The sequence below is a fragment of the Bradyrhizobium sp. WYCCWR 12699 genome, from assembly GCF_032144035.1.
Classification (GTDB): Bacteria; Pseudomonadota; Alphaproteobacteria; order Rhizobiales; family Xanthobacteraceae; genus Bradyrhizobium.
The window spans coordinates 113,726-171,396 of the sequence record NZ_JAVTJN010000036.1 but is presented as its reverse complement, the minus strand read 5'-3'; the positions used below and the strand labels follow the sequence as shown (position 1 = coordinate 171,396).

44 protein-coding genes and 1 tRNA gene (2 of these 45 running past the window's edge) are annotated in these 57,671 nt (G+C 65.1%); 29 read left to right on the top strand and 16 right to left on the bottom strand.

Annotated elements, in window-relative coordinates:
- On the bottom strand, nucleotides 1–215 hold the beginning of the coding sequence (locus RPS27_RS25490; RefSeq protein ID WP_194402172.1) for an AraC family transcriptional regulator. Its footprint begins 814 nt before the window's first position; only the first 215 of its 1,029 coding nucleotides appear in the window; its start codon is at nucleotides 213–215; its stop codon lies off the left edge, out of view.
- 100 nt (nucleotides 216–315) lie between these two features.
- Here RPS27_RS25490 and RPS27_RS25485 point away from each other — a divergent pair, with 100 nt between their 5' ends.
- The 4 genes from RPS27_RS25485 to RPS27_RS25470 are packed head-to-tail and all read left to right on the top strand — an operon-like array spanning nucleotide 316 to nucleotide 6,038.
- Entirely contained in the window at nucleotides 316–1,488 is a 1,173-nt protein-coding gene (locus RPS27_RS25485; protein ID WP_409517570.1) for an isovaleryl-CoA dehydrogenase, read from the top strand.
- A 24-nt stretch (nucleotides 1,489–1,512) separates the two neighbouring features.
- Nucleotides 1,513–3,117: a carboxyl transferase domain-containing protein gene (locus RPS27_RS25480; RefSeq protein ID WP_211417127.1), complete on the top strand. Its 1,605-nt coding sequence runs from the start codon at nucleotides 1,513–1,515 to the stop codon at nucleotides 3,115–3,117.
- 4 nt (nucleotides 3,118–3,121) lie between these two features.
- Nucleotides 3,122–5,125, top strand: a complete 2,004-nt coding sequence (locus RPS27_RS25475) for an acetyl/propionyl/methylcrotonyl-CoA carboxylase subunit alpha (protein ID WP_212066467.1) — start codon at nucleotides 3,122–3,124, stop codon at nucleotides 5,123–5,125.
- Nucleotide 5,126: 1 nt separating this feature from the next.
- Nucleotides 5,127–6,038 (top strand): hydroxymethylglutaryl-CoA lyase, encoded by a 912-nt coding sequence (locus tag RPS27_RS25470; RefSeq protein WP_212066469.1) that lies wholly within the window; start codon nucleotides 5,127–5,129, stop codon nucleotides 6,036–6,038.
- A 160-nt stretch (nucleotides 6,039–6,198) separates the two neighbouring features.
- Here RPS27_RS25470 and RPS27_RS25465 read toward each other — a convergent pair whose 3' ends face one another.
- From RPS27_RS25465 to RPS27_RS25450, 4 genes are all read right to left on the bottom strand, one after another.
- Complete coding sequence (locus RPS27_RS25465; RefSeq protein ID WP_212066472.1) at nucleotides 6,199–7,125, bottom strand: dihydrodipicolinate synthase family protein; 927 nt, start codon at nucleotides 7,123–7,125, stop codon at nucleotides 6,199–6,201.
- Nucleotides 7,126–7,198: 73 nt separating this feature from the next.
- Nucleotides 7,199–8,182, bottom strand: a complete 984-nt coding sequence (locus RPS27_RS25460; RefSeq protein ID WP_212066476.1) for a TRAP transporter substrate-binding protein — start codon at nucleotides 8,180–8,182, stop codon at nucleotides 7,199–7,201.
- 24 nt (nucleotides 8,183–8,206) lie between these two features.
- The gene (locus RPS27_RS25455) at nucleotides 8,207–9,472 is read right to left on the bottom strand and encodes a TRAP transporter large permease (RefSeq protein ID WP_194402165.1); all 1,266 of its coding nucleotides are present in this window, start codon (nucleotides 9,470–9,472) and stop codon (nucleotides 8,207–8,209) included.
- Nucleotides 9,472–10,080 (bottom strand): TRAP transporter small permease, encoded by a 609-nt coding sequence (locus tag RPS27_RS25450; protein ID WP_212066652.1) that lies wholly within the window; start codon nucleotides 10,078–10,080, stop codon nucleotides 9,472–9,474. Before RPS27_RS25450 ends, RPS27_RS25455 begins: the two co-directional genes overlap by 1 nt.
- Before the next feature lie 233 nt (nucleotides 10,081–10,313).
- Between RPS27_RS25450 and RPS27_RS25445 the strand changes: the two genes are divergently transcribed.
- Complete coding sequence (locus RPS27_RS25445; RefSeq protein ID WP_212066478.1) at nucleotides 10,314–10,997, top strand: GntR family transcriptional regulator; 684 nt, start codon at nucleotides 10,314–10,316, stop codon at nucleotides 10,995–10,997.
- A gap of 131 nt (nucleotides 10,998–11,128) precedes the next feature.
- On the opposite strand, the gene RPS27_RS25440 is transcribed toward RPS27_RS25445, so the two are convergent.
- From RPS27_RS25440 to dctP, 3 genes are read right to left on the bottom strand one after another with little or no spacing between them, the layout of a single operon-like run.
- Nucleotides 11,129–12,487 (bottom strand): TRAP transporter large permease, encoded by a 1,359-nt coding sequence (locus tag RPS27_RS25440; RefSeq protein ID WP_194402163.1) that lies wholly within the window; start codon nucleotides 12,485–12,487, stop codon nucleotides 11,129–11,131.
- Nucleotides 12,484–13,038 (bottom strand): TRAP transporter small permease, encoded by a 555-nt coding sequence (locus RPS27_RS25435; RefSeq protein ID WP_194402162.1) that lies wholly within the window; start codon nucleotides 13,036–13,038, stop codon nucleotides 12,484–12,486. Before RPS27_RS25435 ends, RPS27_RS25440 begins: the two co-directional genes overlap by 4 nt.
- Entirely contained in the window at nucleotides 13,035–14,057 is a 1,023-nt protein-coding gene (gene dctP, locus RPS27_RS25430) for a TRAP transporter substrate-binding protein DctP (RefSeq protein WP_211417120.1), read from the bottom strand. Before dctP ends, RPS27_RS25435 begins: the two co-directional genes overlap by 4 nt.
- Before the next feature lie 332 nt (nucleotides 14,058–14,389).
- On the opposite strand from dctP, the gene RPS27_RS25425 reads away from it, so the two are divergent.
- A complete protein-coding gene (locus RPS27_RS25425; RefSeq protein ID WP_097662615.1) occupies nucleotides 14,390–14,635 on the top strand; it encodes a pentapeptide MXKDX repeat protein in 246 nt (81 codons plus the stop codon).
- Between the two features lie 135 nt (nucleotides 14,636–14,770).
- On the opposite strand, the gene RPS27_RS25420 is transcribed toward RPS27_RS25425, so the two are convergent.
- Nucleotides 14,771–15,118: a DUF6481 family protein gene (locus tag RPS27_RS25420; RefSeq protein ID WP_194402157.1), complete on the bottom strand. Its 348-nt coding sequence runs from the start codon at nucleotides 15,116–15,118 to the stop codon at nucleotides 14,771–14,773.
- 259 nt (nucleotides 15,119–15,377) lie between these two features.
- Between RPS27_RS25420 and RPS27_RS25415 the strand changes: the two genes are divergently transcribed.
- From RPS27_RS25415 to RPS27_RS25405, 3 genes are all read left to right on the top strand, one after another.
- Entirely contained in the window at nucleotides 15,378–15,614 is a 237-nt protein-coding gene (locus RPS27_RS25415; protein WP_194402156.1) for a hypothetical protein, read from the top strand.
- A gap of 87 nt (nucleotides 15,615–15,701) precedes the next feature.
- A complete protein-coding gene (locus RPS27_RS25410) occupies nucleotides 15,702–15,920 on the top strand; it encodes a DUF2273 domain-containing protein (RefSeq protein ID WP_212066480.1) in 219 nt (72 codons plus the stop codon).
- 197 nt (nucleotides 15,921–16,117) lie between these two features.
- Nucleotides 16,118–16,888 (top strand): hypothetical protein, encoded by a 771-nt coding sequence (locus tag RPS27_RS25405; protein WP_212066482.1) that lies wholly within the window; start codon nucleotides 16,118–16,120, stop codon nucleotides 16,886–16,888.
- A 387-nt stretch (nucleotides 16,889–17,275) separates the two neighbouring features.
- Here RPS27_RS25405 and RPS27_RS25400 read toward each other — a convergent pair whose 3' ends face one another.
- Complete coding sequence (locus tag RPS27_RS25400; protein ID WP_211417116.1) at nucleotides 17,276–17,437, bottom strand: hypothetical protein; 162 nt, start codon at nucleotides 17,435–17,437, stop codon at nucleotides 17,276–17,278.
- 258 nt (nucleotides 17,438–17,695) lie between these two features.
- Between RPS27_RS25400 and RPS27_RS25395 the strand changes: the two genes are divergently transcribed.
- The gene (locus tag RPS27_RS25395) at nucleotides 17,696–17,845 is read left to right on the top strand and encodes a hypothetical protein (protein WP_211417115.1); all 150 of its coding nucleotides are present in this window, start codon (nucleotides 17,696–17,698) and stop codon (nucleotides 17,843–17,845) included.
- 276 nt (nucleotides 17,846–18,121) lie between these two features.
- The gene (locus tag RPS27_RS25390; protein ID WP_212066484.1) at nucleotides 18,122–18,343 is read left to right on the top strand and encodes a hypothetical protein; all 222 of its coding nucleotides are present in this window, start codon (nucleotides 18,122–18,124) and stop codon (nucleotides 18,341–18,343) included.
- Between the two features lie 117 nt (nucleotides 18,344–18,460).
- Here RPS27_RS25390 and RPS27_RS25385 read toward each other — a convergent pair whose 3' ends face one another.
- A complete protein-coding gene (locus RPS27_RS25385) occupies nucleotides 18,461–18,688 on the bottom strand; it encodes a DUF2171 domain-containing protein (RefSeq protein ID WP_028136547.1) in 228 nt (75 codons plus the stop codon).
- A gap of 115 nt (nucleotides 18,689–18,803) precedes the next feature.
- Between RPS27_RS25385 and RPS27_RS25380 the strand changes: the two genes are divergently transcribed.
- On the top strand, nucleotides 18,804–20,087 hold the full coding sequence (locus RPS27_RS25380; protein WP_212066486.1) for a hypothetical protein: 1,284 nt from the start codon (nucleotides 18,804–18,806) through the stop codon (nucleotides 20,085–20,087).
- A gap of 34 nt (nucleotides 20,088–20,121) precedes the next feature.
- Here the strand turns inward: RPS27_RS25380 and RPS27_RS25375 are convergent, their stop codons facing one another.
- Both RPS27_RS25375 and RPS27_RS25370 read right to left on the bottom strand, forming a co-directional pair.
- Nucleotides 20,122–20,358, bottom strand: a complete 237-nt coding sequence (locus RPS27_RS25375) for a hypothetical protein (protein ID WP_246776259.1) — start codon at nucleotides 20,356–20,358, stop codon at nucleotides 20,122–20,124.
- Nucleotides 20,359–20,498: 140 nt separating this feature from the next.
- Nucleotides 20,499–20,575: transfer RNA gene (locus tag RPS27_RS25370), tRNA-Arg, on the bottom strand.
- A 399-nt stretch (nucleotides 20,576–20,974) separates the two neighbouring features.
- On the opposite strand from RPS27_RS25370, the gene RPS27_RS25365 reads away from it, so the two are divergent.
- The 6 genes from RPS27_RS25365 to RPS27_RS25340 all read left to right on the top strand — a co-directional run bounded on the left by RPS27_RS25365 (nucleotide 20,975) and on the right by RPS27_RS25340 (nucleotide 32,192).
- Nucleotides 20,975–26,179: an alpha-2-macroglobulin gene (locus RPS27_RS25365; RefSeq protein WP_212066488.1), complete on the top strand. Its 5,205-nt coding sequence runs from the start codon at nucleotides 20,975–20,977 to the stop codon at nucleotides 26,177–26,179.
- Between the two features lie 80 nt (nucleotides 26,180–26,259).
- Nucleotides 26,260–28,413: a penicillin-binding protein 1C gene (gene pbpC, locus RPS27_RS25360; RefSeq protein ID WP_249131685.1), complete on the top strand. Its 2,154-nt coding sequence runs from the start codon at nucleotides 26,260–26,262 to the stop codon at nucleotides 28,411–28,413.
- A gap of 50 nt (nucleotides 28,414–28,463) precedes the next feature.
- Nucleotides 28,464–30,206, top strand: a complete 1,743-nt coding sequence (locus RPS27_RS25355; RefSeq protein ID WP_212066490.1) for a glycosyltransferase family 39 protein — start codon at nucleotides 28,464–28,466, stop codon at nucleotides 30,204–30,206.
- A gap of 1 nt (nucleotide 30,207) precedes the next feature.
- A complete protein-coding gene (locus tag RPS27_RS25350; RefSeq protein ID WP_212066492.1) occupies nucleotides 30,208–31,053 on the top strand; it encodes a phosphatase PAP2 family protein in 846 nt (281 codons plus the stop codon).
- A 66-nt stretch (nucleotides 31,054–31,119) separates the two neighbouring features.
- Nucleotides 31,120–31,857 carry a glycosyltransferase family 2 protein gene (locus RPS27_RS25345; RefSeq protein ID WP_211417108.1) on the top strand — a complete coding sequence of 246 codons (738 nt, stop codon included), beginning with the start codon at nucleotides 31,120–31,122 and terminating at the stop codon, nucleotides 31,855–31,857.
- Nucleotides 31,854–32,192 carry a lipid-A-disaccharide synthase N-terminal domain-containing protein gene (locus RPS27_RS25340; RefSeq protein ID WP_038957186.1) on the top strand — a complete coding sequence of 113 codons (339 nt, stop codon included), beginning with the start codon at nucleotides 31,854–31,856 and terminating at the stop codon, nucleotides 32,190–32,192. Before RPS27_RS25345 ends, RPS27_RS25340 begins: the two co-directional genes overlap by 4 nt.
- 9 nt (nucleotides 32,193–32,201) lie before the next feature.
- Here RPS27_RS25340 and RPS27_RS25335 read toward each other — a convergent pair whose 3' ends face one another.
- Nucleotides 32,202–33,893 carry a Na/Pi cotransporter family protein gene (locus RPS27_RS25335; protein WP_194402145.1) on the bottom strand — a complete coding sequence of 564 codons (1,692 nt, stop codon included), beginning with the start codon at nucleotides 33,891–33,893 and terminating at the stop codon, nucleotides 32,202–32,204.
- Between the two features lie 202 nt (nucleotides 33,894–34,095).
- Entirely contained in the window at nucleotides 34,096–35,280 is a 1,185-nt protein-coding gene (gene metC / locus RPS27_RS25330) for a cystathionine beta-lyase (protein WP_212066494.1), read from the bottom strand.
- A 392-nt stretch (nucleotides 35,281–35,672) separates the two neighbouring features.
- Here metC and RPS27_RS25325 point away from each other — a divergent pair, with 392 nt between their 5' ends.
- The 7 genes from RPS27_RS25325 (at nucleotide 35,673) to RPS27_RS25295 (ending at nucleotide 47,260) form a co-directional block, all read left to right on the top strand.
- Complete coding sequence (locus RPS27_RS25325) at nucleotides 35,673–36,689, top strand: amino acid ABC transporter substrate-binding protein (RefSeq protein ID WP_211417106.1); 1,017 nt, start codon at nucleotides 35,673–35,675, stop codon at nucleotides 36,687–36,689.
- 24 nt (nucleotides 36,690–36,713) lie between these two features.
- The gene (locus tag RPS27_RS25320) at nucleotides 36,714–37,919 is read left to right on the top strand and encodes an amino acid ABC transporter permease (protein ID WP_194402142.1); all 1,206 of its coding nucleotides are present in this window, start codon (nucleotides 36,714–36,716) and stop codon (nucleotides 37,917–37,919) included.
- The gene (locus tag RPS27_RS25315; RefSeq protein ID WP_212066496.1) at nucleotides 37,916–39,436 is read left to right on the top strand and encodes an amino acid ABC transporter permease; all 1,521 of its coding nucleotides are present in this window, start codon (nucleotides 37,916–37,918) and stop codon (nucleotides 39,434–39,436) included. Before RPS27_RS25320 ends, RPS27_RS25315 begins: the two co-directional genes overlap by 4 nt.
- 11 nt (nucleotides 39,437–39,447) lie before the next feature.
- The gene (locus RPS27_RS25310) at nucleotides 39,448–40,185 is read left to right on the top strand and encodes an amino acid ABC transporter ATP-binding protein (RefSeq protein ID WP_194402140.1); all 738 of its coding nucleotides are present in this window, start codon (nucleotides 39,448–39,450) and stop codon (nucleotides 40,183–40,185) included.
- A gap of 100 nt (nucleotides 40,186–40,285) precedes the next feature.
- Entirely contained in the window at nucleotides 40,286–42,526 is a 2,241-nt protein-coding gene (locus RPS27_RS25305; RefSeq protein WP_212066497.1) for a tetratricopeptide repeat protein, read from the top strand.
- A 116-nt stretch (nucleotides 42,527–42,642) separates the two neighbouring features.
- The gene (locus RPS27_RS25300) at nucleotides 42,643–44,886 is read left to right on the top strand and encodes a glycosyltransferase family 41 protein (RefSeq protein ID WP_212066499.1); all 2,244 of its coding nucleotides are present in this window, start codon (nucleotides 42,643–42,645) and stop codon (nucleotides 44,884–44,886) included.
- A 136-nt stretch (nucleotides 44,887–45,022) separates the two neighbouring features.
- Nucleotides 45,023–47,260 carry a tetratricopeptide repeat protein gene (locus RPS27_RS25295; RefSeq protein ID WP_313754901.1) on the top strand — a complete coding sequence of 746 codons (2,238 nt, stop codon included), beginning with the start codon at nucleotides 45,023–45,025 and terminating at the stop codon, nucleotides 47,258–47,260.
- Between the two features lie 61 nt (nucleotides 47,261–47,321).
- Here RPS27_RS25295 and RPS27_RS25290 read toward each other — a convergent pair whose 3' ends face one another.
- Complete coding sequence (locus tag RPS27_RS25290) at nucleotides 47,322–48,356, bottom strand: cysteine synthase A (protein WP_211417101.1); 1,035 nt, start codon at nucleotides 48,354–48,356, stop codon at nucleotides 47,322–47,324.
- 721 nt (nucleotides 48,357–49,077) lie between these two features.
- On the opposite strand from RPS27_RS25290, the gene RPS27_RS25285 reads away from it, so the two are divergent.
- The 4 genes in view from RPS27_RS25285 to RPS27_RS25270 are tightly spaced (at most 37 nt apart) and all read left to right on the top strand, a layout consistent with a single transcriptional unit that may run on beyond the window.
- On the top strand, nucleotides 49,078–50,562 hold the full coding sequence (locus RPS27_RS25285; RefSeq protein WP_212066501.1) for an efflux transporter outer membrane subunit: 1,485 nt from the start codon (nucleotides 49,078–49,080) through the stop codon (nucleotides 50,560–50,562).
- Nucleotides 50,552–51,973, top strand: a complete 1,422-nt coding sequence (locus RPS27_RS25280; RefSeq protein ID WP_212066503.1) for an efflux RND transporter periplasmic adaptor subunit — start codon at nucleotides 50,552–50,554, stop codon at nucleotides 51,971–51,973. Before RPS27_RS25285 ends, RPS27_RS25280 begins: the two co-directional genes overlap by 11 nt.
- A gap of 37 nt (nucleotides 51,974–52,010) precedes the next feature.
- The gene (locus tag RPS27_RS25275) at nucleotides 52,011–55,160 is read left to right on the top strand and encodes an efflux RND transporter permease subunit (RefSeq protein WP_212066505.1); all 3,150 of its coding nucleotides are present in this window, start codon (nucleotides 52,011–52,013) and stop codon (nucleotides 55,158–55,160) included.
- On the top strand, nucleotides 55,160–57,671 hold the 5' portion of the coding sequence (locus RPS27_RS25270; RefSeq protein ID WP_313754698.1) for an efflux RND transporter permease subunit. It continues 593 nt past the right edge of the window; 2,512 of the gene's 3,105 nt are visible here — the first part of the coding sequence; it begins with the start codon at nucleotides 55,160–55,162; its stop codon lies off the right edge, out of view. Before RPS27_RS25275 ends, RPS27_RS25270 begins: the two co-directional genes overlap by 1 nt.

The following is a 57,671-nucleotide window of genomic DNA, read 5'->3' as shown; positions in this document are numbered from 1 at the left end:
TCGAGCTCGCGCATGGCATGGCCCGCCAGGGCCTCGAACTGGGCTGCCGTGATCCGCCCGTCCGGAGAATTGACAAGGTCTGGCGCTACCTGACCCCGGCTGAGCGCCTCGGCCGGATCGCGGCCGTACCGTTCGTAGGCGGCAACCACGCCGCGGACGAAGGCGGCAGGGGTGACGGCGCGGCGCGGGATCGCGGTTGCGGCTTGAAAGGGCATTGGAAAATCCTCGCCAAGTTTGGCGGAAAATGCAACCTTTTCGACCGCAGAAGGGCCCTGACCCCGCTAGGTTCGGTCCCCAAAATACGGAGGAATCGTCTTGAACATCCCGAGCATCGATTTCGATCTGGGCGAAGACATCGGCATGCTGCGCGACACGCTGCGCGCGTTCGTGGAGGCGGAGATCACCCCGCGCGCCGCCGAGATCGAGAAGGCCAATCTGTTCCCGGCCGACCTGTGGAAGCGTTTCGGCGACCTCGGCCTGCTCGGAATGACCGCGCCGGAGCAATATGGCGGCTCCAGCATGGGCTATCTCGCCCATATCGTCGCGATGGAAGAGATTTCGCGCGGCTCGGCCGCGGTCGGGCTGTCCTACGGCGCCCATTCCAACCTCTGCGTCAACCAGATCCGCCGCAACGGCAACGACGCGCAGCGCCAGCGCTATCTGCCGAAGCTGATCTCCGGCGAATATGTCGGCGCGCTCGCGATGTCGGAGCCCGGCGCCGGCTCCGACGTGGTCTCGATGAAGCTGCGCGCCGACAAGCGCGGCGACCGCTACGTGCTCAACGGCTCAAAGATGTGGATCACCAATGGCGGCGACGCCGACGTGCTGGTGGTCTACGCCAAGACCGATCCGGAGGCCGGCCCGCGCGGCATGACGGCTTTCCTCGTCGAGAAGGGCTTCAAGGGCTTCACTCACGGCCAGCATCTCGACAAGCTCGGCATGCGCGGCTCCAACACCTATCCCTTGTTCTTCGACGAGTGCGAGGTGCCGGAGGAGAACGTGATCGGCAAGGTGGGCGAGGGCGTCAAGGTGCTGATGTCCGGCCTCGACTATGAGCGTGCGGTGCTGTCCGGCGGCCCCCTCGGAATCATGGCGGCCTGCATGGATGCGGTGGTGCCCTACATGCACGAACGCAAGCAGTTCGGCCAGCCGATCGGCGATTTCCAACTGATGCAGGGCAAGCTCGCGGACATGTATGCAACCTGGCAGGCCACGCGCGCCTATGTCTATGCGGTCGGGCGCGCCTGCGACCGCGCCGACCACGCGCGAACCCTGCGCAAGGACGCGGCTGCCGCGATCCTCTATTCCGCCGAGAAGGCGACCTGGATGGCGGGCGAGGCGATCCAGGCGCTCGGCGGCGTCGGCTACACCAGCGAATTCCCCGTGGGACGTCTGTGGCGTGACGCAAAACTCTACGAGATCGGCGCCGGGACTTCGGAAGTGCGCCGGATGCTGATCGGCCGCGAACTGATGGCCGAGACGGCTTAAGACCTCCACACAATTGGGATCATCATGCCGCTTCATTCCAGCATCGATACCTCTTCATCTGACTTTGCGCGCAATGCCGAGGCCATGCGCGGCCTCGTCGCAGACTTGCGCGAAAAGCTCGCCCAAGTCGCTGGCGGCGGCGGCGAGGCTTCGCGCAACCGTCACACATCGCGTGGCAAGATGCTGGCGCGTCAGCGCGTCGACCTGCTGGTCGATCCCGGCACTGCGTTCATGGAGCTGTCGCCGCTCGCGGCCTACGGCCTCTACGGCGGCGACGTGCATTCGGCGAGCGTCGTGACGGGGGTGGGGCGCATCGCGGGGCGCGAATGCGTCATCGTCGCCAATGATGCCACCATCAAGGGCGGCACCTATTACCCCATGACGGTGAAGAAGCATCTGCGCGCCCAGGACATCGCGCGGCAGAACAACCTTCCCTGCGTCTATATGGTGGATTCCGGCGGCGCCTTCCTGCCGCTGCAGGACGAGATATTTCCGGACGAGCGGCATTTCGGCCGCATCTTCTACAATCAGGCGCAAATGTCCTCAGCTGGCATTCCCCAGGTCGCGATCGTGATGGGCTCCTGCACCGCCGGCGGCGCCTATGTTCCCGCGATGTCGGACGAGAGCATCATCGTACGCAACCAGGGCACCATCTTCCTCGGCGGCCCGCCGCTGGTGAAGGCCGCGACCGGCGAGGTCGTCAGCGCCGAGGAGCTCGGAGGCGCCGATGTGCATTCGCGGCAATCGGGCGTCACCGACCATTACGCCCAGAACGATGCCCACGCGATCGGTATCGCCCGGCGTATCGTAGGGACGCTGAAGCCATCCACGCGGCCGAACCTCAACATGCACAAGCCGCGCGATCCGCTGTTTGCCGCGGAGGAGATCTATGGCGTGGTGCCGGTCGACGGCCGCAAGCCGTTCGACGTGCGCGACATCATCGCGCGTGTCGTCGACGGTTCCGAGTTCGACGAGTTCAAGAAGCTCTATGGCACGACGCTGGTGTGCGGTTTCGCCCATATCTGGGGCTATCCGGTCGGCATCATCGCCAACAACGGTATCCTGTTCAGCGAGAGCTCGCTGAAGGGCGCGCATTTCATCGAGCTGTGCTGCCAGCGCGGCATTCCCCTGGTGTTCCTGCAGAACATCACGGGCTTCATGGTCGGCAAGAAATACGAGGCCGGCGGCATCGCCCGCGACGGTGCCAAGCTGGTGACGGCGGTTGCGACCGCCTCGGTGCCGAAATTCACCGTCGTGATCGGCGGCTCCTACGGCGCCGGCAATTACGGCATGTGCGGCCGCGCCTACTCGCCGCGCTTCCTGTGGATGTGGCCGAACGCGCGCATTTCGGTGATGGGCGGCGAGCAGGCCTCGATGGTGCTGAGCCAGGTCCGCCGCGACAATATCGAGGCCAAGGGCGATAGCTGGTCGAAGGACGAGGAAGAGACATTCCGCAAGCCCATCCGAGACCAGTATGAGAGCCAGGGGCATCCGTATTACGCCACTGCGCGGCTGTGGGACGACGGCGTGATCGACCCCGCCGACACGCGCCTCGTGCTCGGCCTTGGCCTCTCGGCGGCGTCGAATGCGCCGATCGAGCCGACGAAATTCGGCCTGTTCAGGATGTGATGCGATGGACCGCTCAAAGCTCTACCGGCGTTTTCGCACGCTCCTGATCGCCAACCGCGGCGAGATCGCCTGCCGCGTCATCCGCACCGCCCGCGCCATGGGCCTGCGCACGGTTGCGGTCTATTCCGAGGCCGACCGCGATGCGATGCATGTCGCGCTCGCGGACGAGGCCGTGCTGCTCGGGCCCGCGCGCGCCCGCGACAGCTATCTCAATATCCAGCGGCTGATCGAGGCGGCGCGCAAGACCGGCGCCGAAGCCGTGCATCCCGGCTATGGTTTCCTGTCGGAGAATGCCGAGTTCGCACAGGCCTGTTACGAATCCGGCCTCGTCTTCGTCGGCCCGACCGCCGAGATGATGAATGCGATGGGCTCGAAATCGGGCTCCAAGGCGCTGATGGAGAAGGCCGGCGTGCCGCTGGTGCCCGGCTATCACGGCGAAGCCCAGGACGATGCGACGCTGGCGAAGGCGGCCGAGAAAGTCGGATTCCCTATCCTGGTGAAGGCGTCCGCCGGCGGCGGTGGCCGCGGCATGCGCATCGTGCGCTCGGCAGACGAACTCGGGCCCGCAATCGTCAGCGCCAAGCGCGAGGCAAAGGCCGCGTTTGGCGACGACCGCATGCTGATCGAAAAATATGTCGACAATCCCCGGCATATCGAAGTGCAGGTGATCGGCGACAGCCACGGCAACCTCTTGTCGCTGTTCGAGCGCGAATGCACGTTGCAGCGCCGGCACCAGAAGGTGATCGAGGAGGCGCCGTCGCCGACGCTCAACGCCGCCCAGCGCGAGACCGTCTGCGCCGCCGCGCGAAAGGCGGCAGGCGCGGTGAACTATGTCGGCGCGGGCACGATCGAGTTCGTCTCCGACGGCAAGGACGTCTTCTTCATCGAGATGAACACGCGCCTGCAGGTCGAGCATCCCGTGACCGAGCTGATCACGGGCATCGACCTCGTCGAATGGCAATTGCGCGTCGCCTTCGGCGAGGCACTGCCGCTCAAGCAGGACGAGATCAAGCTCAACGGCCATGCCGTCGAGGCACGCGTCTACGCGGAAAATCCGACCAAGAATTTCATGCCGTCGGTCGGCCGGATTTCGACCTGGCGGCTGCCGGAGGAAACCGGCGGCCTGCGCATCGATGCCGGCTATCGCGAGGGCGACAGCGTCTCTCCGTATTACGACGCGATGCTCGCCAAGATGATCGCATGGGCGCCGACGCGCGATGTCGCGATCGAGCGGCTGAACAGGGGTCTGGAAGAGTCCGACGTTCGCGGCATCGTCACCAACATCCCGTTCCTGTCGGCGCTGATGACGCACCCGAAGGTGCGGGCCAATGCGATCGACACCGGCTTCATCGAGCGCGAGCTCGCCGTTCTGACGTCTGCGTCGCCGGCGCCCGGAGAACTCGAGCTGTGCGCCGCGGTGGCCGCTGTGATCAACGACGAGCGACAGGCGGCGCAGGCGGAGGCGCATTCGCCCTGGCAAACATTCGGCTGGCAGCCGGTCGGCCGTCGCCAGCGCAGTTTTGCCTTTCGTGTCGGCCATGGCCAGGAGCAGAAGATCATCCTGAACTACGGCAGCGGGCCGTCGACGCTGGTGATCGGGGAGCGCGAGCTGGCGTTCACGATTGCCGCGAAGGATGGCGGCTTCGATCTGACACTCGATGGCGTGCAATCGTCCGTAGCGGCCGTGATCGACGGCCATGAGCTGTATCTGCGCACGCGCAACGGCCGCTTCGACCTGCATTGGGTCGATCCGTTCGGGGGCGAGAGCGAGGAGCACACCGGCGAGGACAAGATTGCGGCGCCGCTGCCGGGGACCGTTGTCGCCGTGCTGGCCGAGGAGGGGGCGACGCTCGAAAAGGGGGCACCGATCCTCACCCTCGAGGTGATGAAGATGGAGCAGACGCTGCGCGCGCCCTATGCCGGCGTGCTGAAGTCCGTCAAGTGCAAGGTCGGCGACATCGTGCAGGAGGGCATCGAGCTTGCCGTGGTCGAGCCTGCGGGAGAGTGACATGAGCGACCAGGTCCGCATCGTCGAAATGGGGCCGCGCGACGGGCTTCAGAACGAAAAGGTTCCGGTCAACGTCGAAGCCCGCATCGTCTTCATCGAGGCCCTGGTCGCGGCTGGCCTCGATACGGTCGAGGTCGGCGCCTTCGTCTCGCCCAAGGCGATCCCGCAAATGGCAAGCTCGGATGCCGTGCTGCGCGGTATCGCCCACGTGACGGGCGCTGAATTCCACGTGCTGGTGCCGAACGAGAAGGGCTACGATGCCGCGCGCGCCGCGGGCGCGAAGGTGGTCTCGGTGTTCGCAGCGGCCTCCGAAGGCTTTTCGCGGGCCAACATCAATTGCACCGTCGCCGAGTCTATCGAGCGCTTCAAGCCGGTGCTGGCGCGCGCCAGGGCCGACGGCATACCGGTGCGCGGCTATATCTCCTGCGTGCTGGGCTGCCCGTTCGATGGGGAGATCAAGCCGAAGGCCGTCGCTGATCTCGCGCGCACGCTGTTCGACCTCGGCTGCTACGAGATCTCGCTCGGCGACACCATCGGCGTCGGCACGCCAGCCAAGGCGAAGGAGATGCTGCGCGCGGTTGCCGCCAACGTTCCCCCCGCAAAGCTGGCAATGCATTTCCACGACACTTACGGCCAGGCCCTCGCCAATCTCTATGCCGGGATGGAGGAGGGCGTCCGCGTCATCGATGCCGCGGCCGGCGGTCTCGGCGGCTGTCCCTACGCGCCGGGCGCGACCGGCAACGTCGCGACCGAGGACGTCGTCTACATGCTCGAAGGCATGGGCATCAGGACCGGCGTCGACATGGACAAGCTGCTGGCGGCGACGAACGCGATGGCCGGTGTGCTGGGCAAGCCGCCGGTGAGCCGCGTGGCGTCGGCGCTGAATGCGAAGAGGAAGCGGGCGGCTTCCTAGGTCGCCGTCATTGCGAGCGTAGGTGCCGTGGGGTGGGCAAAGGCGCATAGCGCCGTGCCCACCATCTCTTCATGATAGAGCCAGGTGGTGGGCACGCTCCCGCCTTCGCTCTTTGAGCTACGGCGGACAAGTCGCTTTGCCCACCCTAGGAGGCCTGCCCTCACGCCGCCTTCAGGCCGACATCCGGCAGGCGCGGCCGGTTCTTCAGCGCCTTGGCCATCATGGCCTCGACCTCGGCCTTCTCGTGCGGCAGCAGCGCGAGGCGGGGCGGGCGGGTCAGCGCGGTGCCGCGGCCCATGATGTGCTCGCACAGCTTGATGCACTGGACGAGGTCGGGGCGCGCGTCGAGATGCAAGAGCGGCATGAACCATTCGTAGAGCGGCATGGCTTCGGCGAAGCGGCCGGCCTTGGCGAGGCGGAACAGCGTCTCGCCCTCACGCGGAAACGCATTCGACATGCCGGAGACCCAGCCCACCGCGCCCATGGCGACGCTCTCGACGATGACGTCGTCGAGGCCGGCGAACAGCACGAAGCGGTCGCCGACCATGTTGCGGGTGTCGATGAAGCGCCGCGTGTCGCCGGAGGAGTCCTTGAAGCAGACGACCGTTTCGACGTCCGCCAGCGAGGCCAGGATGTCGGGGGTGACATCGTTCTTGTAGATCGGCGGATTGTTGTAGAGCATCACCGGCAGGTCGGTTGCGCTCGCGACGGCGCGGAAATGAGCGGCGGTCTCGTGCGGCTTGGACGAATAGACCAGCGCGGGCATCACCATGACGCCGTCGATACCGACGCGCGCGGCTTCCTTGGCGGTCTCGACCGCGAAGGCCGTGGTGAATTCGGCAATGCCGCACAGCACGGGCACGCGGCCGGCCGCGACCGATTTGGCGGTCTCCATGATCGCGACCTTCTCCTTGCGCTCGAGCGAGGTGTTCTCGCCGACCGAGCCGCAGACGATCAGGCCGGAGACACCATCGCGGATCAACCCGTCCATCACCTTCGCAGTTGCATCGATATTGAGCGACAGGTCGTCATTGAATTGGGTGGTGACGGCCGGGAAGACGCCTTCCCAGGTAACGCGGCGGCTCATGAGTTCACTCCAAGTGTATTGCCGGCGGGGGGCTGGGGCCGCCGGTCGTGGCGAAATAGGGATGACGGATGGTTCAGAGCGTCGCGCCGACCTTGCGCAGTTCGGCGAGGACGGGCGCCTTGGGCAGCCAGATCTTGTCGAACTCGGCAATGACGGCCTCGGTGTCGCCGGCCGGGACCTGGCGGATCGGGATCGGGGCGTTCTTGAAGTTCTCGATCAGCGTTGGCTCGTTGCCGGCCAGCTCGTCGATCTGCGCGTCCAGCGTCGACTTCACCAGCTTGGTGATCAGCTCGCGATCGGCTGGCGGCAGCGACTGCCAGACCCGGCCGGAGACGACGGCCGCCATCGGCATGAAGACGGCGTTCATCTGCAGAATGACCTTGGAGACTTTGTCGAAGCGCTGGTTCCAGGAGAATTCGAGATCGGCCTCGAGGCCGTCGACCTGGCCGTTGGCCATGGCGTCGAACACCTGCGGCGTCGGGATCGGGGTGGGCGCCGCCCCCAGCGAGGAATAGAAATCGCGATAGACCGGCGTCGGGTTGATGCGCAGCTTCATGCCCTTGATGTCGGCGAGCGAATTCAGGTCCCTGGACGAGAACACCGCGCGCATGCCGGTGATGCCCCAGCCGAGTCCGATCGTGCCGGTCTCCTGCGGCAGCACCTCAAACAGTTTGACCGCCGCCGGATGCCGCACGAATTTCGCTACCGCCGGCGTCGAGCGCACGATGTAGGGCGCGTTGATCGCAGCGATATGCGGCACGCGTGAGCCGAGCTCGGCGGCCTGGATGAAGCCCATGTCGAGGGCGCCGGACTGCAATTGCTGCATCATCGCGGTCTCGTTGCCGAGCTGGCCGGAGTGAAACACGGTCAAGGTCAGGCGACCATTGGAGGCGGCCTTGAGCTCGTCGCCGAACTTGAGCGCGGCCTTGTTCCAGGAGTGACCGTTCGGCGTGATCAGGCCCAGGCGGAATTCCTTGGCCTGGGCCAGCGCCAGCGACGGTGCGAACACCGATGCGGCAGCACTGGCGGCGAGAAAGCGGCGGCGTGACAACGGCATGGTCGGGCTTCCTTTTGAACGAGCCTATTTGACGAGGATCAGCGAGAGCGAGGGGTAGAGCGAGAGCAGCACCAGGAGGACGCAGGAGATGACGAAGAACGGCAGCGTCACCATGAACATCTTGCCGGGCTTGGCGCCGGTGACGGCGGCCGCGACGAAGAAGCAGAGCCCGACCGGCGGCGACAGCAGGCCGAGCACCAGGTTGATCACGACCACCACGCCAAAATGCCTGGGATCGATGTGATAGACCTCGGTCGCAACGGGCAGCAGGATCGGCACCGTCATGATCAGGCCGGGGATGCCGTCGATCACCGTGCCGATCACCAGCAGGATGACGTTGCAGATCAGCATGAAGCTGACTGGGTCTTTCGCTGCCGTCTGGATCCAGGCGGCGGTCTCCTGCGGCACCTTGCCGAAGATCAGGACCCAGGAGAACACGGCCGCGGCCGCGACCAGGAACAGCACGATCGCCGAATAGATCGCGCTGCGCAGCATCATCTGCGGCAGCTGGGAGAACTCGAATTCCTTGGTCCAGAACTTTCCGACCAGCGCGGCGGCGACCGCGCCGACGGCGGCGGATTCGGTCGCGTTGGCGAGGCCGCCAAGAATGGTGCCGACGATGACGATCGGGATCAGCAGCGTCGGTGACGTCCGCAGGATCGTCATGACGCGCTGGCGCGGCGTCTGATAATCCGCGCGCGGATAGTTGTAGATGTAGCCCATCAGCGCGATGACGAGGCAGAACATCACGGTGAGGATGACGCCCGGCACGATACCGGCGATCAGCATGTCGCTGACCGAGACCTGCGCCAGCACGCTATAGACCACGAACATCACCGATGGCGGGATGATCGGACCGAGCATGCCGCCATAGGCGGTGAGGCCGGCCGCGAAGGTCTTGTCATAGCCCTTCTTCTCCATCTCCGGCACCATGATCTGCGCCATGATCGCGACCTGCGCGGTCGCCGATCCCAGGATGGAGGAGATGAACATGTTGGCGAGGATGTTGACGTAGGCGAGGCCGCCCTTGAGCGAGCCGACGAACGCCATCGCCATGTCGACGATGCGACGGGTGATGCCGCCGCCGTTCATGATCTCGCCGATCAGGATGAAGAGCGGAATGGCGATCAGGCCATAGCTGTCGACGCCGCCGAACAGCTGCAGCGGGTAGGACTGGAACAGCACCGGATTGCCTGACGCCGCGATGTAGACAAGGCCGGCGAGGCAGAGGCAAAGGCCGATCGGCACGCCGACCAGCATGAATGCCATGAAGGCCGCTGACGTAACCATCAATTGACCCCGTCGAGCTCGGAGAGCTGAAAACCGCTCAGCTTCGTGCGCGGCACCAATCCAAGGTCTTCCAGGAGATTGGCGAGGCCGTGGATGGTCATGGACACCGCGAAGATCGGGAGCGTCAGGTACATCACCCAGGTCGGCCAGTTCAGCGTCTGGGTCCGCTCGGTGTAGAGGAAGTTGAAGGTCTCGCCTGCCAGCTTGCGCCCGTCGAAGCCGACCCGGGCAAGGCCGACCGGGTCCATCCAGAGCACGCAGGTGACGATCAAAGCGAGGCCGAACACGACGACGAGGCCGGTCGAGATCACCTTGGCGATCTTCTGGTGCTGCGGCGAAAGCCGCTCCGTCAACATGGTCACGGCGAAATCGAGCCGCAGCCGGGTCATCGCGGATGCCCCGATGAAGGTCAGCCAGACCACGCAATAGACAGCGGATTCGTCGATCCAGTAGATCGGGAAATGCGAGTAGCGGGTGACGACGTTCACCAGGATCAGGCCGGTGAGCAGATACATCAGGCCCATCAGCGCCAGCCGCTCGAAGGCAAGGAGGGCGCTCGACATCCGGACGATCGTACGTCGGACGCTGAGCGCGCGCGTGGCCGGCATCGTCTGCTCGATCATGAAGGCCCCAACCCCCGAAAGATTTATCGTGCGATTATCAAATGTATAATTTATACATTTTGGGAGTCAAACGGAGATTGCGGTCATTTCGGCGTCACCCCGCGCTTTTGCTGGGCACCTCGTTTTTGTGGCCTGGTTGGCTTTTGCCGGGCACCCCGCCATGCAAGACAGGGACCGCGTCGACTGAGCGAGTCGGAAAAAGGACAACAGAAGGTCAGATGAAGCAGCCTCTGAAGCATCGCACCCTGTCGGCCGCGATCGTCGACCAGCTCAGGCAGGCGATCCTCGACGGCACCTATCCGGCGGGATCGCAGCTGCGCCAGGACGCGCTCGGCGAGGCCTATGGCGTCAGCCGCATTCCGGTCCGCGAAGCGCTGTTCCAGCTCGAGGCCGAAGGCCTGGTGCGGATCGTGCCGCAGAAGGGCGCCATCGTCTCGGAGCTGTCGCTGGACGAGATCAACGACGTGTTCGATCTCCGCTGCATTCTGGAGCCGCGCCTGCTGGCGCAGTCGGCGCCGCATTTCTCCGCCGACGATTTCGACGCGCTCGACGACATCCACAGGCAGTTTGAGAAGGCGATCAAGGCCAAGAATGTCAGCGATTGGGGCCAGCTCAACGCCGACTTCCATTTGGCGCTCTATATGCACGCCCCGCAGCCGCGGACCCGCGCGATCGTGTTGTCATTGCTGCAGACCAGCGACCGCTACACGCGCCTGCAGCTCTCCAACACCAAGGCGATGGGGACGGCCGAGAAAGAGCACGCTCACCTGATCGCGCTATGCCGCGCCCAGAAGGTCGAGGAGGCCTGCCGATTCCTGGAGCGGCACATCGAGGCCGTGCGCAAGGATCTGCTGCAGGTTGTCGCAATCGCGCCGAAGGGGCGGCGGAAGGAGAAATCGTAGGGTGGGTTGAATTTGCCAAGCGTAACCCACCACTGTTCATCTCTCAGGAGAGAGAAGAGGTGGATTACGCCCAGCGACTGCGCTTCGCGCAGCCGCCGGTCTAACCCACCCTACGGCAGTTGTGGTCGCCGCTACCTGCTCCCGTCCGGCCCCATCACGAGATCCGGCAGCCCGGTTGAGATCCCCGGGAAGATGCACAGCAGCAACACCGCGAGCATCATCAAGAGCACGAAGGGCAGGGTGCCCCAGATCACCTCGCGCAGGGGAATGTCCGGCGCGACGTTGCGGATGACGAAGATGTTGAGGCCGACGGGGGGATGGATCAGGCCCATCTCCATCACGATGGTCATGACCACGCCGAACCAGATGATGTCGAAATTGGCGGCGCGTAAGGGGGGCAGGATGATCGGCGCGGTCATCAGGATGATCGAGACCGGCGGCAGGAAGAAGCCGAGTACGACCACCATGACGAGGATCGCGAACAGCAGCTCCCAGCGCGGCAGGTGCATCGCGACGATGGATTCGGCGACCGATTGCGAGATGTGCAGATAGCTCATCACGTAGGAATAGAGCAGCGACATGCCGATGATCATCATCAGCATGGTCGATTCCCGGATCGTCGATTTCATGATGGGCGCAAGGTCGCTCGGCCGCCACACGCTGTAGATCGCCGCGATCAGCGCGAGCGCGAGGAGGCCGCCGAGGCCGGCGGTTTCCGACGGCGTGGCGTAGCCGCCATAGAGCGCGATCATGACGCCGGTGAGCAGCAGCACGAAGGGGATCACGCGCGGCAGCACGCTGAAACGTTCGGCCAGCGTGTATTCGTCGCGGGCGAGGATCGGAGCCTCCGGGCCGCCGTTCTTGTAGATCGCTTCGGCCGCCGCATATTCGCGGCGGAAGCGGTACACCGCATAGAAGCCGAACAGCGAGACCAGCAGCAGGCCGGGGCCGATGCCGGCGAGGAACAGCCGCCCGAGCGACTTTTCGGCGGCGACCGCGAACAGGATCATGGTGATCGAGGGCGGCAGCAGGATGCCGAGCGTACCGCCGGCGGCGATGATGCCGGCCGCAAAGCCGCCGGAATAGCCGCGCTTGCGCATCTCGGGGATGCCGGCCGAGCCGATCGCCGAACAGGTGGCGGGCGAGGAGCCCGCCATCGCCGCGAACAGCGCGCAGGCGAACACGTTGGCAACGCCGAGACCGCCGGGCACACGGTGCAGCCAGGCATGCAGTGCCGAATAGAGATCCTGGCCGGCCCGCGACTTGCCGATCGCGGCGCCCTTCAGGATGAAGAGCGGGATCGACAACAGCGTGATCGAAGCCATTTCCTCGTAGACGTTCTGCGTCACCGTATCGAGGGAGGCCGAGGGCATGTAGATGCCCATGAACACGACCGCGACGGCGCCGAGCGCGAACGCGATCGGCATCCCTGAGAACATCACCAGCAGCGTCGCAACGCCGTAGGCAACGCCGATACCGAACACGCTCATGAACGCCTGGCTCCGGTGAAGGGCAGCGCAAGCTGCACGAGGATCTGGATGCAGAGCAGGCTCATGCCGAACGCCATCAGCGAATAGGGGATGGCGAGCGGCGGCGACCACATCGAGTTCGAGACCTGACCGTCGACATAGGCTTCATGGGCCAGTGTCCAGGACTTCCAAGTGAAGAAGGCGCAAAACAGGAAAGTGGCGAGGTCGACCAGCCAGAGCCGGACCTTGTTCGCCAGTGGCGACAACAAGCCGACGAAGGCCTCGATGCCGATATGGCCGCGGTTCTGCTGCACGTACGCCGCCGTCATGAAGGTCGCGCCGACCAGCAGAAACACCGCAGCCTCGTCCTGCCAATAATTGGCGGCCTTGAACAGCGCGCGGCTGAGCACGCTGTAACTCAGGATGGCGCAGGCCGCGACCAATGCGACCGCGGCGAACACGACGATGATGCTGTTGAGGATGGCAAGACCGCGATCGATTGTCGCCGCAGGGCCGGTCCCTGCGGCAACGGTTGTGCGGACGTCACGATCCGGAAGCGGACCGTGGCTCATGCGGCGACGTCGGTGGCGAGCTTGAGCAGGTTGGCCGCGGTCGTGGTCTTGGCGCTGTAGTCCTTCCAGGCGGTGTCGCGGGCGATGTCGCGCCACTTGCCGACGGTCGCGGCATCGAGCGCGGAGACCTTGGCGCCGGCCTTCTCGTAGACCTTGGCGACCTCAACGTCGTCATCCTGCGCACCTTTGCGGCCGAAGGCTTCGAGCTCGGTGCCGACCGTGAGCAGGATGTCCTGGTGGTTCTTCGGCAGCTTGTCGAAGATGGCCTTCGACATCATCAGCGGCTCGAGCATGAACCAGTAGGAGGCACCAGCCCCTGACGTCAGCGACTTCGCGACCTCTTCGAGGCGGAACGAGATCAGGCTGGTCGAGGAGGTGATCCCGGCATCGCAGGCGCCGGTCTGCATCGCCGCGTAGATTTCGTTCGAAGGCACCGACAGCACCGAGGCGCCGGCAGTCTGGAGCACCATGTCCATTTCGCGCGAGCCGCCGCGCACCTTCAGGCCCTTGGCGTCTTCCGGTGCGACGATCGGCTTGGAGCGGCTGGCGACACCGCCGGCCTGCCAGACCCAGGTGAGCAGGATGATGCCCTTGTCGGCGAGGAAGTCGGTCAGCGCCTTGCCGACCGGCTCCTTTTTCCAGCGCATGCCCTGGTCGTAGGTGGTGACGAGGCCGGGCATCAGGCCGATGTTGGTTTCCGGCAATTCGCCGCCGGCGTAGGGCATCGGATAAAGCGAGATGTCGAGCGCGCCCTTGCGCATCGCCGAGAACTGCGCATTGGTCTTGATCAGCGAGGAGTTCGGATAGATCTCGGCCGCGATGTCGCCATTGCTGCGCTTACTGACTTCAGCGGCGAACATGCGGCAGAGGCGGTCGCGGAAGTCCCCCTTGTCGATGGTGCCGCCCGGGAACTGGTGCGAGATTTTCAGCGTGGTTGCGGCCTGCGCGGTCCCGGTGCCGAGGCGGATAATGGCCGGTGCGGCGACGGCGGTCGCAATCAGATGGCGGCGCGTGATCATGGTGTGATCCCCTTGAACGTTTCTTTGAACGATTCTTGTTGGCGTGATTGGGCGGGTCATGTGTGACCGGTGCGTAGGCCCATCCTAGCCGGTCTTTCACCCGATATTCTCTCATCTGATAGTTCGAGACCGAATGCCGCGGCAAGTGTCGGCTGTGCTGCGCTGCACACTTCCGGTCCCCGCGACAGGCTCCGGGCTCCTTCGAACGGCGGATCGCAGGCCGGCTCGCTAAAATTTAGCGACGGCGGCGTAACAACGCAGACGGTCCATCCGTCGAGATTGATTAGCGGCGTCCGTCGCTGACCAACACCATCTCGAAGGGAAGATAATCCATGACCATTCGCACCCGCATCGTGCTCGGCGTCTCGGCTGCCGCTCTCTCGCTTGGCCTTGCGCTGTCGCCGGCCGCTTTCGCTCAGGACAAGATGGGCAAGGATGACGGCATGATGAAAAAGGACACGATGTCCAAGGACGGCATGATGAAGAAGGACACCATGTCCAAAGACGACGGCATGAAGAAGGATCACATGTCGAAGGACGGCATGAAAAAGGACGACGGGATGATGAAAAAGAACTGATCTTCACCCGCTCGCGATCGAGGCGTACGGCAAAACGAACACGTGCTCGAATGTTTGGGGCGGTCAGCTGGACCGCCCCAAACATCGTTTGCTTCAACTTGTGTTGAAGGTGACCAGCGAAGGTCACTTGTCACATTACTTGCGCTTGGCCTTGCGGGCTGCGTAACGCGCGTCGCGCTTGGCCTTCTGCTCGGCTTCGAGGGCCGCGGCCTTCTCGGCAGCTTCCTCGGCCTCGCGGGCGATCCGCGCGGCTTCGGCGGCCTTTGCCTCTTCCTCCTGGCGCTTCTGCTCGGCCTTTTCAGCCTCGCGCGCGGCCTTTGCCTCGGCACGCTTGGCCGCGAGAGCCTCGCGTTCGGCACGCTTCGCCGCAACCGCGGGATCATCAGGCCCCGGTTGGGATTTGAATTTGTTCAAAAGATTTTTGCGGGCTTCCTGCGCCGCCTTTTGCCGGTCTGTGAAGCCGGGTTCCCTGAATCCACTCATCGACGAGCCTTGTCTTCCTCGCTTTCGATCCTACATCACTGCCTGTTGGTACGTCGGCTGGGCATAGCAGGCGCCGCGCGACACAGAAGCGTGTACATCGCTGCGCGTCGCGAAGCCACCCATAATCGCAGCCGATCAGGTCAACGAAATCGCCATCCCCGACGATCTCTCGTAGCCCGGAAAAACTGCCGAATTGTGATGTCCCTCATAATGGGACACGAGGGCGACGCCTAGCGTCCGCCCGATACGGAGCACGGGTATGACGATCTCAAGATTAACCCTCCGGGCATTCGCAATTGCTTTCGCCCTGGTCGCCGTGGCCGGTGCGATGCTGCTGCTCGCGCGTCCGCAGCCTATCGAGAGCGCCGTCCTGGGGGCCGGCTGGGAGTGCACCCAGACCGCGTTCGTGCTCACGACCTGCGCACCGCGGGGCGAGCAGGCGACCCCGGCGGTCGAAACCTCCCGCAAGGATGCGATCCGGGCGACCCGGGGCTGACCCCGAAGCTGGACCGAAGCGGTCGATCGGCATGTGACGCGACGTCGCAGAGGTGATAAGCCGGCGTGCCCGCGCGATCAGGTAGCCATGCCCACGTCCAAGCCCGAACCGGGCGAGAAGCCGAAATCCCGCCCGAAGCCTCCATCCGGCGACAACCGCCGCGGCGCCATCGCCGGTCTGATCATTGCGATCGTGATCCTCGGGATCGGCTGGTGGCTTGTCCGAGACCTTACCGCGGCCAGCAAGATGCAGGACTGCCTGATGTCCGGGCGCCGCAACTGCAACGTGATCGAGCCGGCCCGCTAGAAGCGCTCCAGCGTGATTCCTTGCAGCCCGGTGGGGACAAAAATTGCCGTGATCTTAATCATTTGTAACGGGACTTCGCTGATCAAAGCAGGTCAGCTATGTCAGCCGGCATCAAGCCCAGCGCGGTCCGAATCGTCTATCGCGCCAGGCACCACGGCAATTGCGAGAGCAATCGAAAGAGCAGGGGGCAAGCACGCATGAGTGCGTCCAACCACATGAAGATCATCATTCCCTTGGTTTCGGCCATGTCGTTGCTCGCGCTGCCGGCGCAGGCCCAGGACGCGAGGCCCTCGAGGGAAATCGGCCAGCCTCCGGCAGGCCCGAGCGCAGGGGCGCCGTCTCCGAACAATCAGAATATGCGCAGAAGCCCGCCGCAGCAGGCTGCCCGGCCCGCGCCGCAGCCGGAAAGCCGGCCTCAATCCAGTCCCGGTCCGCACAATGCGGGCGGCCCGCCGCCCGGACGTAACTACGCCAGGGGCCCCGCGCCGACGCGCGACTGGGGCGGACATGCCTATCGCGGCAACCGCGCCTGGGATGGCGGGCGCTGGCGCCACGAGGTTCACAACGGCCGCTCCGGCTGGTGGTGGGACGTTGGTGGCGTGTGGTATTATTATCCGCAGCGCATGGCTGGCCCGCCCGCCTACATCTCGGAGGAGTACTACGACGACGTGCCGGTGGCCTATGCTCCGCCGCCTCCTGCGGTCACCTATGCGCCGCCACCCCCGCCGCCACCGGCGGATCCCGGCGCGAGCGCGCTTGGCGGCGCCATCGTCGGCGGTGTGCTGGGCGGACTGATCTCGGGCAATGCAACAGGGGCTGCAGCCGGCGCGGTTCTCGGTGGTGCTACCGGCGCGATCACGGGCGCCGCGGCCGCATCGCAGCCCGGCTACTACTGGGCGCAGGGCAATTGCTACTACCGTTACCCGGACGGACAGTACGTGCCGGCCGATCCGCGGGCCTGTCGGTAAGGCACGGGTCGTATCCTGATTTGCGAGAGGCGGGCAAAGCCCGCCTCTTTTATTTTGGCATGATCAGGCCGTTGTCGGGATGTTTGCGTTGCCGCGACGTTCGGCGGCGCACAATAACTGCCTCAAAATAGCACTGGCTCCGTTCGCCGCTTCACGCGATTCTCAAAAGAAAAAGAAACGGCGGGAATCGATTCGCGGGGACGTGGGACATGCTGGATGCAATTCAGATCAGCCTGGCGCTTTGGGCTATGATCGTGTGTGGCGGGGTCAAGCTGGGGCAGGTGCTGCACTGCCTGTTCTAGATCGCGATCTTGGCCGCAAGCCTTCTCATGAAGGAGGCCTGCTCGTGAAAGAGCCTTGTTCGTGAAAACGACGTGTCGCCTCGCGTCAGGACACGAGCCAGTTGAAGAACGCGATCAGGCCCCAGACCAGGCCGGAGATCCAGGCCAGCATCACGATGCCGATGGTCCCGAGATAGGCGAGGCCGAGCAGGTCGCCCCTTTGTCGTGGCGTCGGAACGTTGGCTGAGGTTGCTGCTTCTTGTGTCATGACGGAAAACACCATTGATGCCTTCGCGCTCTCCTGGAAGCGTCGACACATTGTTTAGCCGAACTGCCACGCCAAGACTGTGACACCGTTCACAGATCGTCGGAATGAAGCCCAGCTCACGGCTTCGTAATCAGCGCAAGCATGCCACGAGGTGAGGGGGCCCGGGCACTCGCCCGTCCGGAAGAGGGGACGTTACCCCGCAATCATACGGACGAAATTGCCATGCGCTTGTCCAGATGGCCGGCTAGGCTCGGCCTCATGTGTACCAAGTACGACCCACAGCAGGAGGCCGAGGCCGCGATGAAGCGGGCGGCGGCATCGGAAGGTGCCGACCGGCAACGCCTGATCCAGCTCGCTTTGGCCTGGCACGAGCTCGCGCGCGAGCGGCGCGAGGAGCGGGCGGACTGAAGTATTCTCGAATTTGGCGGTGACGGAGCGGCCGGTCACTTGTTGATCCGCATGAGAAAGCCCCGTGCTCGGGGGACAAGCACGGGGCCCTTCAAAGCCGATCGGGGCTGGCAGATCGGCACCACCTGATTTCATGCCGTCAACGCGCTCGTCCTGATCTCGTTCCGCGCGACCTCCACATTTTATTCGACCGAGGTTCGATGCGCATGGCGCTGCACGGCCTGCTTGGCTTCGGTTCGAATGGGAACGTCCCTTCCTTGTAGACGTTGGCCGGCTATGACCGACCTCGAGTTACGCGCTCAGTCTTTCGAGATTGCCTGGAAATATCTCGACCGATCCGGCCTGCTCACGGGTGAGCACCGGGAGGCAGCCCAATTCATCCTGAACAGGATCGACCGCATGATGCTGCGAGGAGAGCGGCGCAGGCTGCTGCTGTCGAATGCCGCGATCGACGCGTACCGCTTGCGGCCGCAGCTCGTGCTTGAACAAGTTGGTTGAATGAAACGCGGCATTAAGACATGCGTCGCGCCGATTTTTCCGGTTGCGATTCGTGCTTTGGGAACGAAGCGGAGTCGGATCGTGAACAAACAAAAGGCCCCCGAAGGGGCTTAAGTCTCAGGCGGCTTCCGACTTCGGGACTGCGTCGGCATTCACTGAAAGCTTGACGACATCGCCTTCGACGGCACCGACATATTTCGTGTCGATATAGTGGTGATGGTCCTTGTGACCTTCCGGGCTGTCCTTCCGCGTCAGCTTGATCCGGTTGCCCTCGACGCGGTCGACGGTGCCGACATGAGCGCCGTCCTTGCCGATGATTTTCATGTGCTCTCTGATGTCAGCCATGTGGTCCTCCTTAGCTTAGGTCTCAACTGCGGACGTCGGCGTTCGTTGCAGCGCGCGCGTTGGACCCGTGAGGCTTTCCGCACGTTGAAATGCGATCGGATCAATCAAGACGCGCATGGAGACCATTCAGGCCTATCTCGAACGGAAGCATGAGGAACTCAGGCTGTTGAACGGCTGCCTGAGACATAGGCTCGATTTGGCGCGTCCGCGATCGGTCGACGATGTCGTCACGTCCAAATTCCAGCTTACGGCGGTGCTGAGGGCGGAGCACGAGCTGCACGAATGGAAAGCGACGGAGACGGCCTGGTCGCATACGGCCGCTCCCGCGAGCGGGCCATTCGAGTTCTGTTACGATTATCAGCGGGCCGATCTGACGGTGCGCGGTCCGTCATTCTATGAGCTCGACAGCGGCTCTGCGAGTACGGCGATCTATACTGCCTCGGGCATGGCCGCGATCTCCGCCGTGCTGCTGGCCTCCGCGCAAATCGTCGCGAAGGCCGATATCCTGGTGCTTCCGGGCTCGTACGGTGAAACGCAGGAGCTGATCCGGGGCCTTGTTCCTCATTTGCGACTCCGGGCTTTGGATCTGCCGCTACGCGATGCGCTTGCTCCGGCGGATTCGCCGCGGATTCTTCTCCTGGACTCCTGCTCCGTCGCTGGCGCGCTTGAAGCGGTGCTACGCTGTGACGGCTCCGGCGTCGATCTTCTGATCTTTGATACGACCTGCTTCGCCGGCCGGTCGGGCCGGATCCGGCGCGTCCTGAACTGGGCCCGGCGATACGGAATTCCGCTGGTGCTGGTGCGAAGCCACAACAAGCTCGATTCGCTCGGGGCGGAATATGGCCGGCTCGGCTCGGCGGTCTTCGTGCAGAACAATGAGCATGAGCCGCGAACGAAATTCCCCTGGTCCCGTCTTTCGGCCGAAACGCGCAACGCGGTGCGTCTGCTCGGCGGTGCGGCGTTGCCGGCGCACTTTCCGCCCTTTGTGGGCCGCGCGGCTTATCTGGCCCTCACGAAGCGGCGCGTCGCCGCGATCTTGCGCAACGGCCGACACACGGCCCGCCATTTTGCTGCGAAGATCCCGGCGCTCGCGGCCGAACTCCATTTCGCCCACGGTCTCTACGTCACGCTCCGGGGCAGCCGCCCCCTCGATGAGACGGGCGCGCGGCAGGCCGCCGAGGACATGAGCAACGATCTTCGCGCAGGAGGCTTCCCGATCCGCCATGCCGGCAGCTTCGGCTTCGACTTCGCCGCGACCGAGTGGTTTCACGACGCGACCACGGACCAGTACAGTGTTCGGGTGGCAGTCTCGGATTTGCCGACGGAATTGTGGGGCGATCTTACCGCGGCCATTGCGCGGTGGTGGCAGGCTCGTCAGTCGACGGGTGATGCAGGATGAATTTCGCCGATAGCCCCGTGCAGGGGCGCTTCGATCAGTCGATCGCCAGGCAATGCTCCACGGCCGGCTTTTCGGGGCTATCGTAGCTTGCGCGGCTGGGTCGTGCCCACTCCTGAACGGCGAAGGCCAGGTGATGCTGGCCCATCGCAGCGCCAACGATCGATGCCTGAGCCACCTTGATGGGCCTTGTGACCACGCTGGTATTCACGACGCCTGCGTCGATTGCCAGATACGACATCGCGACGATCGCCACCGCCGATGCGATCGCCATTCTCGTCCATTCCGTTGGAAGCATCGGAGTCCTTAACCGGGCGCAACTCGCCCGGCGCATACATAGGCCTGATCGGCGACGTTCAAAGGCCCGCGTATGGTTACCCACGCGTTCGTGAAGGCGGTTGATCGATGATGGACTGGCGATCCCGGCAGGATTCGAACCTGCAACCCTCAGAGTAGAAATCTGATGCTCTATCCAGTTGAGCTACGGGACCGTCTCGAGCCGCCCCGGCGGGGGGCTGCTCATCTACCATGCCATTATGAAAAATATCATCTTTCGCCAAGCCTGAACCGAACCGTTTTCCTCAATGGCGCGACAAAGCGAGACGGTGGCATGTCAGGGTGCCGGGTTTAGCGGCAGCGGACTGGACGATGGATCACATCGCCGGGAACGCTGGCCAGCTTCCGGGATGTGGCCGCCGGACGACGGGTCAGGTATTGCTGCGCCATCAGGACGGCGTGCACGGCATTATCTCGATCGGTCTCCTCTGGGCTTGCCTTTTCATGGCGAATGCGACGATTTGCACCTTTGGTTCCATCGCCTTGAGTCCGTCACCTTTCCGCGCATTTCATGCTGCCTGCGGGCGGCTGTCTGCGATTTCCGGGAGTCCATCATGATCGGTCTTGTTCGCGCCGTCACATTCTGCGCCACGCTGGCGCTCGGCCTTTGCGCGGCGCAAGCCGCAGACAAGGCGTTCAAGCGCGACGACCTCGCCGATTCCGCGGTCAAGCTGGAGGCCCAGATCAAGAGCGAGGCGGGGCCGGTCGCCAAGACCAATGCGACGCTGAAGACGGACGCCGACGCCGCTTTCCGGCGCAATGATTATCGCACGGGGCTATCGGTGCTCGGCCAGATCGCGGCCACCACGCCGGAAGACACGGGCAACTGGCTGCGGCTCGCCAAGGCCATCTTCCAGATCTCGCCGAAGAGCTCGAGCGAGCAGACCTTCCTGGTGGAGCGCGCCTCGACCGCGGCCTATATCGCCTACCAGCGCGCCGGCAATCCGGGCGAGGAGGCCGACGCGCTCGCCGTGCTCGGCAAGGCGATGGCCGAACGCAAGCTGTGGCGGCCGGCGCTGGATGCGCTGCGGCTGTCGCTCGACATGCGCGAGGTCGCCGACGTCCGCGGCCAATACGAGAAGATGCGCGACGAGCACGGCTTCCGGCTGCTCGACTACACCGTGGACTCGGATTCGGCGAGCCCGCGCGCCTGCTTCCAGTTCTCCGAGGAATTGGCCAAGCGCACCGACTTCGCGCCGTTCCTGGCGCTGGCGGGCCAGGACAAGCCGGCGCTGTCGGCCGAGGGAAAGCAGCTCTGCGTCGACGGGCTGAAGCATGGCGAGCGCTACAACATCAATTTGCGCGCCGGTCTGCCGTCGACCGTGAAGGAAGGCCTGCCGAAATCGGCCGAATTCAATATCTATGTGCGCGACCGCAAGCCTTTCGTGCGTTTCACCAGCCGGGCCTATGTGCTGCCGCGAACAGGCCAGCGCGGCATTCCCGTGGTCAGCGTCAACACGCCCGCGGTCAACATCAACGTGTTCCGTATCGGTGACCGCAACCTGATCAACACGGTGGTCGACAGCGACTTCCAGAAGACGCTGTCCAAATATCAGCTCAGCGATCTCGGCGACGAGCGCGGCGTGAAGGTGTGGACCGGCGAGCTTGCGACGGCGATGACGCTGAACCAGGACGTCACCACGGCGTTCCCGGTCGACCAGGCGCTCGGCGAGCTCCAGCCCGGCGTCTACGTGATGACGGCGGCCGCCAAGGGCCCGGGCTCGGACGACGAATACCAGCTCGCAACGCAATGGTTCATCGTCTCCGATCTCGGCGTGTCCGCCTATTCCGGCAACGACGGTATCCACGTGTTCGTCAACTCGCTGGCTTCGACCGATCCGGTCGGGAAGGCCGAGGTGCGACTGGTTGCCCGCAACAACGAGATTCTGGCGACCCGCAAGACCGACGACAGCGGCCACGTCCTGTTCGAGGCCGGCCTTGCGCGCGGCGAGGGCGGTCTGTCGCCGGCGATGCTGACCGTCACCGGCGAGAAGGCCGATTATGCCTTCCTCAGCCTGAAGTCCTCCGCCTTCGACCTGTCCGACCGCGGCGTCTCCGGCCGCGTGGTGCCGACGGGGGCCGATGCCTTCGTCTATGCCGAGCGCGGGGTCTACCGTTCCAGCGAGACCGTTTATCTCACCGCGCTGCTCCGCGACGGGCAGGGCAATGCCGTGACCGGCGGGCCGATGACGCTGGTGATCGAACGCCCCGACGGCGTCGAATTCCGCCGGGCCGTGCTGGCCGACCAGGGCGCTGGCGGCCGGACGCTGGCCGTGCCGCTCAATTCGGCCGTGCCGACCGGGACCTGGCGGGCGCGCGCGTTCACCGACCCGAAGGGCTCTTCGGTCGGGGAGACCACCTTCATGGTCGAGGATTACGTTCCTGATCGGATCGAATTCGACTTGTCTGCCAAGGACAAGCTGATCAAAGCTAACACTCCTGTGGAGCTTAAGGCGGACGGCCATTTCCTCTATGGCGCGCCGGCCTCGGGCCTCGCGCTCGAAGGCGACATGCTGATCGCGCCCGCGTCCGAGCGTCCCGGCTTTGCCGGCTACCAGTTCGGCGTCGCCGACGAGGAGACCAATTCGAACGAGCGCACGCCGCTCGAGAACCTGCCCGAGGCCGACGCCAATGGCGTTGCGACCTTCCCAGTGACACTGGACAAGCAGCCGGCCTCGACCCGCCCGCAAGAGGCCCAGATCTTCGTGCGGATGGTGGAGACCGGCGGCCGCGCCGTCGAGCGCAAGATCGTGCTGCCGGTTGCGCCCAGCGTGGCGCAGATCGGCATCAAGCCACTGTTCGGCGACAAGAACGTCGCCGAGGGCGACAAGGCCGAGTTCGACGTCGTGTTCGTCTCGCCCGAGGGTGAGCGGCTGCGCCGTGACGGCCTGCGTTACGAGCTCCTGAAGATGGAGTCGCGTTACCAATGGTATCGCCAGAACAATTACTGGGAGTACGAGCCGGTCAAGTCGACCTCGCGCGTCGCTGACGGTGACGTCGCCGTTGCCGCCGACAAGCCGGCGCGCATTTCGCTCAGCCCGCAACCCGGCCGCTACCGGCTCGATGTGAAGTCGAACGATGCCGATGGCCCTGTCACCTCGGTGCAGTTCGACGTCGGCTGGTATTCCGACGGCAGCGCCGACACGCCGGACCTCTTGGAGACCTCGATCGACAAGCCGCAATACGCCTCCGGTGACACCATGACGGTGTCGGTCAATGTCCGCAGCGCCGGCAAGCTGACCATCAACGTGCTCGGCGACCGCCTGCTGACGACGCAGACCATCGACGTCAAGGAAGGCACCGCACAGGTGAAGTTGCAGGTCGGCAAGGACTGGGGCACCGGCGCTTACGTGGTGGCGACGTTGCGTCGTCCGCTGGATGCCGCCGCCCAGCGCATGCCGGGCCGAGCGATCGGGCTGAAATGGTTCGGCATCGACAAGCAGGCCCGCACATTGCAGGTAAAGCTGTCGCCGCCGGCTTTGATCCGGCCGAATTCGGCACTGAAGATTCCGGTCAAGCTCGACGGGCTCAATCCGGGCGAGGACGCCAAGATCGTGATCGCCGCGGTCGATGTCGGCATCCTCAACCTCACCAATTACAAGCCGCCGGCGCCGGACGATTACTATCTTGGCCAGCGCCGCCTGAGCGCCGAGATCCGCGATCTCTATGGGCAATTGATCGACGGCATGTCCGGCACGCGTGGTCAGATCAAGTCCGGCGGCGATGCCGGCGCAGGCGAATTGCAGGGCTCGCCGCCCACGCAAAAGCCGCTCGCGCTCTATTCGGGCATCGTGACCGTCGCCGCTGACGGTACCGCGGAAGTCAGCTTCGACATTCCGGAGTTCGCGGGCACCGCGCGCGTGATGGCGGTGGCGTGGACAGCCACCAAGCTCGGCCGCGCCAACACCGACGTGGTGATCCGCGACCCCGTCGTGCTGACCACAACCCTGCCGCGCTTCCTGCTCAACGGCGACCACGGCACGGTCAATCTCGAGATCGACAATGTCGAGGGCCAGGCTGGCGACTACGTCATCAACGTGAAGACGGGCGGGCCGGTAAAGATGTCAGGCAATCCCGCAACCACGGTAAAGCTCGCCGCCAAGCAGCGCAATTCGTTCTCGCTCGCGGTCGACGCGACCGCAGCGGGGCAGGCGACGCTCGACGTCGACATCAAGGGGCCGAGCGGCCTGACGCTGGCGCGCCATTATGCGTTCGACGTCAAGGCGGCGACGCAGGTGCTGGCGCGGCGTTCGATCCGGACGCTCGCAAAGGGCGAGAGCCTGACGCTGACCTCGGACATGTTCTCCGACCTCGTGCCGGGCACCGGCAGCGTCTCGGTCTCGGCGAGCCTGTCCACCGCGCTCGATGCGGCGACGATCCTGAAGGCGCTCGACCGCTATCCCTATGGCTGCTCGGAGCAGATCACGAGCCGCGCCATGCCGTTGCTCTATGTCAACGACCTGGCTGCCGGCGCGCATCTCGCGATGGACACCGAGGTCGACCAGCGCATCCGCGACGCGATCGAGCGGCTCCTGGCCCGTCAGGGCTCCAATGGCTCGTTCGGCCTGTGGTCGGCGGGCGGCGACGATGCCTGGCTCGATGCGTACGTGACGGATTTCCTCACCCGTGCCCGCGAGAAGGGCTTTACGGTGCCGGACGTGCTGTTCAAGAACGCGCTCGACCGTGTCAGAAACTCCGTGGTCAACGGCAACGAGCCGGAGAAGGACGGCGGGCGCGATCTCGCTTACGGCCTCTACGTGCTCGCCCGCAACGGCGCGGCGCCGATCGGCGACCTCCGCTATCTCGCCGACACCAAGCTCGCCAACCTCGCGACGCCGATCGCGAAGTCGCAGCTTGCAGCGGCGCTCGCTCTGGTCGGCGACCGCAACCGCGCCGAACGGGTCTATGGTGCCGCGCTCGACAGCCTCGCGCCAAAGCCGGTGCTGGAGTTCGGCCGTACCGACTACGGCTCGCAGCTGCGCGACGCCGCGGCCCTGGTGTCGCTTGCGAGCGAAGGCAACGCGCCGAAGGCGACGCTGACGCAGGCTGTGTCGCGGGTCGAGACCGCGCGCGGGCTGACGCCCTACACCTCCACGCAGGAGAATGCGTGGCTGGTGCTGGCGGCGCGCGCTCTCGCCAAGGAGAACCTGTCCATGGAAGTGGACGGCCAGCCGGTCAAGACTGCGCTCTATCGCAGCTACAAGGCGGATACGCTGAGCGGCAAGCCGCTGAAGATCACCAACACCGGCGATGCGCCGATCCAGGCGGTGGTCTCGGTGTCGGGCTCGCCGGTGACGCCGGAGCCGGCGGCCTCCAACGGCTTCAAGATCGAGCGCAGCTATTTCACGCTCGACGGCAAGCCCGCCGACATCAGCAAGGTCAAGCAGAACCAGCGTTTTGCGGTGGTGCTGAAGATCACCGAGGCGAAGCCCGAGTACGGCCACATCATGGTGTCCGATTATCTGCCGGCCGGCCTCGAGATCGACAATCCGAAGCTGGTGTCGTCGGGCGACAGCGGTACGCTGGACTGGATCGAGGACGGCGAGGAGCCTGAAAACACCGAGTTCCGCGACGACCGCTTCACCGCGGCCGTGGATCGCGCCTCGGATTCCAAGGCCGTCTTCACCGTCGCCTACATCGTGCGTGCGGTGTCGCCAGGCAAATACGTGCTGCCGCAGGCCTATGTCGAGGACATGTACAATCCCTCGCGCTATGGCCGCACCGGCACGGGGACCGTCGAGGTGCGGACGGCGAAGTGAGTGGTGGTTGAATGAGCGCAACGGAGCCGCATACTCAGTCGTCACGCCCGGGCAAAAGCGCGAAGCGCGTCTTCGCGCAGATGTCCCGGGCATCCACGAACTTTGGTGCGGCCGGCGAGAACGTGGATGGTCGGGACAAGCCCGGCCATGACGGTCAGAGAGGGCGGTTTGCCTTTCGGGTCCTGTCGGTCGCTGCGTTCACCTTCATCCTCGCCATCATCGGCTTCGTGGGCTGGGTCTACTCTCTTGGCCCTCTGCCCCTCGACGAAGCGCGACAAGTCTCCACCACGATCGTCGATCGCAATGGCAAGCTGCTGCGCGCCTATGCGATGGCGGATGGACGCTGGCGGCTGCCGGTCGATGCCAAGGCCAATGTCGACCCGACCTACCTGAAATTGCTGCTCGCCTATGAAGACCAGCGCTTCTACGCCCATGACGGCATCGACCCGCTGGCGCTGGGGCGTGCTGCGCTCCAGCTCACGACGCGCGGCCACATCGTCTCGGGCGGCTCGACCATCAGCATGCAACTCGCCCGGCTGATGGAGCCGCGACGGCAGCGCTCGCTCTATGCCAAGCTGCGGCAGATGGTGCGTGCGATCGAGATCGAGCGAACCCTGAGTAAGGAACAGATCCTCGATCTCTATCTCGCGCTCGCGCCTTATGGCGGCAATCTCGAGGGCATCCGCGCCGCCTCGATCGGCTATCTCGGCAAGGAGCCGAAGCGTCTGTCGCTGGCCGAAGCCGCGCTGCTGGTGGCGCTGCCGCAATCGCCGGAGACGCGCCGGCTCGACCGCCATCCCGAGGCCGCGCGCAAGGCCCGCGACCGCGTGCTCGATCGCATGGTCGAGGAGCAGGTGGTCAGCGCAGACGACGCACGGCAGGCCAAGGCCGTGCCTGTACCGAAACTGCGCAAGCCGATGCCGATCCTGGCGCCGCATGCGTCTGACACTGCGCTATCGACGGTCAAGGACAAGCCGGTCATCAAGCTCACGCTCGATGCGAACTTGCAGAAGGTGCTGGAGCCGCTGGCGCGCGACCGCGCCCTTGCACTGGGCGCGAACATCTCGGTCGGCATCATCGTGATCGACAATGAGAGCGGCGACGTGCTCGCCCGCGTTGGTTCGGCCGATTATTTCGATGAGAGCCGGGCAGGGCAGGTCGACATGACCCGCGCGATCCGTTCGCCGGGCTCGACGCTGAAACCCTTCATCTACGGGCTTGCCTTCGAGGACGGCTTCGTTCATCCGGAAAGCCTGATCGACGATCGTCCCGTCCGCTTCGGCTCCTACGCGCCGGAAAATTTCGACATGACCTTCCAGGGCACGGTGCCCGTGCGGAAGGCGCTGCAATTGTCGCTGAACGTGCCGGCGATCGTGCTGCTCGACCGCGTCGGCTCGAGCCGGCTCGCTTCGCGGCTGCGCCAGGCCGGCGGCAATCTCGTGTTGCCCAAGGACGAAGCGCCGGGGCTTGCCATGGGGCTCGGCGGCGTCGGCGTGACGCTGCAGGATCTCGCCCAGCTCTATGCGGGCTTCGCCCGTCTTGGCACCACCAAGCCGCTGCGCGAGGTCATGGCTGACAAGGACGACCGCGAGCCGCTCCGGCTCTTGGATCAGGTCGCGGCCTGGCAGGTCGGCAACGTGCTGTTGGGAACGCCCCCGCCGGAGAACGCCGCGCACAACCGCATCGCCTTCAAGACCGGCACCTCTTACGGCTATCGTGACGCCTGGTCGGTCGGGTTCGACGGCCGGATGACCATCGGCGTCTGGGTCGGGCGACCCGACGGCGCGCCGGTTCCGGGCCTGATCGGACGCGTCGCCGCGGCCCCGATCCTGTTCGATGCCTTTGCCCGCACCGGCAAGACGCTGGTCCCGTTGCCGAAGCCGCCTAGGGGAACCCTTGTTGCCAGCAACGCCAAGCTGCCGCTGCCGCTCAAGCGGTTCCGCCCCGTCGGAGAGCTGGTGCGGACCGGCCGCGAGCAGGCGCTGCACATCCAGTTTCCGCTGAATGGTTCGCGGATCGATGTCGATCGTTCCGGGCGGCAGGAGAGTGCGGCAATGCCCGTCAAGGTCGCCGGCGGCGTTCTGCCCATGACCGTCATGGTTAACGGCACGGCGCTCGGCGAGATCGACGGCCGCCGCCAGCGGCTGATCGATCCACCCGGTCCCGGCTTTGCGCGGCTCACCGTGATCGATGCCACTGGCGCCGCGGACACAGTCGTCATTCGAATTCAATGAACCTGGCTCAAGCGGTTGTGGCGATGACGGTTTCAGCGTAAGCGGAACCAATGGCCGAGACCTATCCAGCCCCCCGTTTTGGAGCACCCCGCGAGCCGAAATCGCCCGCAAATCCGGGCAGCCGGCTCGTGCGCATGCTCGATGTCGTGACAGTCAGCCACGCCCGCGCCGTCGCCTTCCTGCTGCTTTGCGCACTGCTGTTGTTCCTGCCGGGCTTCTTCACGATCCCGCCGATCGATCGCGACGAGGCGCGGTTCGCCCAGGCCACCAAGCAGATGGTCGAGAGCGGCGACTATGTCGATATCCGCTTCCAGGAGGACGTCCGCTACAAGAAGCCGGTCGGCATCTACTGGTTGCAATCGGCGACGGTGGAAGCGGCCTCGATGCTCAAGCTGCCGAAAGCCGAATTGCGGATCTGGGTCTACCGGTTGCCGTCGCTGTTCGGGGCGATCGGCGCCGTGCTCATGACCTATTGGGCCGCGCTGGGCTTCGTCACGCGGCGCGCCGCGGTGCTGGCGGCGCTGATGATGTGCGCTTCGGTGCTGCTTGGCGTCGAGGCGCGGCTCGCCAAGACCGACGCGATGCTGCTGCTCTGTGTGGTCGCCGCGATGGGGGCGATGGCGCGGGCCTATCTGTCCTGGCAGCGCGCCGAGGACGAAACGCATCCGCCCTGGAGCTGGCCCGCGATCTTCTGGACCGCGCTTGCCGTTGGCATCCTGATCAAGGGTCCGCTGATCCTGATGTTCGCAGGGCTGACCATCGTCGCGCTGGCGATCCAGGACCGCGACGCCTCCTGGCTGTGGAAGCTGCGCCCGGTCTGGGGCCTGATGTGGATGCTGGTGCTGGTGCTGCCCTGGTTCGTCGCGATCTTCTGGCGCGCGGGCGATGCCTTCTTCGCCGATTCCGTCGGCGGCGACATGCTCAGCAAGCTAGGCGCCCAGGAATCCCACGGCGCGCCGCCCGGGCTTTACCTGGCGCTGTTCTGGATCACGTTCTGGCCCGGCGCGCCGCTGGCGGCGATGGCGGCGCCCGCGGTGTGGCGGGCGCGGCGTGAGCCTGGCGCGCAGTTTCTACTGGCCTGGCTGATCCCGTCCTGGATCGTGTTCGAGGCGGTGCTGACCAAGCTGCCCCATTACGTGCTGCCGCTCTATCCGGCGATCGCCATTCTCACCGCAGGCGCCGTGGAGCGGCGCGTGCTGTCGCGCTCCTGGCTGATGCGAGGTTCGGCCTGGTGGTTCGCGATCCCCGCGGCCGCATCGATCATCGCGGTGGTCGGCGCTGTGATGCTGACGCGGCAGCCGGCCTTCGTGGCCTGGCCGTTCATCGCGGCGTCCCTGATCTTCGGCCTGCTTGCCTGGTGGCTCTACGATAACAATCACGCCGAGCGCTCGCTGCTCAACGCACTGGTTGCGGCTTTGATGCTGGCGGTGACGGTGTATGGCATCGTGCTGCCCTCGCTGGTGCCGCTGTTTCCCAGCATCGAGGTCGCGCGCGCGCTCCGCAACGTCACCTGCGTCGGGCCCAAGGCGGCTGCGGCGGGCTATCACGAGCCGAGCCTCGTGTTCCTGACGGGTACCCAGACGCTGCTCACCGACGGCTCGGGCGCGGCGGATTTCCTGCGGCAGGGAAGCTGCCGGTTCGCGCTGATCGAGCAGCGCTCGGAGCGCAGCTTCGTGCAGCGTGCCGAGGCGATCGGGTTGCGCTACAAGGTCGGGACCCGCATCGACGGCTATAATTTCTCGCAAGGCCGCGCGATCTCGGTCGCGATCTTCCGTTCCGAAGGCACCGAATAGGATGCCTGTTACGCCCAGCCCCGCGCCGCGTCCGGGCTATCCCGCGCAATTGCTCGCCGTCTCGAAGCAAGCGCTGGCGCAGCTTGTTCGCACGCCCTCACATTCACGCCGCGCGGAGGCCGCGCGAAAACTGGCGCGGCATTCGCTGTGGCTCAGCGCGGCAGGCGCAGCCCTGGTCATCGTGCTGATGGTCGCCTTCGACCAGACCGAGATCCAGTTGATGCCCGCGCGCGGCACGCCCAGCCTGTGGCCGATCCGCATCCTCACCGATTTCGGCAAGGACGAGTATCTGCTCTCGGTGCTGGGGGCCGCGCTGGTGGTGTTGGCGCTCGTTGCGGCAGGACTGCACGGGCCTCGCCGCGCGCTGCTGCTCGGTCTCGGCACGCGGCTGCAATTTGTGTTTCTGTCGATTGCCGTGTCGGCATTCGTTGCCGAGATTCTGAAATACATCGTCGGCCGCGGACGTCCGTTTGTCGGCGGCAAGGCCAATCCGTTCAACTTCGTCCCGTTCGAGGGGACGGGGGCTTATGCCAGCTTGCCGTCAGGCCATGCCGTGGCCGCGTTCGCGCTGGCCTTTGCGGTATCGGCATTGTGGCCACGCCTGCGCGTGTTCATGTTCACTTACGCAATCGTGATCCTGCTGACGCGGCTGGTGCTGGTCGCGCATCACCCGAGCGACGTCGTGGCCGGCGCCCTGATCGGCACGGTCGGCGCCATGGCAGTCCGCTACTGGTTCGCGGCCCGAAGGCTGGGCTTTGCGATCCGCGCCGATGGCACCATCGTGCCTCTTGCGGGAGCGGTCTCGGGACGCCTCAAAAGGGTTGCCCACGGGGCATCCGCCCCATAAAAGCGGCTGCCTGCCGGGGCCGCCGGTTCCCCGAAGGGCAGGCCAATTCCAACCACGAGTCTCGATTTGTCGACGTCCCAGCCTTCGGTCTCCATCGTCGTTCCCGTGCGCAACGAAGCCGACAACATCGCGCCGCTGATCGCGGAGATCGGCGCGGCGCTCGACGGCCGCTGGGCCTACGAGATCATCTATGTCAACGACGGCTCGACCGATGCGACTGGCGAACGGATCGCGGCGCTGATGGCGCAGCGAGGCAACCTGCGCCAGCTCCGCCATGCCAGATCGGGCGGCCAATCCGCGGCCGTGCGCAGCGGCGTGCGCGCGGCGCGTGGGACGATCGTGGCGACGCTCGACGGCGACGGCCAGAACAATCCGGCCTTCCTGCCCGATCTGATCGCGGCGGTCGAGAAGGGCGCAGGGCGCGTCGGCCTCGCTGCCGGACAGCGCGTCGGACGCAAGGACACCGGTTTCAAGAAATTCCAGTCGCGCGTGGCCAACGGCGTCCGCAACGCCATCCTGAAGGACGGCACGCGCGATACCGGCTGCGGGTTGAAGGCATTCCGGCGCGAGGTTTTCCTGATGATGCCCTATTTCGATGGGCTGCATCGCTTCCTGCCGGCCTTGGTCCGCCGCGAAGGCTACGACATCGCCTATGTCGACGTGATCGACCGGCCGCGCCATTCCGGCGTGTCGAACTACGGCTTCTTCGACCGGCTGTGGATCGGCATCATGGATCTCGCCGGCGTGTGGTGGCTGATCCGCCGCAAGAAGCCGACACCAGATGTAACTGAGGTGAACGCATGATCATCCAATACGGTCAGGCGCTGAGCAATTATCTCTACGACGTCTTCGTCGCCAAGTTCGATTTCTGGCTGGCATTCGGCCTCGTCGCGCAGCTGTTCTTCACCGCGCGCTTTCTGGTGCAGTGGATCGCGAGCGAGCGCGCCGGCAACAGCGTGGTGCCGATGGCGTTCTGGTTCTGCTCGATGGGCGGCGGGCTGATGACGCTGGTTTACGGCGTCGTGAAGCGCGAGCCGGTCATCATCCTCGGACAAGCCTTGGCGACGATCATCTATATCCGCAACATCATGCTGATCATCAAGAACCGCGGCAGGGCCTCGAAGACGCTGGAGCGCTGAGCAGAGGCGCTAGCGCGGCAACGCCGAGGCCGCGCCCGAGGCGGGCAGGGCGGCCGTCTCCGCCTCGGTCCTGCGATAGGGCACGCCCGCCGCGTCCAGCACGGGGTAGGCGACCGAGCAGATATGCGAATGGATGCGCCTGAGGTCGCGCAGCACGTCGAGATGCAGCGACGTCGTTTCGATGGTTTCAGGGCGGCCCTCGCGCAGGCGGTCGAGATGGCGCTCGACCGCGGCAAGCTCGGTGTTGCGCAGCGCGGTTTTCTCCACCAGCAGCTTGCGCGCCTCGTTGGCGTCGCCCGACATGAAGACGCCGAACGCGATCCGCAGCGAATCCATCGTGCGCTTGTGGAAGGCGGCGAGCTCGTCGGCCCCTTCCGCCGAGAACTGGAAGCGCCGCTTGATCTTCTTGGTCGCGAGCTCGCTCAGGCTCTTGTCGATGATGTCGCCGATATGCTCGAGGTTGATGGCGAAGGAGATGATCTCCATCGCGCGCCGTCCTTCGCTCTCGTCGAGGCTGCCCCGCATCAGCTTGGTCACATAAAGCTTGATGGCCTCGTCGAGACCGTCGACGAAATTGTCCATCTTCGAGACCTGGTCGACCAGCGCACGATCGCCGGTCATCATCGCGGCCATCACCTTGCGCAGCATGACCTCGACGAGATCGCCCATGCGCAACGTCTCGCGGGCGGCGTCGGCGAGTGCCAGCGACGGCGTCTCCAGCGCGGTCTCGTCGAGATAGCGCGGCTTGGCCGGGTCGGCCTCCTGCACGCGATCCGGCAAGAGGCGGGTGAGCAGGCGCGACATGGCGTCGAGCAGGCCGATGAAGAGGACGGCCGTACCGACATTGAAGGCGATGTGAAAGGCCGCCGTCATCTTGGCCAGATCGGGCTGCCAGGCGTGCATGTGCTCGGCGATCGGGCCGAGGAACGGCAGGACGAGCGCGATGCCGACCACGCGGTTGACGAGATTGCCGACCGGCAGGCGGTAGCTCGCGGGATCGTCGCGCTTGGCGCCCTCGAACACGGGATTGATCGCGCTGCCGAGATTGGCCCCGAGCACCAGCGCCAGCGCTGCGTAGGGCGTGATGAATTGCGAATAGGCCAGCGACATGATTAGGAGCACGCTGGCGACGCTCGAATGCACCGCCCAGGTGACGAGGGCGGCGATGACGATGCACAAAATGGGATCGCCTGTGATGGCCGACATCACGACGCGGACGCCAGGCGCGTTCTCGGCCGGCGCCAGCGTGTCGAGCAGGATGTGCAGCGAGAGCAGCATCAGGCCGAGGCCGATGCAGACGCGGCCGATGTCCTTGATCCGCGAGCGCGGGCCGGAGCGGAACGCGACGAGGCCGAGCACGAACAGGACCGGCGCAACGGCTGCGATGTTGAACGACAGCACCTGCACGATCAGCGTCGTGCCGACATTGGCGCCCAGCATGATGGCGAGCGCGGCGGCGAGGCTGACAAGGCCTTCGGCCGCGAACGAGCTCGTGATCAGGGCGGTCGCCGTGCTGCTCTGGAGCAGCGCGGTGAGCCCGAGGCCGGCGGCAAAGGCGCTGACGCGATTGCTCAGCGCCTTGCCGAGCAGGCGCCGCAGGTCAGGGCCGAAAGCGCGCAGAATGCCGCTGTGGACCATATGCAGGCCCCACAACAACAGCGCCACGCCGCCCATAAGATCGAGCAGAACCAACGTTCCCATGCTCCGTCTGTCCGGATGAGAGTCGATTGGTGAGGCTAGCGCCAAATGCCTGGGGATCAAACCATTTGTTGCGCGTCGGCGTTAACGTTTACAGGTGGCTGACGCTCCCGCGGCGCACGTCAGTGCGTCCGCCCGCGGCGCACGCAGTGCGTCCGCTTCCCTCCGTTGCCGCGTGCGCAGGCGCAATGCCCTGCGAGCAGGCTCACATTGCTGCTTTGAGGGCAGCAAAGCCGCGATCGAGATCGGCCTTGAGATCGTCGACGCTCTCGAGCCCGATGTGCAGGCGCAGGGTCGGACCGCCCGGCGACCATTTGGTCGCGGTGCGATAGGCGTCGCAGTCGAACGGAATCGCAAGGCTCTCGAAGCCGCCCCAGGAAAAGCCCATGCCGAACAGCTTGAGCGTGTTGAGCATGGTGTCGACCGCCTTCTGCGGCGCCGGCTTCAGCACGATGCTGAACAGGCCGGATGCGCCGGTGAAGTCGCGCTTCCAGATGGCGTGACCGGGATCGGTCTCCAGGCCCGGATGCAGCACGCGCGCGACCTCGGGTCGGCCGGCGAGCCAACGCGCCATGTCGAGGCCGGAGCGATGATGCTGCGCCAGGCGTACCGACAGCGTGCGCAGGCCGCGCAGCGCGAGGAAGACATCGTCGGGGCCCGCGCAGACCCCGAGCAGGCGGATGCCTTCGGAGACTATCGGCCATGCCTTGGCATTGGCCGAGATCGTGCCGAACATGATGTCGGAATGACCGCCGATATATTTGGTCGCGGCCTGCATGCTGATGTCGACGCCCTGGTCCAGCGAGCGGTGATAGAGCGGCGTCGCCCAGGTGTTGTCGTCGATGACGAGCGCGCCGCGGGCATGCGCCACCTCGGCGATGGCGCGAATGTCCGGCATCTCGAACGATTGCGAGCCCGGCGCCTCCACCAGCACCGCACGGGTGTTCGGCTTGAACAGCTTCTCGATGCCGGCGCCGATCAGCGGATCGAAGTAGGTGGTCTCGACGCCGTAGCGGACCAGCATGCCGTTGCAGAAATTGCGCGAGGGCCGGTAGACGTTGTCGACGACCAGAACGTGGTCGCCGGCCTTCAGCACCGAGAGCAGGGTGGTGGAGATCGCCGACAGCCCGGACGGTACGATGCCGACGCCGGCGCATTGCGGCCCCTCCAGCGCCATCAGCGTCTCCTGGAACGCCTTGGTGGTGGGGGAACCGTGCCGGCCATAGGTGAACTCGCCGCGATGGGCGTGCAGATCCTCGGCGGTCGGATAGAGCACGGTCGAGCCGTGGAAAACCGGCGGATTGACGAACCCCTTCTGCGCCTTGGTGTCGCGGCCGGAGGTGACCAGCCGGGTCTCGGCCTGCTGCTCTTGGGGGTGCGAGGAATCCATGCGTCTGCTTTCAAAACCGCGTTTCCGCTCGGGCGTGGCGCCTGAGGGGCCGGCCGAAAGGCCGCTGACGTTAATAACAGAACACAGAAGAGTCCCGTCAACCCCTTGACCCGGCACGCCAGTCGTTCTGAGATGCGCAGGTGCTATTCAGTCGCCGCATGTTGAGGGGCCTGCCGCGACCTTCGATCCATCGTCTGACCGAACCTTGCGCCACAGCCGAACAACAGGGCGGGCGCCAGCGGCGGGGATTAAGGTATGGCCTCCCGGGATCGGCGAGTGTTCGGCAAGGTTTTCCAGCATGACTCTTGCAGGGCTGGTCTTGATACGCCCGGCCCGGCAGGGTTGATCCTGAGACAACGTTCCTTGAGACGACTTTGAAAGGCCCAAAGCCCATGAAACGCGTAACCCTGGCTATCACCCTTGCTCTCGCCGCCGGTCTGTCCGCCCAAACCGCTGATGCGCAAACGCTCAAGACCGTCAAGGACCGGGGCATGCTGTCCTGTGGCGTCAGCCAGGGCCTGCCGGGCTTCTCCTCGCCCGACGACAAGGGCAACTGGACCGGCCTCGACGTCGACGTCTGCAAGGCGATCGCCGGGGCGATCTTCAACGATGCCAGCAAGGTCAAGTACGTGCCGCTGTCCGCCAAGGACCGTTTCACCGCGCTGCAATCCGGCGAAATCGACGTGCTGTCGCGCAACACCACCTGGACCATCTCGCGTGACACCTCGCTCGGCGCCAACTTTACCGGCGTGACTTATTATGACGGGCAGGGCTTCATGGTGAAGAAGTCGCTCAAGGTGAATTCGGCGCTCGAGCTCAACAGCGCCTCGGTCTGCGTGCAGACCGGCACCACCACCGAGCAGAATCTCGCCGACTACTTCAAGGCCAACAACATGAAGTATGAGGTGATCGCGTTCGGCACCAACGACGAAACGGTCAAGGCCTATGAGGCCGGGCGCTGCGACGTCTTCACCACCGACCAGTCCGGCCTCTACGCCAATCGCCTGAAGCTGGCCAATCCCAATGAGCACATGGTGCTCCCCGAGATCATCTCGAAGGAGCCGCTCGGTCCGATGGTGCGCCACGGCGACGACCAATGGTTCGACATCGTGAAGTGGTCTCTGTTCGCGATGCTCACCGCCGAAGAGCTTGGCGTGACCTCGAAGAACGTCGACGAGAAGGCCAAGCTGGAAAATCCCGAGATGAAGCGCGTGCTCGGCACCGACGGCAATTTCGGCGAACAGCTCGGCCTGACCAAGGACTGGGTGGTGCGCATCGTGAAGGCGGTCGGCAATTACGGCGAGGTGTTCGATCGCAATGTCGGCGCAGGCTCGCCGCTCGGCATCAACCGTGGCCTCAACAATCTCTGGAACAAGGGCGGTCTTCAGTACGCGCCGCCGATCCGCTGACCGCCCTCCGCTGGCAGCGGCAGCATGACCACCGAGGCCCGAAAACCGCCGCCCCAGATCGCGCTGAAGATCAGGCGCCTTCTGGGCGGCAAGGCAGGCTGGAACGGCATCGCCGTCCAGTTTGCCTTTGCGGCGATCCTGGGCTGGATCGGCTATGAGATCGTCTCCAACGCCCGCGCCAACCTCGAAAACCAGCACATTGCCGCCGGTTTCGGCTTCTTGCGCAACAATGCCGGTTTCGACGTCAACCAGACCCTGATCTCCTATACCGGCTCGGACACGTTCCTGCGCGTGTTCGTGGTCGGGCTCCTGAACACGCTCATCGTCTCGGTGGTGGGTATTTTCTTCGCCACCTTGATCGGCTTCATCGTCGCGCTGTGCCGGCTCTCGCCGAACTGGCTGTTGTCGCGCGTCGGCGAGATCTATGTCGAGATCATCCGTAACCTGCCGCTGCTGTTCCAGATCCTGTTCTGGTACCTCGCGGTGCTCGCGGCCCTGCCCAATCCGCGGCAGAGCATCTCGCTGTTCGGCATTGCCTTTGTCAGCAATCGTGGCCTCGTCGTCCCCAGCCCGATCGGGGAGAGGGGCCTCGAGCCGTTCCTGGCGGTGCTGGCGCTCGGCATCGTCGCGTCATTGGCCTTGCGCTTCTATGCCCGGCGCGCCTTATTCCAGGAAGGGCGGATGATCCGCATCTGGCCCTATGTGCTGGGTCTGCTGGTCGGTTTGCCGCTTGCCACCATGCTGGTGTCGGGTTTGCCGTTCACGTTCGAGCTGCCGCAGCTGAAGGGTTTCAATTTCGCCGGCGGCTCACGCATCATTCCGGAGTTCGTGGCGCTGACGCTGGCGCTGTCGACCTATACCGCCGCCTTCATCGCCGAGATCGTGCGCGCCGGCATCCTGTCGGTCCACAAGGGGCAGATGGAGGCTGGATCGTCTCTGGGCCTCAGCCGCGGGACCACGCTCCGCCTGATCGTCGTGCCGCAGGCGATGCGCGTGATCGTGCCGCCGCTGACCAACCAATACCTCAATCTTACCAAGAACTCGTCGCTGGCGGTCGCGATCGGCTATCCTGACCTCGTCTCCGTGTTCGCCGGCACATCGCTGAGCCAGACCGGGCAGGCGATCGAGATCATCGCCATGACGATGGGCATCTATCTGCTGATCTCGCTGCTCACCAGCGCGATCATGAGCGTCTACGGTTGGCGCGTCAGCCGGAGTTTGGGCGCATGAGCGATATCGCCTCGAGCAGCTTCGTCCGTCAGGACCTGCTCACCGAGCGTCCTGCGCCGGTGAAGACCACGGGCTTCGTCGGGCTGATGCGGACGCGCCTGTTCAACTCGCCGACCAACATCCTGCTCACCATCGTGGGCGCGCTGCTGCTGTGGCTCACCATCGTTCCCTCGGTCAAGTTCCTGATGGTCGATGCGGTGTGGAGCGGCAAGGACCGCGCGGCCTGCCTCACGGAGAACGCCGGCTTTGCGGTCGGCGCGTGCTGGCCCTACATCCAGGCGAAGCTGCCGCAATTGATCTACGGCTTCTATCCCGAGGCCGAGCGCTGGCGGGTGAACCTCACATTCGTGCTTGCGGTGATCCTGCTGGTGCCGCTGCTCGTGCCGCGTCTGCCGGCAAAGGGGCTCAATGCCAGCCTGTTCTTCCTCGCCTTTCCGGTGGTCGCGTTCTTCCTGCTGCACGGCGGCGGCATCAAGGGCTTTGGCCTCAGCTGGACGGCTGACGTGCTGCAGCTGTTCGACGAGAGCATCGTCAATGCCGGCCAGGCCCTGCTCAATCTCAGCAAGACGTCCGCAGTCGCCCCGCTGCTGTGGGGCGTCGGCCAAGTCGTCGTGTTGGTCGGCACGGTGATTTCCTGGCTGATCTTTCCGCTCACCTGGCTGCGCGACGAGATCCAGGGCACGGGCCAGTCAGTCTGGACCGATTTCGTCGTCACGTCCCTGGTCGTGTCGCTGATCGCGTTTGTCCTCGGCGGCGGCCTGCGGACGGGATGGAACGCGCTCGGATCGAGCATCGCCACCTTCATCGCCATCGCCGCCGTCATCAAGCTGATGGGACTCGACCACGGCGGATTGCCGGTCGTGGCGACAAATCTGTGGGGCGGCCTGCTGGTGACGCTGGTGGTCTCCGTCACCGGCATCGTCACCTCGCTGCCGATCGGCATCGCGCTGGCGCTCGGCCGGCGTTCCACGATTCCGCTGATCCGGATCTTCTCGATCGCCTTCATCGAGTTCTGGCGCGGCGTGCCGCTGATCACCGTGCTGTTCTTCGCCACCTACATGCTGCCGCTGTTCCTGCCGGGCAATTTCACCGTCGACGGCCTCGTCCGCGCGCTGATCGGCATCGCGCTTTTCACGGGCGCCTACCAGGCCGAGAACGTCCGCGGCGGGCTCGCTGCGATCCCGCGCGGGCAGGGCGAGGCCGCGGCGGCCCTTGGCCTGTCCTGGTGGAAGACGACCTCGCTGATCGTACTGCCGCAGGCGCTGCGTCACGTCATTCCGAACCTCGTCAACAGCTTCATCTCCCTGTTCAAGGACACTTCGCTGGTCTCGATCGTCGCGCTGTTCGACCTCTTGGGCTCGCTTCGCGCCTCGTTCTCGGATCCGAAATGGTCGACGCCCTCGACCGCGTTCACGGGCTTTGCCTTCGCCGGGATCATCTACTTCATCTTCTGCTTTGGAATGTCGCGCTACTCGCTGTTCGTCGAGGATCGCCTCAACGCTCACCGTCGCAACTGATCGAGGTCCCCATGTCAGACCCCATCGTCAAGATTTCCGGTCTCAACAAATGGTACGGCGACTTTCACGTGCTGCGCGACGTGGACCTCGATGTCCGCAAGGGCGAGCGCATCGTCATCTGCGGGCCCTCGGGCTCCGGCAAGTCGACGCTGATCCGCTGCATCAACGCGCTCGAGGAATTCCAGGAGGGCGAGATCGTCGTCGACGGCATCGAGCTCGGGCCCAACCTCAAGCACGTCGACGCCGTGCGCCGCGAAGTCGGCATGGTGTTCCAGAGCTTCAATCTGTTCCCACACCTCACGGTTCTCGACAATTGCACGTTGGCGCCGATCTGGGTGCGCAACATCCCGAAGAAGGACGCCGAGGCGACCGCGATGAAGTTCCTGGAGCGGGTCAAGATCCCGCATCAGGCCAACAAGTTTCCGGGACAGATGTCCGGCGGCCAGCAGCAGCGCGTCGCCATCGCCCGCGCCCTCACGATGAATCCGAAGGTCATGCTGTTCGACGAGCCGACCTCGGCGCTCGACCCTGAAATGGTCAAGGAGGTGCTGGACACCATGGTGGACCTCGCCGGGGAGGGCATGACCATGCTGGTCGTCACCCACGAGATGGGTTTTGCCCGCGAGGTCGCCAACCGCGTGGTGTTCATGGATGCCGGCCAGATCATCGAGGCCAACACGCCCAACGAGTTCTTCGCGGCGCCTCAGCACGCCCGCACGAAACTGTTCCTGAGCCAGATTCTGCGGTGAACGCCCTGCATTCCCAGGCCTCGCAGGTCTAGCCGCCCCACAAGCTTGGCACCATCCGAATCAGCTTTGCGTCCTTTCGGGCCATCCCCGGAGAGAGACCTTGCAGAGCAGTGTCGGCGCGCGCGCCTACCAGAATGCGCGATTGGCAAAGAAGTTGAGGAAGCAGGCGGACGCCGTGATGTCCTTGGCGGTGGAGGCGCTCGGGCAGGGCAGATTTACGGAAGCCGAGACGCTCTGCCGCGAGATCGTGAAAGAGGTTCCGGACCACTTCCACGCCACGCATCTGCTCGGCCTGCGCGCCTATGAGGGCGGGCGGCTCGAAGAGGCGCAGCGGCTGCTCGAGCGCGCGGTCGAGCTCGATCCGCGCTCGCCAGATGCCCATGGCAATCTCGGGGCCGTGTATTTCGCGCTCGACAAATTCGAAGGCGCCCGCGCCTGCCAGGAGAAAGCCATTGCGCTGAAGCCGAATTGCCCGATCACCCTGACCAATCTCGGCAATACGCTGCTGAACCTCGGCCTCGGCGAACAGGCGATCGGATTGCACGAACGCGCGGTCAGGCTGCGACCGGACTATGCCGATGCATTCTGCAACCGTGGTATGGCGGAGCTGATGATTGGCCGCTTCGCGCGCGCCAAAGAGAGCTTCGACCGCGCGCTCGTGTTTCAGCCGCGCCATGCGGAAGCGCTCGCGGGGAAGGGCATGGTGTGCATCGAGCTTCGGCACTACGCGGAGGCGGAAGCCGCCCTCGCGGCAGGGCTGGTGATCAAGCCGGGTTCACCTCGGATTCTGGCGCAGCGCGGACGGCTGAACTTCGATCTGTACCGGCTGGAGCAGGCGGCGGCGGACTTCGATGCGGCGCTGGTGCATTCGCCGCGGCTCGAGCTCGCGCTGCGCGGGAAGGCGCAGGTCAACCTTCTACTGGGGAACACGACGCAGGCGATTGCGGCCGTCAAGACCTTGCTCGAAGACAATCCGCGATCCGATTACGCGATCGTGCTTCTCGGCGCCTGCCATGCGAACCAGGGCGACGTCGCGACGGCGCTCGAGCATCTCGACGCGGCACTCGAGATATCGCCGGATTATGCGGATGCCATCGCGCGCAAGATCTTCATCCTGGATTATCTGTCGGAGGCCGATTTCACGGTCCAGCAAGCGGTGCGGAAATCCTGGTGGGACGCGATCGGTGCCCGGCTGCCGCAAAGGACACTGCAGCCCCGTCAGCTCGATCCGGACCGGCGGATCGTCGTCGGCTATGTCGCGTCGGAGTTCAGGAACCACTCGGCAGCGTTCGCCCTGTTGCCGGTGCTGCGCCATCATGATCACACGAGGTTCGAGATCGTCTGCTATTCCTGTTGGCCGTTACAGGACGAGATCACCGAGAGGTTCAGGTTGCTCGCAGACGTCTGGGTCGACGCCGCGCAGCTTTCGGACGAGGAACTGGCCGATCGCATCCAGGCCGACCAGATCGACATTCTGATCGACGTGTCCGGGCACACGGCCGGCAACAGGCTCGGCGTCTTTGCCCGCAAGCCTGCACCGATCCAGGTGACGGGTTTCGGCCACGCCACAGGCACGGGCCTTCAGACCATGGACTACGTGCTCGCGGATCCCACCTTCATTCCGCAATCGGCCCGGCATCTGCTGGCCGAAAAAGTCCACGATCTGCCGTGCCTGATCACGATCGATCCGATCCTGGATGTTCCGCCATCGGAGCTTCCCATGCTCCGCAACGGCCACGTGACCTTTGGCGTATTCAACCGCATCTACAAGATCTCGGATGAGGCGATCCGGGTGTGGTCGAAAGTGATGCGCGAGGTGACGGGTTCGAAGATCGTCATCAAGCACGGGCTGCTCGATGATCCGCTGTTGCGCGACGGCCTGATCGCGCGGTTCGTGGCCCACGGCATAGCCGAAGAGAATATCACTTGCCTCGGCTCGACCTCGCGCCACGAGCATCTGTTGGCCTTTGCGAAGGTCGACATCTCCCTCGACACGTTCCCGCAAAATGGCGGCATCAGCACCTGGGAATCCCTCTATGCGGGCGTTCCCGTCGTCGCCAAGCTCGGCAAGGGCGCTTCGGCGCGGGCCGGCGGCTCCATCGTGGCGGCCGTCGGCCTCGACGATTGGGTCGCCGGGGATGACGACGGCTATGCCGCGATCGCATGCAAATACGCGGCGCAGCCCGCTCACCTGGCGAGGTTGCGCGCTGATCTTCCGAGGCGGATCGCAGCCTCGCCCGCCGGCAACGTCGAGTTCTACACGCGAGAGGTCGAAGCGGCCTACCGCGGGTTCTGGCGCGATCATTGTGCCGGCGCCTCGAAACGCGGCGAGACGGCATAGTCCGATCTTGCGCTGAGCCCCGGGAAATCCCGGGGGCGATGTTGGTCCGCTGGACCGGCCGGCCAGGGGGCGCGAATCAGCTAGACTCGGCCCAGGGCATCCTCCGGAGAGACACCTTGCAGAACAGCGGCGGCGGCAATCGCGCGTTCCAGAATGCGCGATTGCAGAAGAAATTGATGAAGCAGGCCGACGCCATCATCGCCGCTGCGGCGAACGCCTATGGCCAGGGGCGATATGCCGAGACCGAGGCGCTGTGCCGTGAGATTCTGAAAGCCCTTCCGGATCACGTCGATGCCATCCACCTGCTCGGCATGTGCGCCCATGACGGCCGGCGCCTCGAGGAGGCGAAGGAGCTGCTGGAGCGCGTGATCGCGCTCGATCCGCGCCTGCACGATGCCCACAACAACCTCGCGACCGTGCACTTCGATCTCGGCAATTACGAGGAGGCGCGGCGCTGCCAGGAGAAGGCGATCGCGCTGAAGCCGAATTTCGTGGTCGCGCTGACCAATCTCGGCAACACGCTGATGCATACGGGACAGTACGAGCAGGCGCTCGTAATGCACGAGCGCGCCATCAAGCTGAAGCCGGATTATGCCGATGCGCTCTGCAACCGTGGTATGGTCGAGATCGTGCTCGGGCAGGTCATGCGCGCCAAGGAGAGTTTCGATCGCGCCTTGCTGTTTCAGCCGCGTCACGCTGAGGCCATCGTCGGCAGCGGCATGGTCAGCATGGAACTCAGGCACTACGATGAGGCCGCCGCCAAGTTTGCCACGGCGCTTGCGATCAAGCCGGGCGCGCCTCGGATCCTGGCCCAACGCGGGCGGCTCAGTTACGAACTGCAGCGCCTGGAGCCCGCGCTTGCGGATTTCGAGGCGGCGCTCGCGATCTCGCCCAAGCTCGAGCTGGCGCTCCGGGGCAAGGCCCAGACCTGCCTCGTGATGGGAAAGACCGCGCAGGCGATGGCAGCCGCAACGACCCTGATCGAGCGAAATCCGCGCTCCGAAATGGGAATGGCGCTGATGGGCTTCGCTTATTCGAACCAGGGCGACATGGACGCCGCGATCGAATATCTCGATCGCGCGCTGGCGCTCCGACCGGACTATGGAGATGCGATCAGAGGCAAGATCTTCCTGGAGGACTACCGCGCCGAGGCCGATTTCGTGGTCCAGCAGGCGGTGCGAAAATCCTGGTGGGATCAGATCGGATCCAAGGTGGCGCGACGGCAGTTGCCGAAGCGGCCGCTCGATCCAGACAAGCAGATTACCGTCGGCTATGTCGCGGCCGAATTCCGGCAACACTCGGCGGGACTCACCCTGCTGCCAGTGCTGCGCCATCATGATCACGCCAGGTTCAAGATCATCTGCTACTATTCGTGGCCGGGAGCGGACGAGTACACCGCCAAGTTCAAATCATTGGCTGACGTCTGGGTCGATGTCTGGGGACTTTCGGACGACGAGCTCGCCGATCGTATTCAGGCCGACAATGTCGACATCCTGATCGATGTTTCGGGACACACGACCGGCAACAGGCTGCAATGCTTCGCACGGAAGCCGGCTCCGATTCAGGCCACGGGCTTCGGTCACGCGACGGGTACGGGCATGCCGACGATGGACTATGTGCTCGCGGATCCCATCTTCATTCCGCCATCGGCCCGGCACTTGTTTCCCGAGAAGATCCACGATCTGCCGTGCCTGATCACGATGGAGCCGGTCACCAACCTGCAGCCCTCCGAGCTGCCGATGCTGCGCAACGGCTACGTCACCTTCGGCGTGTTCAACCGCATCTACAAGATCTCGGATGATGCGATCCGTGTGTGGTCGCGGATCATGCGGGAGGTGCCGGGATCGAAGATCATCCTCAAGCATGGTCTGCTCGATGATCCGCTGCTGCGCGACAGCCTGGTCGCACGCTTCATCGCGCAGGGCATTGCCGAGGAGAGCATCACGTGCCTCGGCACCACCTCACGCGACGACCACCTGATGGCTTTCGACAAGATCGACATTTCCCTCGACACCTTCCCGCAGAATGGCGGCATCAGCACCTGGGAATCCCTCTACAAGGGCGTTCCCGTGGTCGCCAAGCTCGGCATCGGCGCGTCCTCGCGTGCCGGCGCCTCCATCGTGGCGGCCGTCGGCCTCGGTGACTGGGTCGCCGAGGATGACGACGGCTATGTCGAGATCGCCCGCAGGTTTGCCTCGCAGCCCGAACATCTGGCGAAATTGCGTGCGGGCCTGCCGGCCCAGATCGCAGCCTCGCCCGCCGGCAATGTCGAGATCTACACGCGCGAGCTCGAAGCGGGCTACCGCAAGTTCTGGCGCGACTATTGCGCCGCGGCCTCCGAAAGCGGCGACGCTGCATAGACCGGCCGGACGCGCCACGCGGTTCCGGAACCGGGGTGCCATGCCCCGGATATCCTGACCGACCCCCGGTCGTACCGACCGGCCGGCCCGGGACACGAATCAGTTAGACTCGCTACGGACCATCTTTCGGAGAGATATCTTGAGCAGCGCCGGCGCGCGCGCATTCCAGAATGCGCGGTTGCAGAAGAAGTTGAAGAAGCAGGTCGACGCCATCATCTCCGCCGCGGCGAGCGCCTATGGCCAGGGCAGGTACGCGGAAACCGATGCACTCTGCCGCCAGATCCTGCAAGCCATTCCGGATCATTTCGACGCCACGCATTTGCTCGGCGTGTGCGCGCAACAGGGCGGGCGCCTCGAAGAGGCGCAACAGCTGCTCGAACGCGCGATCGCGATTGATCCTCGTTCACACGAGGCGCAAAGCAATCTCGCCTCCGTCTACTTCGCCCTTCAGAAACTGGAGGCGGCCCGAGCCTGTCAGGAGAAGGCGATCGCGCTGAAGCCGAACTTTACGCCGGCCCTGGCCGGCCTCGGCAACACCTTGCTCCAGATGAGCCTGCCTGAGCAGGCGATCGAGATGTACGAGCGCGCGATCAAGCTGAAGCCCGACTATGCCGACGCGCTCTGCAATCGTGGTGTCGCGGAGCTGGCGCTGTTTCGGTTTGACCGCGCGCGGGAGAGCTTTGATCGCGCGCTGTTGTTTCAGCCACGCCACGTCGAGGCGCTCGTCGGCAAAGGCATGGTCAGTATCGAGCTGAGGCGTTACGACGAGGCGGAAGCCGCGCTCGCAGCCGCGCTCGCGATCAAGCCGGATTCGGCGAAGAGTCTGGCGCAACGCGGGCGCCTCAACGCGGCACTGTCGCGGCCGGAACAGGCCGCTGCGGATTTCGATGCGGCACTTGCGCTTTCGCCGCGGTTTGAAGTGGCCTTGCGCGGAAAGGCGGAGGCCTCGCTCAGCATCGGAAACACCGCGCAGGCGATCCTGGCCTGCACGACCTTGCTCGAGCAAGATCCACGTTCCACGATCGCAATGGCGCTGCTGAGCTCCTGTTTCGCCAATCAGGGAGAGATCGCCTCCGCAATCGAGCATCTCGACGCGGCGCTGGCGATCGCGCCGGACCCGGACTTGATGGCGCGGAAGATCTACTTTCTGGACTTTCTCCCTGAGGCCGATTTCACGATCCAGCAGGCAGCGCGAAAGTCCTGGGGCGAAGCGATCGGCGCCCGGGTGCCGCCAAGGAAGCTCGCACCCCGGCAGATCGACCCCGACAGGCGGATCGTGATCGGCTATGTTTCGTCCGAATTCTGGTACCACTCGGCGGCCTTCGGCCTGCTGCCAGTGCTGCGCCATCATGATCATGCCAATTTCGAGATCGTCTGTTATTCGTGTTCGCCGACACGCGACGGCGTGACAGCCGAGTTCAGGGCGGCGGCGGACGTCTGGGTCGATGCCTGGCAGATGTTCGACGACGAACTGGCTGATCGTATTCAGGCCGACAAGGTCGATATCCTGATCGACGTGTCCGGGCATTCGTCGGGCAACAGGCTCCAGGTCTTCGCCCGCAAGCCGGCTCCCATCCAGGTCACGGGCTTCGGGCACGCGACGGGAACGGGCCTTCGGACCATGGACTACGTGCTAGCGGACCCCGTCTTCATTCCGCAACCGGCACGGCCTCTGCTGGTCGAAAAGGTTCTTGACCTGCCATGCCTGATCACGACCGATCCGATCCTGGATGTGGCGCCTTCGGAGCTTCCCATGCTCCGCAACGGCTATGTCACGTTCGGCGTGTTCAACCGCGTCAACAAGATCTCCGACGACGCCATCCGCGTCTGGTCGAAGGTCATGCGCGAGGTGACCGGATCGAAAATCATCATCAAGCATACCCTGCTCGACGATCCGTTGGTGCGCGACGGCCTCCTCGCACGATTTGTGGCGCACGGGGTTGCCGAGGAGAAGATCATCTGCCGCGGCTCGTCGGATCGCGCCGAGCATCTGCGGGCCTTCGCGCTAGTCGATATTTCGCTGGATCCATTTCCGCAGAACGGCGGCGTGAGCACCTGGGAATCTCTCTATGCGGGCGTTCCCGTCATCGCCAAGCTCGGCATCGGCGCCTCCTCGCGTGCCGGCGCCTCGATCGTGACCGCCGTTGGCCTTGGTGATTGGGTTGCCGAGGATGACGAGGGCTATGTCGAGATCGCCCGCAGATTTGCCTCGCAGCCCGAGCATCTGGCGAAGTTGCGCGCGGAGTTGCCGGCCCGGATCGCAGCCTCGCCTGCCGGCAATGTCGAGATCTACACGCGCAAGGTCGAGGAGGGCTACCGCCAGTTCTGGCGCGACTATTGTGCCGCGGCTGCGGAACGCGGCGAGGTCGCGTAAGCCGGCCGAACCGCGCCCGGTTTGCGAACGCGCGCGCCCCGACCCGAGGGGGGCGTGACGATCACACGAAGGGCGGCTTGATGTTGCTGCGCTTCTCCAGCCATTCCGGCACGGGCAGGTTCTTGGCGCGCATGAAATCCGCGTTGAACAATTTCGACTGATAGCGGCTGCCGGAATCGCACAGCACCGTGACGATCGTCTTGCCGGGCCCGAGCTGCTTGGCGAGCCGCATCGCGCCGACGATGTTGACGCCGGTCGAGCCGCCGAGGCAGAGGCCTTCATGCTGCAGCAGTTCGTAGATTGCCGTGACGGCTTCGGCGTCGGGAATGAGATAGGCATCATCCACCTTCGCGCTCTCGACGATGGCGGTCGCGCGGTTGAGGCCGATGCCCTCGGTGATCGAGCCGCCCGGGGTCGCCTTGGCATCGCCGGTCCTGAAGTATTCATACATGCCGGCGCCGTGAGGATCGGCGCAGGCGATCCGCACATTCTTGTTCTTCTCTTTCAGATAGCGGCTGGTGCCCGCGAGCGTACCGCCGCTGCCGACCGAGCAGACGAAGCCGTCGACCTTGCCGCCGGTCTGCTCCCAGATCTCGGGTCCTGTGGACTCGTAATGCGCCTTGGCGTTGTCGAGGTTGTTCCACTGGTCTGCGAACAGCACGCCGTTGGGCTCGGTCTTGCGCAGCTCATCGGCGAGACGGCGGCCGACATGCTGATAGTTGTTGGGATTGGCATAGGGCAGGGCCGGGACCTCGATCAGCTCGGCGCCGCACAGCTTGAGAAAGTCCTTCTTCTCCTGGCTCTGCGTTTCCGGAATCACGATCAGGGTGCGGTAGCCGCGCGCACTCGCGACGACTGCGAGTCCGATGCCGGTGTTGCCGGCGGTCGATTCCACCACGAGACCGCCGGGCTTGAGCTCGCCGCGCTTCTCGGCCTCCAGGATCATCCATTTGCCGGCGCGGTCCTTGACCGACTGGCCGGGATTCATGAACTCGGCCTTGCCGAGAATGGTGCAGCCGGTCAGCTCCGAGGCGCGCTTCAGCTTGATCAGCGGGGTGTTGCCGATGGCTTCGACAACGTCGTTTCGAATGCTCATGTCAGGGAAATCGCTACTAAGGGGGTTGATCGGGTTGGCGAGAACGTAGTGCTTGGCAGGCCAAAGGGGAAGGCTTTTGCGCTGCGGCGAAACCAGCTGAAGCTCCTGTCCCAACAACGATATTCTGTTGAGGCGGGATCGTTGCCGGTGTGCCGGGGCGCGCGGTGGGATATCGCTAGGAGGAAGCGACTGAGGTCCCGAAGGAGCACGAAACGATACGCTCGCGATGAGCGGTCTTGCGAACAGTTTTTGCCACGGGCGAGCGGCTCGCGTTCCAAACGCGTCGACAGGGTGGAAGGTCGAGGAAATCTCGACACGAGGAGGGGTTCTCGTCGGCACCCACTGACGATGTTGTGAGGTGGCGAGCAGGCACGATCGAGCTCAGGGTGCGAGGGGGCCTCGCCTCAAAGGGCTCAGCAGCCGGTGTGGCAGCAATATCACATGAAATCTTAGTAAGCTTGCTCGCATTTCCAGATGTTTCGCCGTGCCAGAAATGGCTGCGAGACAACGACATTTTGTATTTTCGTATGTTGGATCCGTGTTCGTTGGCCCGTGCCTTTCGCAACCGCGGCACTGTCCCGCCGTTCCGCGCCCGGCTAGTATGGACCTCAGGTTCCGCAGAAAGCATCACCCCTGTGAACGAGTTGTCCAAAGCCCCCCGACCGTCCCGCCGCGAATCGGTTAATCCGGTTGCGCGGCGGCTCGATCTGCCCGGCGGGGGGTGGATGTGACACAGGATGTTCCGGCGATCGCCATGCGGCGGTCCGAAGGGTCTCCATCCCGGACGCGGCGCGCCGCACGCTGGCTTGCGGTGGTGTGCCTCGCTGCCGCCTCCGGCGCGTGCGTTCTGACGCAGGACCTGCCTGATCCCGCCCTCGATGTTCCCACGCACTACAAATACGCGGGCAAGGGCGATGCGCCGCCGTCGTTGGATTGGTGGCGCGGCTTCCGCACCGCTGAGCTGACGCAGCTGATGGAAGAGGCGCAGACCGTCAACCTCGACATCGCCGCGGCGGTTGCGCGCATCGTCCAGGCCGATGCCCAGGCACGGCAGGCGGGCGCGGCGTTGCTGCCGAGCGTCTCGACGGGCGGATCGGAAACCTATTCGCGCACCTCGGGCGCAAGCTCCTCGGGCCTGTCCATCGGCGGCCGCGAAGTCGTCAACTATTCAGCCTCCCTGAGCGCCAGCTATCAGCTCGACTTCTGGGGCCAGAACCGTGATGCGCTGCAGACGGCCCAGGAGACGGCGAATGCCAACCGCTTCGATCGCGACACCGTCGCGCTGACGACGCTGGCAGCCGTCGCCAACGCCTATTTCCAGGTGCTGGCCTCGCAGGACCGCATCAGGACCTCACAGCGCAACATCGCAAGCGCGCAGCGCATTCTCGACGCGGTCAGGGAGCGGCGCAAGGCCGGCACCGGCACGGATCTCGATGTCGCCCAGCAGGAGAGCGTCCTTGCCAACCAGAAGGCCCTGGTGCCGCCGCTGCGCCAGACGCTGGACCAGAACGTCAACGCGCTCGCCGTGCTGGTCTCGCGCCCGCCGGAGAGCGTGCGCGTGCTCGGCGGCTCGCTCGACCGGGTCGCGATCCCGCGCGTGACGCCCGGCCTGCCGTCGGAGCTGCTGACGCAGCGGCCGGACATCCGTCGGCAGGAGGCACAGCTTGCGTCCGCGACCGCCAATATCGGCAACGCCCGCGCCCAGTTCTTTCCGACCATCCAGCTCACCGGCAATGGCGGCTATCAGAGTTCGGCGCTTGTCTCGCTGTTCCAACCGCATGCGGCTTTCTTCCAGCTCGTCGGCAGCGCCACGCAGCCGATCTTCGACGGCGGCAAGATCCTCGGCAATTTCGAGCTTGCCAAGGCGCGGCAGGACGAGCTGCTGCAGACCTACCGCAAGACCATCGTTCAGGCCTTTGCCGACGTCGACAATGCGCTGTTCTCGATCAAGCAGACCACGATCAAGCTGCAATTGCAGCGCGACGTCGTCGTCGCCTCGCGCCGCGCCTTCGATCTCTCCGAGCAGCAATTGCGCGCCGGCACCGCCGACATCGTGACCGTGCTCAACACCCAACTGACCCTGTTCCAGGCGGAAGACGCGCTGTCACAGGCGCAACTGGCCCGCTTGCTCGCCATCGTCAGCCTGTATCAGGCGCTCGGCGGCGGCTGGGAGCCGCGAATGGAGAAACCGGTCAATGCTCTTTAAGCCGGATAGCAAGCAAGGCGCAGAGGAGGGGACGGCGAGACGGTCGCGCGGCCGCGGCTTCGTCATGACCCTGATCACGCTCGCGATCCTCAGTGGGCTCGGTTATCTCGGCTGGACTATCTGGCATCAGCAGCCGCAGCAGGCGAACGGCCGCAACCAGCGGCCCGATCTGCCGGTGCCGGTGCTGGCGGCGACGCCCCGCATCCAGGACGTGCCGGTCTATCTCGACGGCGTCGGCGCGATCCGCGCGCTCAACACCGTGACCGTGCGCTCGCAGGTCGACGGCAAGCTGATTGCGGTGAACTTCACCGAGGGCCAGGACGTCAAGAAGGGCGACGTGGTCGGCGAGATTGATCCGGCAATCTACCAGGCGCAGTACGACCAGGCCGTCGCCAAGAAGGCGCAGGACCAGGCCCAGCTTGCCAACCAGCGCATCGACCTGACGCGCTACGAGCAGCTCGCTGCCTCCAATGCCGGCTCCAAGCAGCAGGCCGACACCCAGCGCGCGCTGGTCGCGCAGACCGAGGCCCTGGTGAAGGCCGACCAGGCCGCGATCGACAATGCGGCGGCAACACTCAGCTACACCAAGATCGTGGCGCCGATCTCGGGCCGTGCCGGCTTGCGTCAGGTCGACCAGGGCAACATCATCCATGCGTCCGACACCACGGGTCTCGTGGTGATCACGCAATTGCAGCCGATCGCGGTGTGGTTCAGCCTGCCGCAGCAGCAGATCATGCGCGTCAACGCGGCCGCGGCGAAAGGCACGCTCGCGGTCGACGTGTTCGGAAATGACGGCATCACGGTGATCGACACCGGCAAGCTGACCGGCATCGACAATCAGGTCGACCAGACCACCGGCACGCTCAAGCTCAAGGCGGAGTTTCCGAACGCCAATTACCAGCTTTGGCCGGGCCAGTTCGTCAATGTCCGCCTCAAGGTCGAGACGCTGATGCAGGCGGTGGTGATTCCGACGTCGGCCGTGCAGCGCGGCCCGATCGGGACATTCAGCTATGTCATCGGCGAGGACAATATCGTCTCGGCCAAGCCGGTAGTGGTGACCCAGCAGAACGAGCATGACGCCGTGATCGCCAGCGGCCTGTCGGTGAACGACCGGGTCGTCACCACGGGCTTTGCCAATCTGTCCGATGGCTCCAAGGTGATCATCGGCCGCGACGACCAGACCCCGTCGGCCGATCTCGCCCCGCGCAAGCGAGCGCGCGGGCCGGACGCGCAAAAGAAGGATGGGGCCAAGGAAGGTCAGAAGGAAGGCCAGAAGGACGGGCAGGGCAAGAGCGGCGAGTTCCGCGCCAAGCGCAACAGCAGCGAAGGCGACCAGAAGGGACAGACCGGGCCGGCTCCGGGGCCTACCTCAAGTCCTGGGGCACCAGGATCTGGAGCCAAGCAGCCATGATCCCGACAACGGCCGCCTGAGGCGGCAGGCAGAACCCATGGGTGTCTCCGAACCCTTCATTCGCCGGCCGATCGCGACCTCGCTGCTCGGCATCGCGCTTCTGATCGGCGGGTTGCTGGGCTATTTCGCGCTGCCGGTCTCTGCGCTGCCGCAGGTCGACTTCCCGACCGTGCAGGTGACGACGCAGCTTCCCGGCGCGAGCCCCGACGTGATCGCCTCGCTGATCACCGCGCCCCTGGAGCGGCAGCTCGGGCAGATCCCGTCGCTGTCGGCGATGAACTCGACGAGCTCGTTCGGCGTCAGCCAGATCTCGCTGCAGTTCGATCTCAACCGCGACATCGATGGCGCGACCCAGGACGTGCAGGCGGCGATCAACGCCGCGGCGGGCGTGCTGCCGAAGACGCTGCCTTATCCACCGACCTACGCCAAGGTGAACCCCGCGGACGCGCCTGTCATGACGCTGGCGCTGCGCTCGGACACCATCTCGCTGCGGGCGATGAGCGACATTGCCGACACCATTCTGGCGCAACGTTTGAGCCAGATCTCCGGCGTCGGACGGGTCTCGGTGCTCGGCGGGCTGAAACCGGCCGTGCGCATCCAGGCTGATCTGGCGCGGCTCGCCGCTTACGGCATCGCCATGGAGGATCTGCGCACGGCGATTGCCAACGCCAACGTCTCGGGGCCGAAAGGCTCGCTCGACGGCGCCCAGCAATCCTACATCATCGCGGCCAACGACCAGATCGCCGCAGCCGACGCCTACAGGCCCGTCATCATCGCCTATCGCAACGGCTCGCCGGTGACCATCGCCGACGTCGCGCAGATCGTCGATGGCCTCGAGAACGACCGCACCGGCGGCTGGTACCAGGGCACGCCCGCCGTCATCATCGACATCCAGCGCCAGCCCGGCGCCAACGTGATCGACGTCGTCGGCCAGATCCGCGCCGAGATCCCCAAGGTGCAGCGTGCGATCCCGGCCGGGGTGAACCTCACCATCGTTTCCGACCGCACCGTCACCATCCGCGCCTCGGTGCGCGACGTGCAGTTCACGCTCGTCCTCGCCGTCGTGCTGGTGACCCTGGTGGTGCTGCTGTTCCTGCGCTCGCTGCGCGCAACCGTGATCGCGGGCGTGGCGCTGCCGCTGTCGCTGATCACGAGCTTCGGCATTATGTATTTCGCCGGCTTCAGCCTCGACAATCTGTCGCTGATGGCGCTGACGATCGGCACCGGATTTGTCGTCGACGATGCCATCGTCATGATCGAGAACATCGTCCGCCACATGGAGAACGGCGACAGCGCGATGGAGGCCTCGCTCAAGGGTGCCAGCGAGATCGGCTTCACCGTGATCTCGCTGACGGTGTCGCTGATCGCGGTGTTCATCCCGCTGCTGTTCATGTCGGGCCTGGTCGGACGCATGTTCCGGGAGTTCGCGCTGACCCTGACGATCGCGGTCGTGACCTCGGCGGTGGTCTCGCTGACGCTGACGCCGATGATGTGCTCGCGCCTGCTCAAGCACGCCCATGAGGAGGTGGCGGTGCCGGGATTGGCCGCGATCAGCCGCTTCATCGACCGCACCGTCGAGGCCTATCACCGGACGCTGCTCTGGGTGCTGGAGCGCCAGCGCGCCACGCTGGTCGTGACCTTCGCCACGCTGATCGCCACCCTGGTCCTCTACGTCGTCGCGCCAAAGGGCTTCCTGCCGTTGCAGGACACCGCCTCGATCACGGCGGTGACGGAAGCCGGGCCTGACGTCTCGTTCGCGGAGATGCAGAAGCGGCAGGCCGAGGCGGCCGATGCCATCAAGGCGGATCCCGATGTGGTCGGCGTGGTCTCGGTGATCGGGGCGGGCTCGGTCAATCCGACCACCAATGTCGGCCGGCTCGTCATGGGCTTGAGGCCGCGCGGCGAGCGGCGTGATGACGTCGCGGTCGTGATAACCCGGTTGAAGGAGCGGGTCGCGGGCATCCCGGGCATGACCGTGTATTTTCAGCCGGTGCAGGACGTGCAGATCTCGACCCAGTCGAGCCGCTCGCAATACCAGTACACGCTGACCGGCACCGATGCGACGCTGGTGTCGGAATGGGCGCGCAAGCTGGTGACGGAGATGCGGCGCGATCCCTTGTTCCGCGACGTCTCCTCGGAGGCGCAGGAGGGCGGATTGCGGGCGCAGCTCGACGTCGATCGCACCCGCGCGGGCCAGCTCGGCGTGAGCCTGCAAGGAATCACGGATACGCTCAACGACGCCTTCGCGCAGCGGCAGATATCGACCATTTACGGCCAGGCCAACCAGTACCGCGTGGTACTGGAGGCGCTGCCGATGTACCAGCGCGATCCCTCGATCCTGTCGAAGCTCTACCTGCCGGGCGCCGCGAGCGCGACCGCCGGCGCACCGAACGCCCAGGTGCCGCTGTCGGCCGTGGCGACGCTAAAGCGCACCACCGCGCCGCTGGCGATCTCGCACCAGGCCCAGTTCCCCTCGGTGTCGCTCAGCTTCAACCTCGCGCCGGGAGCCGCGCTCGGCGATGCCGTCGACGCCGTAAAGACGATCGAGACCCGGATCGGCATGCCCAATAGCATCGTCGGCGTCTACGCGGGCGATGCCGCTGAATTCGCCAAGGCGCTTGCCGGCCAGCCATGGCTGCTGCTCGCCGCCGTGATCACGATCTACATCGTGCTCGGGGTGCTCTATGAGAGCTACATCCACCCGATCACGATCCTGTCGACGCTGCCCTCGGCCGGGGTCGGGGCGATCCTGGCGCTGGTGCTGTGCGGGCAGGACCTCTCGGTGATCGGCCTGATCGGCATCATCCTCTTGATGGGCATCGTCAAGAAGAACGCGATCATGATGATCGACTTCGCGCTCGAGGCCGAGCGCGGGCAGGGCATGTCGCCGAACGAGGCGATCGTGCAGGCCTGCCTGTTGCGCTTCCGCCCGATCATGATGACGACGCTGGCGGCGCTGTTCGGCGCGCTGCCGCTGGCGATCGAGAGTGGCACCGGCGCCGAGCTGCGTTTCCCGCTCGGCATCTCCATCATCGGCGGCCTGCTGCTCAGCCAGCTGCTGACACTCTACACGACGCCCGTGATCTACCTCGCGCTCGACCGCATCAACCGCCGCCTCGAGCAGGCGCTGCCGCCGGCCGAGTCCGGCGGGCCGCCCGTGGCGGGGGCGACCGAGGGGATGCAGTGATGGCATCGATCTCGGAGCCCTTCATTCGCCGCCCGGTCGCGACCACGCTGCTGTCGATCGGGTTGTTCCTGCTGGGTGTGGTCGCCTACGAGTTCCTTCCCGTCGCCTCGGTCCCGAACGTCGACTTCCCCGCAATCTTCGTCTCGGCAAGCCGGCCGGGCGCCGACCCGGCCGTGATGGCGGCAACGGTAGCCTCGCCATTGGAGCGGCGGCTGGGTGAGATCGCGGGCATCAACCAGATCACCTCGACCTCGACGCTCGGCAACACCAGCATCCAGCTCCAGTTCGACATCGGCCGCAGCATCGACAAGGCCGCGCGCGACGTGCAGGCGGCGATCAACGCCGCCATGGTCGACCTGCCGAGCGACCTGCCGACGCTGCCGCGTTTTCGCAAGGCCAACACGGCCGGCGCGCCCGTCTTCGTGCTGGCACTGACCTCGAACACGCTGTCCGCCAGCGCAATTTACGACGTCGCCGACACGGTCCTGGCGCAGCGCATCTCGCAGGTTCCGGGCGTCGGCAACGTGGCCATCAGCGGCGCCGATCAACCGGCGGTCCGCGTCCAGCTCAATCCGGTGGCCCTCTCGAACGCAGGCATCGCCACCGACGACGTCCGCACCGCGATCATCAACGCCAATCCGCTCGGTCCTGTCGGCATTTTCAACGGCGAACGCCAGAGCGAGACACTGGCGCTCAACAAGCAGATGCGCACGGCGAAAGAGTTCCGCGACATCGTCATCAAGAGTGCCAATGGCAATTTCCTGCGGCTGTCCGACGTCGCCGACATCGAGGATTCCGTCCGCAACGCGCGCTCGATCGCCTGGTTCAACAAGCAGCCGGCGGTGCTGATCCAGATCACCAAGCAGGGCGATGCCAACGTCATCGATACCGTCGACCGGGTGAAGGCGCTGATCCCCGAGCTCAGGCAATGGATTCCGGCCGGGGTCGAGATATCCACCCTGGTCGACCGCACCGGCACGATCCGCGCCAGCGTGCTCGACATGCAATGGACGTTGCTGGCGACCGCGATCCTCGTGATGGTCGTGGTGTTCGTGTTCCTGCGGCGCATGACGCCGACGATCGCGGCCGGCATCTCGGTGCCGCTGGCGCTGGCCGGCACCTGCGCCGGCATGTGGATCGCGGGCTTCTCGATCGACAATCTGTCGCTGATGGCGCTCGCGATCTGCGTCGGCTTCGTGGTCGACGACGCCATCGTCATGATCGAGAACATGTATCGCAATCTCGAGCACGGCATGCGGCCGTTCCGGGCGGCGCAGGAGGGCGCCAGGCAGATCGGCTTCACGGTGGTCTCGATCAGCCTGTCGCTGGTCGCGGCGTTCACGCCGCTGATCTTCATGGACGGCATCGTCGGCCGCCTCTTGCGCGAATTCTCGCTGACGCTGACCTTTGCCATTCTGGTCTCGACGCTGGTCTCGCTCACGGTCACGCCGATGATTTGCGCGCATTACATCCGGCAGCCCACGTCCGGCACGGCGACGCTGTTCGATCGCATCATCGAGGGCTCGCTGTCGCGCATCGTCGCCTTCTACGCCAAAACCTTGCGCACCGTGCTGGACTACCCGCTGGCGACGCTGCTGGTGTTCTTCGCCACCATCGGCCTTACCGTGACGCTCTACATCAAGGTGCCCAAGGGCTATTTCCCGACCGACGATTCCGGTTTCGTGATCGGGGCAACGCGCGCCTCGGCCGATATCTCGTTCCAGTCGATGCTCAGTCTGCAGCAGCGGCTCGCCGAAATCGTGATGAAGGATCCGGCCGTGGCTGGCATCGGCTCGACCGTCGGCGCTGGAGGCGGGCCGGGGGGAGCGACCTCGAACCGCGGCATCATGTATATCAGCCTGAAACCGCCGGCGGAGCGCGACCACGTCTCGACGGAGGTCGTGATCGACCGTCTGAGACGCGCGCTGTATCCCGTGGCCGGCATCCGCCTCTTCATGTTCGCCGCCCAGGACGTTCGTGCCGGCGGGCGGCAGAGCGATTCCGACTACCAGTACACGCTGACCAGCACCGACCTCAGTCTGCTGCAGAAATGGGCGCCCATCGTCGCCAAGCGCATGGAGAGCGTCGAGGGCATCACCGACATCTCCAGCGACCGCGATCCCGGCGGGCTTCAATTGACCCTGAGCATCGATCGCCAGAAGGCCTCTGCGCTCGGCGTCAGGGTTCAGGACATCGACAACGCGCTGAACAACGCCTTCTCGCAGCGGCAGATCTCGATCATCTACACCCAGCGCAACCAGTACATGACCGTGCTGGAGATCGATCCGAAATTCCAGGTCGATCCCTCCAACCTCGAGCGCATCTATGTCGCGGGCGCGGGCGATGCGCAGGTGCCGCTGTCGGCCGTGGTGCACGCGACGCGCGGCCTCGCCGCGCTCGCGGTCTATCACTCGCAGTCATTCCCCTCGACCACGGTGTCGTTCAACCTCCTGCCGAACGTCCAGCTTCAGGCGGCGACCCAGAACATTCAGCGGGCGGTCGAGGAACTGC

Bases quoted from the DNA above. Each gene is read 5' to 3' on its own strand.
- RPS27_RS25480 (WP_211417127.1), top strand. From the start codon at position 1,513: ATGCCGCTTCATTCCAGCATCGATACCTCTTCATCTGACTTTGCGCGC.
- RPS27_RS25475 (WP_212066467.1), top strand. From the start codon at position 3,122: ATGGACCGCTCAAAGCTCTACCGGCGTTTTCGCACGCTCCTGATCGCC.
- RPS27_RS25470 (WP_212066469.1), top strand. From the start codon at position 5,127: ATGAGCGACCAGGTCCGCATCGTCGAAATGGGGCCGCGCGACGGGCTT.
- RPS27_RS25465 (WP_212066472.1), bottom strand. From the start codon at position 7,125: ATGAGCCGCCGCGTTACCTGGGAAGGCGTCTTCCCGGCCGTCACCACC.
- RPS27_RS25460 (WP_212066476.1), bottom strand. From the start codon at position 8,182: ATGCCGTTGTCACGCCGCCGCTTTCTCGCCGCCAGTGCTGCCGCATCG.
- RPS27_RS25455 (WP_194402165.1), bottom strand. From the start codon at position 9,472: ATGGTTACGTCAGCGGCCTTCATGGCATTCATGCTGGTCGGCGTGCCG.
- RPS27_RS25450 (WP_212066652.1), bottom strand. From the start codon at position 10,080: ATGCCGGCCACGCGCGCGCTCAGCGTCCGACGTACGATCGTCCGGATG.
- RPS27_RS25445 (WP_212066478.1), top strand. From the start codon at position 10,314: ATGAAGCAGCCTCTGAAGCATCGCACCCTGTCGGCCGCGATCGTCGAC.
- RPS27_RS25440 (WP_194402163.1), bottom strand. From the start codon at position 12,487: ATGAGCGTGTTCGGTATCGGCGTTGCCTACGGCGTTGCGACGCTGCTG.
- RPS27_RS25435 (WP_194402162.1), bottom strand. From the start codon at position 13,038: ATGAGCCACGGTCCGCTTCCGGATCGTGACGTCCGCACAACCGTTGCC.
- dctP (WP_211417120.1), bottom strand. From the start codon at position 14,057: ATGATCACGCGCCGCCATCTGATTGCGACCGCCGTCGCCGCACCGGCC.
- RPS27_RS25425 (WP_097662615.1), top strand. From the start codon at position 14,390: ATGACCATTCGCACCCGCATCGTGCTCGGCGTCTCGGCTGCCGCTCTC.
- RPS27_RS25420 (WP_194402157.1), bottom strand. From the start codon at position 15,118: ATGAGTGGATTCAGGGAACCCGGCTTCACAGACCGGCAAAAGGCGGCG.
- RPS27_RS25415 (WP_194402156.1), top strand. From the start codon at position 15,378: ATGACGATCTCAAGATTAACCCTCCGGGCATTCGCAATTGCTTTCGCC.
- RPS27_RS25410 (WP_212066480.1), top strand. From the start codon at position 15,702: ATGCCCACGTCCAAGCCCGAACCGGGCGAGAAGCCGAAATCCCGCCCG.
- RPS27_RS25405 (WP_212066482.1), top strand. From the start codon at position 16,118: ATGAGTGCGTCCAACCACATGAAGATCATCATTCCCTTGGTTTCGGCC.
- RPS27_RS25400 (WP_211417116.1), bottom strand. From the start codon at position 17,437: ATGACACAAGAAGCAGCAACCTCAGCCAACGTTCCGACGCCACGACAA.
- RPS27_RS25395 (WP_211417115.1), top strand. From the start codon at position 17,696: ATGTGTACCAAGTACGACCCACAGCAGGAGGCCGAGGCCGCGATGAAG.
- RPS27_RS25390 (WP_212066484.1), top strand. From the start codon at position 18,122: ATGACCGACCTCGAGTTACGCGCTCAGTCTTTCGAGATTGCCTGGAAA.
- RPS27_RS25385 (WP_028136547.1), bottom strand. From the start codon at position 18,688: ATGGCTGACATCAGAGAGCACATGAAAATCATCGGCAAGGACGGCGCT.
- RPS27_RS25380 (WP_212066486.1), top strand. From the start codon at position 18,804: ATGGAGACCATTCAGGCCTATCTCGAACGGAAGCATGAGGAACTCAGG.
- RPS27_RS25375 (WP_246776259.1), bottom strand. From the start codon at position 20,358: ATGGCGATCGCATCGGCGGTGGCGATCGTCGCGATGTCGTATCTGGCA.
- RPS27_RS25365 (WP_212066488.1), top strand. From the start codon at position 20,975: ATGATCGGTCTTGTTCGCGCCGTCACATTCTGCGCCACGCTGGCGCTC.
- pbpC (WP_249131685.1), top strand. From the start codon at position 26,260: ATGTCCCGGGCATCCACGAACTTTGGTGCGGCCGGCGAGAACGTGGAT.
- RPS27_RS25355 (WP_212066490.1), top strand. From the start codon at position 28,464: ATGGCCGAGACCTATCCAGCCCCCCGTTTTGGAGCACCCCGCGAGCCG.
- RPS27_RS25350 (WP_212066492.1), top strand. From the start codon at position 30,208: ATGCCTGTTACGCCCAGCCCCGCGCCGCGTCCGGGCTATCCCGCGCAA.
- RPS27_RS25340 (WP_038957186.1), top strand. From the start codon at position 31,854: ATGATCATCCAATACGGTCAGGCGCTGAGCAATTATCTCTACGACGTC.
- RPS27_RS25335 (WP_194402145.1), bottom strand. From the start codon at position 33,893: ATGGGAACGTTGGTTCTGCTCGATCTTATGGGCGGCGTGGCGCTGTTG.
- metC (WP_212066494.1), bottom strand. From the start codon at position 35,280: ATGGATTCCTCGCACCCCCAAGAGCAGCAGGCCGAGACCCGGCTGGTC.
- RPS27_RS25325 (WP_211417106.1), top strand. From the start codon at position 35,673: ATGAAACGCGTAACCCTGGCTATCACCCTTGCTCTCGCCGCCGGTCTG.
- RPS27_RS25320 (WP_194402142.1), top strand. From the start codon at position 36,714: ATGACCACCGAGGCCCGAAAACCGCCGCCCCAGATCGCGCTGAAGATC.
- RPS27_RS25315 (WP_212066496.1), top strand. From the start codon at position 37,916: ATGAGCGATATCGCCTCGAGCAGCTTCGTCCGTCAGGACCTGCTCACC.
- RPS27_RS25310 (WP_194402140.1), top strand. From the start codon at position 39,448: ATGTCAGACCCCATCGTCAAGATTTCCGGTCTCAACAAATGGTACGGC.
- RPS27_RS25290 (WP_211417101.1), bottom strand. From the start codon at position 48,356: ATGAGCATTCGAAACGACGTTGTCGAAGCCATCGGCAACACCCCGCTG.
- RPS27_RS25280 (WP_212066503.1), top strand. From the start codon at position 50,552: ATGCTCTTTAAGCCGGATAGCAAGCAAGGCGCAGAGGAGGGGACGGCG.
- RPS27_RS25275 (WP_212066505.1), top strand. From the start codon at position 52,011: ATGGGTGTCTCCGAACCCTTCATTCGCCGGCCGATCGCGACCTCGCTG.